The sequence below is a fragment of the Veillonella parvula genome, from assembly GCF_018378075.1.
Taxonomy (GTDB): domain Bacteria; phylum Bacillota; class Negativicutes; order Veillonellales; family Veillonellaceae; genus Veillonella; species Veillonella parvula_K.
In genome coordinates, this window is the sequence record NZ_JAGZYE010000004.1 from 115,343 (window position 1) to 173,013 (window position 57,671).

At 38.5% G+C, this 57,671-nt stretch carries 49 protein-coding genes and 1 pseudogene (2 of these 50 running past the window's edge); 13 read left to right on the forward strand and 37 right to left on the reverse strand.

The features are described 5' to 3' along the window. The 6 genes from metA to KH286_RS05355 all read right to left on the reverse strand — a co-directional run. Positions 1-769, reverse strand: partial view of a homoserine O-acetyltransferase MetA gene (metA, locus tag KH286_RS05330; RefSeq protein ID WP_278466975.1) — the 5' portion only. Its footprint begins 191 nt before the window's first position; only the first 769 of its 960 coding nucleotides appear in the window; its start codon is at positions 767-769; its stop codon lies beyond the left edge, outside the window. 43 nt (positions 770-812) lie between these two features. Then, the gene (locus tag KH286_RS05335) at positions 813-1,997 is read right to left on the reverse strand and encodes a MalY/PatB family protein (RefSeq protein ID WP_077708051.1); all 1,185 of its coding nucleotides are present in this window, start codon (positions 1,995-1,997) and stop codon (positions 813-815) included. A gap of 10 nt (positions 1,998-2,007) precedes the next feature. After that, positions 2,008-3,141 (reverse strand): trans-sulfuration enzyme family protein, encoded by a 1,134-nt coding sequence (locus KH286_RS05340; RefSeq protein ID WP_101928729.1) that lies wholly within the window; start codon positions 3,139-3,141, stop codon positions 2,008-2,010. A gap of 152 nt (positions 3,142-3,293) precedes the next feature. Beyond that, on the reverse strand, positions 3,294-3,797 hold the full coding sequence (locus KH286_RS05345) for an ECF transporter S component (RefSeq protein ID WP_101928728.1): 504 nt from the start codon (positions 3,795-3,797) through the stop codon (positions 3,294-3,296). Positions 3,798-3,855: 58 nt separating this feature from the next. Next, the gene (locus KH286_RS05350; protein ID WP_128114419.1) at positions 3,856-4,260 is read right to left on the reverse strand and encodes a PACE efflux transporter; all 405 of its coding nucleotides are present in this window, start codon (positions 4,258-4,260) and stop codon (positions 3,856-3,858) included. A gap of 259 nt (positions 4,261-4,519) precedes the next feature. Beyond that, positions 4,520-5,986 (reverse strand): DASS family sodium-coupled anion symporter, encoded by a 1,467-nt coding sequence (locus KH286_RS05355; protein WP_105086923.1) that lies wholly within the window; start codon positions 5,984-5,986, stop codon positions 4,520-4,522. Between the two features lie 210 nt (positions 5,987-6,196). Between KH286_RS05355 and KH286_RS05360 the strand changes: the two genes are divergently transcribed. Then, positions 6,197-8,086, forward strand: a complete 1,890-nt coding sequence (locus KH286_RS05360; protein WP_278617725.1) for an ABC transporter ATP-binding protein — start codon at positions 6,197-6,199, stop codon at positions 8,084-8,086. Beyond that, positions 8,083-9,906: an ABC transporter ATP-binding protein gene (locus KH286_RS05365; RefSeq protein WP_278617726.1), complete on the forward strand. Its 1,824-nt coding sequence runs from the start codon at positions 8,083-8,085 to the stop codon at positions 9,904-9,906. Before KH286_RS05360 ends, KH286_RS05365 begins: the two co-directional genes overlap by 4 nt. A 134-nt stretch (positions 9,907-10,040) precedes the next feature. Here the strand turns inward: KH286_RS05365 and KH286_RS05370 are convergent, their stop codons facing one another. The 5 genes from KH286_RS05370 to KH286_RS05390 all read right to left on the reverse strand — a co-directional run bounded on the left by KH286_RS05370 (position 10,041) and on the right by KH286_RS05390 (position 14,925). Further along, on the reverse strand, positions 10,041-10,865 hold the full coding sequence (locus KH286_RS05370; protein WP_008602988.1) for a MetQ/NlpA family ABC transporter substrate-binding protein: 825 nt from the start codon (positions 10,863-10,865) through the stop codon (positions 10,041-10,043). A gap of 54 nt (positions 10,866-10,919) precedes the next feature. Next, positions 10,920-11,519, reverse strand: a complete 600-nt coding sequence (locus KH286_RS05375; RefSeq protein WP_423837869.1) for a methionine ABC transporter permease — start codon at positions 11,517-11,519, stop codon at positions 10,920-10,922. A gap of 71 nt (positions 11,520-11,590) precedes the next feature. Further along, positions 11,591-12,613 carry a methionine ABC transporter ATP-binding protein gene (locus KH286_RS05380; protein ID WP_118091044.1) on the reverse strand — a complete coding sequence of 341 codons (1,023 nt, stop codon included), beginning with the start codon at positions 12,611-12,613 and terminating at the stop codon, positions 11,591-11,593. Positions 12,614-12,866: 253 nt separating this feature from the next. Continuing rightward, the gene (locus tag KH286_RS05385; protein ID WP_039965380.1) at positions 12,867-13,733 is read right to left on the reverse strand and encodes a DMT family transporter; all 867 of its coding nucleotides are present in this window, start codon (positions 13,731-13,733) and stop codon (positions 12,867-12,869) included. Positions 13,734-14,052: 319 nt separating this feature from the next. After that, on the reverse strand, positions 14,053-14,925 hold the full coding sequence (locus tag KH286_RS05390) for a helix-turn-helix domain-containing protein (RefSeq protein ID WP_118091045.1): 873 nt from the start codon (positions 14,923-14,925) through the stop codon (positions 14,053-14,055). Between the two features lie 519 nt (positions 14,926-15,444). Between KH286_RS05390 and pflB the strand changes: the two genes are divergently transcribed. The 3 genes from pflB (at position 15,445) to pflA (ending at position 18,663) form a co-directional block, all read left to right on the forward strand. Further along, positions 15,445-17,562: a formate C-acetyltransferase gene (gene pflB / locus KH286_RS05395; RefSeq protein WP_060919388.1), complete on the forward strand. Its 2,118-nt coding sequence runs from the start codon at positions 15,445-15,447 to the stop codon at positions 17,560-17,562. A 75-nt stretch (positions 17,563-17,637) separates the two neighbouring features. Then, entirely contained in the window at positions 17,638-17,874 is a 237-nt protein-coding gene (gene grcA3, locus KH286_RS05400) for an autonomous glycyl radical cofactor GrcA3 (protein ID WP_004693956.1), read from the forward strand. Positions 17,875-17,886: 12 nt separating this feature from the next. Then, on the forward strand, positions 17,887-18,663 hold the full coding sequence (gene pflA, locus KH286_RS05405; RefSeq protein WP_004693958.1) for a pyruvate formate-lyase-activating protein: 777 nt from the start codon (positions 17,887-17,889) through the stop codon (positions 18,661-18,663). 119 nt (positions 18,664-18,782) lie between these two features. Here the strand turns inward: pflA and KH286_RS05410 are convergent, their stop codons facing one another. Beyond that, positions 18,783-20,678 carry a heavy metal translocating P-type ATPase gene (locus tag KH286_RS05410; RefSeq protein WP_024061717.1) on the reverse strand — a complete coding sequence of 632 codons (1,896 nt, stop codon included), beginning with the start codon at positions 20,676-20,678 and terminating at the stop codon, positions 18,783-18,785. A gap of 200 nt (positions 20,679-20,878) precedes the next feature. On the opposite strand from KH286_RS05410, the gene KH286_RS05415 reads away from it, so the two are divergent. Continuing rightward, entirely contained in the window at positions 20,879-21,442 is a 564-nt protein-coding gene (locus KH286_RS05415) for a TetR/AcrR family transcriptional regulator (RefSeq protein ID WP_004697862.1), read from the forward strand. A 33-nt stretch (positions 21,443-21,475) separates the two neighbouring features. Here KH286_RS05415 and KH286_RS09620 read toward each other — a convergent pair. The 4 genes and pseudogenes from KH286_RS09620 to KH286_RS05445 form a co-directional block, all read right to left on the reverse strand. After that, positions 21,476-22,799 (reverse strand): annotated as a pseudogene (locus KH286_RS09620) (ISL3 family transposase). 159 nt (positions 22,800-22,958) lie between these two features. Continuing rightward, positions 22,959-24,599, reverse strand: coding sequence for a mercury(II) reductase (gene merA, locus KH286_RS05435; RefSeq protein ID WP_001031935.1), 1,641 nt, complete (start codon positions 24,597-24,599; stop codon positions 22,959-22,961). A gap of 28 nt (positions 24,600-24,627) precedes the next feature. Next, entirely contained in the window at positions 24,628-25,020 is a 393-nt protein-coding gene (gene merR / locus KH286_RS05440) for an Hg(II)-responsive transcriptional regulator (protein ID WP_001863748.1), read from the reverse strand. Positions 25,021-25,255: 235 nt separating this feature from the next. Beyond that, positions 25,256-26,206, reverse strand: coding sequence for a 2-hydroxyacid dehydrogenase (locus KH286_RS05445; protein ID WP_215676278.1), 951 nt, complete (start codon positions 26,204-26,206; stop codon positions 25,256-25,258). Positions 26,207-26,505: 299 nt separating this feature from the next. Between KH286_RS05445 and alr the strand changes: the two genes are divergently transcribed. Beyond that, on the forward strand, positions 26,506-27,618 hold the full coding sequence (gene alr, locus KH286_RS05450; protein ID WP_278617727.1) for an alanine racemase: 1,113 nt from the start codon (positions 26,506-26,508) through the stop codon (positions 27,616-27,618). A gap of 531 nt (positions 27,619-28,149) precedes the next feature. Here alr and KH286_RS05455 read toward each other — a convergent pair. The 3 genes from KH286_RS05455 to KH286_RS05465 all read right to left on the reverse strand — a co-directional run bounded on the left by KH286_RS05455 (position 28,150) and on the right by KH286_RS05465 (position 30,286). After that, entirely contained in the window at positions 28,150-28,428 is a 279-nt protein-coding gene (locus KH286_RS05455; protein ID WP_004693966.1) for a PepSY domain-containing protein, read from the reverse strand. 158 nt (positions 28,429-28,586) lie between these two features. Beyond that, complete coding sequence (locus tag KH286_RS05460; RefSeq protein WP_004693968.1) at positions 28,587-29,207, reverse strand: hypothetical protein; 621 nt, start codon at positions 29,205-29,207, stop codon at positions 28,587-28,589. Between the two features lie 515 nt (positions 29,208-29,722). After that, positions 29,723-30,286 carry a PepSY domain-containing protein gene (locus tag KH286_RS05465; protein WP_004693970.1) on the reverse strand — a complete coding sequence of 188 codons (564 nt, stop codon included), beginning with the start codon at positions 30,284-30,286 and terminating at the stop codon, positions 29,723-29,725. 160 nt (positions 30,287-30,446) lie between these two features. Between KH286_RS05465 and fliB the strand changes: the two genes are divergently transcribed. Next, complete coding sequence (fliB, locus tag KH286_RS05470) at positions 30,447-31,352, forward strand: flagellin lysine-N-methylase (RefSeq protein WP_120055664.1); 906 nt, start codon at positions 30,447-30,449, stop codon at positions 31,350-31,352. A gap of 56 nt (positions 31,353-31,408) precedes the next feature. Here fliB and KH286_RS05475 read toward each other — a convergent pair whose 3' ends face one another. From KH286_RS05475 to KH286_RS05490, 4 genes are all read right to left on the reverse strand, one after another. Continuing rightward, positions 31,409-32,038: a hypothetical protein gene (locus KH286_RS05475; RefSeq protein WP_120055666.1), complete on the reverse strand. Its 630-nt coding sequence runs from the start codon at positions 32,036-32,038 to the stop codon at positions 31,409-31,411. Positions 32,039-32,110: 72 nt separating this feature from the next. Then, the gene (locus tag KH286_RS05480; protein ID WP_215676276.1) at positions 32,111-32,794 is read right to left on the reverse strand and encodes a hypothetical protein; all 684 of its coding nucleotides are present in this window, start codon (positions 32,792-32,794) and stop codon (positions 32,111-32,113) included. A 299-nt stretch (positions 32,795-33,093) separates the two neighbouring features. Beyond that, complete coding sequence (locus KH286_RS05485) at positions 33,094-33,765, reverse strand: hypothetical protein (RefSeq protein ID WP_021147682.1); 672 nt, start codon at positions 33,763-33,765, stop codon at positions 33,094-33,096. A 348-nt stretch (positions 33,766-34,113) separates the two neighbouring features. Continuing rightward, complete coding sequence (locus tag KH286_RS05490) at positions 34,114-35,028, reverse strand: metal ABC transporter substrate-binding protein (protein ID WP_012863825.1); 915 nt, start codon at positions 35,026-35,028, stop codon at positions 34,114-34,116. A 147-nt stretch (positions 35,029-35,175) separates the two neighbouring features. Between KH286_RS05490 and KH286_RS05495 the strand changes: the two genes are divergently transcribed. The 3 genes from KH286_RS05495 (at position 35,176) to KH286_RS05505 (ending at position 37,365) form a co-directional block, all read left to right on the forward strand. Beyond that, complete coding sequence (locus tag KH286_RS05495; RefSeq protein WP_105086907.1) at positions 35,176-35,937, forward strand: metal ABC transporter ATP-binding protein; 762 nt, start codon at positions 35,176-35,178, stop codon at positions 35,935-35,937. Continuing rightward, complete coding sequence (locus tag KH286_RS05500; protein ID WP_105086906.1) at positions 35,930-36,748, forward strand: metal ABC transporter permease; 819 nt, start codon at positions 35,930-35,932, stop codon at positions 36,746-36,748. Before KH286_RS05495 ends, KH286_RS05500 begins: the two co-directional genes overlap by 8 nt. A gap of 209 nt (positions 36,749-36,957) precedes the next feature. Continuing rightward, positions 36,958-37,365 carry a Fur family transcriptional regulator gene (locus KH286_RS05505; protein ID WP_227037671.1) on the forward strand — a complete coding sequence of 136 codons (408 nt, stop codon included), beginning with the start codon at positions 36,958-36,960 and terminating at the stop codon, positions 37,363-37,365. A gap of 105 nt (positions 37,366-37,470) precedes the next feature. On the opposite strand, the gene KH286_RS05510 is transcribed toward KH286_RS05505, so the two are convergent. The 4 genes from KH286_RS05510 to KH286_RS05525 all read right to left on the reverse strand — a co-directional run bounded on the left by KH286_RS05510 (position 37,471) and on the right by KH286_RS05525 (position 42,732). Then, positions 37,471-38,811: an anaerobic C4-dicarboxylate transporter gene (locus tag KH286_RS05510; RefSeq protein WP_118091054.1), complete on the reverse strand. Its 1,341-nt coding sequence runs from the start codon at positions 38,809-38,811 to the stop codon at positions 37,471-37,473. A gap of 188 nt (positions 38,812-38,999) precedes the next feature. After that, complete coding sequence (bioA, locus tag KH286_RS05515) at positions 39,000-40,388, reverse strand: adenosylmethionine--8-amino-7-oxononanoate transaminase (RefSeq protein ID WP_227037669.1); 1,389 nt, start codon at positions 40,386-40,388, stop codon at positions 39,000-39,002. Between the two features lie 184 nt (positions 40,389-40,572). Continuing rightward, complete coding sequence (gene bioD, locus KH286_RS05520) at positions 40,573-41,325, reverse strand: dethiobiotin synthase (protein WP_278473151.1); 753 nt, start codon at positions 41,323-41,325, stop codon at positions 40,573-40,575. Positions 41,326-42,186: 861 nt separating this feature from the next. Further along, on the reverse strand, positions 42,187-42,732 hold the full coding sequence (locus tag KH286_RS05525; RefSeq protein ID WP_278617728.1) for a beta-class carbonic anhydrase: 546 nt from the start codon (positions 42,730-42,732) through the stop codon (positions 42,187-42,189). 348 nt (positions 42,733-43,080) lie between these two features. On the opposite strand from KH286_RS05525, the gene KH286_RS05530 reads away from it, so the two are divergent. Both KH286_RS05530 and KH286_RS05535 read left to right on the forward strand, forming a co-directional pair. After that, positions 43,081-44,121, forward strand: coding sequence for a YeiH family protein (locus tag KH286_RS05530; RefSeq protein ID WP_004697738.1), 1,041 nt, complete (start codon positions 43,081-43,083; stop codon positions 44,119-44,121). A gap of 135 nt (positions 44,122-44,256) precedes the next feature. After that, positions 44,257-44,871: a LysE/ArgO family amino acid transporter gene (locus KH286_RS05535; RefSeq protein WP_278617729.1), complete on the forward strand. Its 615-nt coding sequence runs from the start codon at positions 44,257-44,259 to the stop codon at positions 44,869-44,871. Positions 44,872-45,010: 139 nt separating this feature from the next. Here the strand turns inward: KH286_RS05535 and KH286_RS05540 are convergent, their stop codons facing one another. The 10 genes from KH286_RS05540 to KH286_RS05585 form a co-directional block, all read right to left on the reverse strand. Continuing rightward, complete coding sequence (locus KH286_RS05540) at positions 45,011-45,895, reverse strand: LysR family transcriptional regulator (protein WP_101928709.1); 885 nt, start codon at positions 45,893-45,895, stop codon at positions 45,011-45,013. Between the two features lie 174 nt (positions 45,896-46,069). Next, on the reverse strand, positions 46,070-47,275 hold the full coding sequence (locus KH286_RS05545; protein WP_278451947.1) for an MFS transporter: 1,206 nt from the start codon (positions 47,273-47,275) through the stop codon (positions 46,070-46,072). A 291-nt stretch (positions 47,276-47,566) separates the two neighbouring features. Next, positions 47,567-48,172: a hypothetical protein gene (locus tag KH286_RS05550; RefSeq protein WP_060919371.1), complete on the reverse strand. Its 606-nt coding sequence runs from the start codon at positions 48,170-48,172 to the stop codon at positions 47,567-47,569. A 119-nt stretch (positions 48,173-48,291) separates the two neighbouring features. Next, entirely contained in the window at positions 48,292-49,563 is a 1,272-nt protein-coding gene (locus KH286_RS05555) for a putative porin (protein ID WP_278451948.1), read from the reverse strand. 251 nt (positions 49,564-49,814) lie between these two features. After that, positions 49,815-50,417 (reverse strand): hypothetical protein, encoded by a 603-nt coding sequence (locus KH286_RS05560; RefSeq protein WP_278451949.1) that lies wholly within the window; start codon positions 50,415-50,417, stop codon positions 49,815-49,817. 323 nt (positions 50,418-50,740) lie between these two features. Further along, on the reverse strand, positions 50,741-51,412 hold the full coding sequence (gene narI, locus KH286_RS05565) for a respiratory nitrate reductase subunit gamma (protein WP_227037651.1): 672 nt from the start codon (positions 51,410-51,412) through the stop codon (positions 50,741-50,743). Continuing rightward, complete coding sequence (gene narJ, locus KH286_RS05570; RefSeq protein WP_004697895.1) at positions 51,409-51,933, reverse strand: nitrate reductase molybdenum cofactor assembly chaperone; 525 nt, start codon at positions 51,931-51,933, stop codon at positions 51,409-51,411. Before narJ ends, narI begins: the two co-directional genes overlap by 4 nt. Then, positions 51,926-53,359: a nitrate reductase subunit beta gene (narH, locus tag KH286_RS05575; protein WP_012863815.1), complete on the reverse strand. Its 1,434-nt coding sequence runs from the start codon at positions 53,357-53,359 to the stop codon at positions 51,926-51,928. The genes narJ and narH overlap by 8 nt, the downstream gene beginning before the upstream one ends. After that, complete coding sequence (locus KH286_RS05580; protein WP_120055686.1) at positions 53,349-57,026, reverse strand: nitrate reductase subunit alpha; 3,678 nt, start codon at positions 57,024-57,026, stop codon at positions 53,349-53,351. Before KH286_RS05580 ends, narH begins: the two co-directional genes overlap by 11 nt. Before the next feature lie 71 nt (positions 57,027-57,097). After that, positions 57,098-57,671, reverse strand: the 3' portion of a protein-coding gene (locus tag KH286_RS05585) for a Crp/Fnr family transcriptional regulator (RefSeq protein ID WP_012863813.1). The gene runs 113 nt beyond the window's last position; only the last 574 of its 687 coding nucleotides appear in the window; its start codon lies beyond the right edge, outside the window; its stop codon occupies positions 57,098-57,100.

The window sequence follows — 57,671 nt, forward strand, 5'->3', positions numbered from 1 at the left end:
TATCCATACTTTTTTTGATATCCCGCACGTACTCACGGTTAAGTGTGTCCCAATCGTATTCGGCATGACCAAATACAAAGATATGTTTATTATCTAAGCTACGAACGATAGCAGCACCTGTTGGTTCAGACCCAGCCAAAAGTTCCAAGTCACGATTTTCCTTAATTTGTTGCAACGAAACTGTGGTGTGACGAGAATGTGGCATCCAAAACTTTTCATCAAATCCACGCATGAGCACTGGTCGATCATTATAAATATCGTGTTCATAAACACCGAATAATTTCTCATCCATAATAGATTTGTTAATACCAAAGTGATGATATAAACCAGCTTGAGCCCCCCAACAGATATAGAAGGTCGAATATACATGTTCTTCGCCCCAGTTCATGATTTCTACGAGTTCAGACCAATAGTCTACCTCTTCAAAAGGCATTAACTCAACAGGAGCACCGGTAATAATCATACCGTCAAAGAACTGGTCTTTTACCTCATCAAAAGTACGATAGAAAGTTTCTAAATATTGTTCATCTGTATTTTTAGCCTTACGAGATGCGGTATGCAACAATGTTAAATTAACTTGCAATGGGCTATTACTGAGAGCACGCAAAATTTGCGTCTCCGTCACTTCTTTAGTAGGCATCAAATTGACTAGCAAAATTTGCAAAGGTCGGATCTGTTGATTTTCCGCCCGCTCAGTATCCATAACGAAAATATTCTCTTGAGCTAATTTCGTTATGGCCGGTAAATTTTTTATTACTTTAATAGGCATAATGTCACCTCTACATATTCTACAATTTGATAACCTAATCTAATTAAAAGCCCTTAGCCTCATAGGCACGGCGCCAAGATTCGAGCCCTTCTTCTAATATTTTACGAGGACAAGCAACATTAATGCGTTCAAAGTCCTCCCCATCGATGCCAAACATAGAACCCGTATCGAGCCATAACTTGGCATCATTAACGATCCATTCATCTCGCTCTTTAGGGCTCAGCGGCAATTGAGAACAATCTAGCCACATGAGATATGTCCCTTCAGGCCGATACACATGGATTTTTGGCATATATTTTGCTATATAGTCGATGGTAAATTGAATATTGTCTTGAATATATTCTTTCAATTCATCAAGCCAAGGAGCCCCTACTTTGTAGGCCCCTTCACAGCCCACAATCCCCATCGTGTTCAATTGGCTATAACCAGCACGATCGATTTCTTTGATAAAACGGCGGCGTAAGGAATCATTAGGAATGAAAATATTACTTACTTGTAAGCCTGCAATGTTGAAGGTCTTACTAGGTGCTGTACATACAATACAGTGTTCTGCATAGCTTTCACCAAGAGCGGCAAAGACCTTATGCGTATGCCCTTTCCATACAAAATCTGCATGGATTTCATCGCTCACAATGAGCACATTATGTTTAATACAAATATCGCCGAGGCGTTTCAACTCGTCCTCAGTCCACACGCGTCCTACCGGATTATGGGGGTTACACAAGAGGAATAATGTAACATTTTCCTCAACGATAGCTCGCTCAATGCCTTCAAAGTCGATAGTATATCTCTCTTCGCCTTTGATGAGCGGCACATTGATAAGATGCCGATTGTTGTCATCAATAACCATGCTAAATGGGTAGTACACTGGTTGGTTGATGAGCACACCCTCACCTTCCTTGGTGAAAGCTCGCACCGCCATCGCCAAAGCAAATACAATCCCAGGCGTTTTAACAAGCCATTTTTGTTCTGGAATCCAGTTAAAACGAGTGCTAAACCAATTTTGTAACACATCAAAGTATTCGTCGTCGGACTCGGTATATCCGAACACACCATGGTTTACGCGGTCTAATAAAATTTGCTTCAATTCAGGGGGAATTTCAAAATCCATATCCGCTACCCAGAATGGCAACACATCCGCAGGTTTGCCTCGTTTTACAGCAAAATCATATTTTAAAGATTTCGTGTGCGTTCTATCTAAAATTTGATCAAAGTTATATTGTCCCATAGGAACTCCTTTATTTATTAAAAGCTTGTTCCAAGTCTGCAATCAAGTCTTCTGTATCTTCAATCCCTACAGATAAACGCAACAAACGACGTGTAATACCTTTACGTTCTGCATCTTCCGGTTTTAAATCTGGATGTGTTTGCGTTACAGGGTATGTCAACAAGGATTCTGTACCACCAAGACTTTCAGCGAATTGAATAAGCTCAATACCTTCTAATACTTGTTTAGCCGTTTCTTCGCTATCTACTTCGAAGGATAACATGCCGCCAAAGCCTGTTGTTTGAGCTTTATTGATTTCATAGCCCGGATGTTCAGGAAGTCCTGGGAACAATACTTTTGTTACCTTAGGTTGTGTCTTTAGCCATTCCGCAAGAGCAATGGCATTCTTTTGGTGTTGCTCCATACGAAGTGCCAATGTTTTTACGCCGCGAATAACGAGCCAGCTATCCATAGCGGATAGGCATGCACCAACTGTTTTGTATGTTAAACGCAATTTTGCAGCGATTTCTTCATCTTTTACAATAGTAAAGCCAGAAATTACATCATGATGACCACCAATGAATTTGGTACCACTATGAACGACAATATCGGCACCCAAGGTCAATGGCTTTTGGAAATATGGACTTAGAAAAGTATTGTCGATGATTACTAGCGCATTACGTGCATGCGCCATTGCACAGAGTGCACGAATATCGGTAATCTCCATCATAGGATTTGTCGGTGTTTCAATATAAACAGCCTTTGTATTCGGTTTAAAAGCAGCTTTCACCGCATCAAGATCAGAGGTGCCTACATAAGTGAACTCAATGCCGTTCTGTTCATAAATATTTGTGAACATACGGATAGAACCACCATATAAATCATCACCTAAGATGATGTGATCTCCAGGAGAGAATAGGTGGAATACTGCGTCCACAGCTGCCATACCGGAGGAAAATGCCAATGCATCTGTACCTTCTTCAAGGCCAGCTATCAATTGTTCTAAGCGGTCACGTGTTGGATTAGACTCACGTGAATATTGGTAACCTGTTGTATCACCCAACTTTGGATGAGAGAACGTACTAGACATATAGATTGCAGGGGAAATCGCACCGGTATCATCCGGTTTACCACTGCCATGAACGCATTTTGTATTAAACTTCATTCCAATCAACTCCTCATATTTGTATACAATATGTTAATTATAAGAGTAGACAATGATTAAGGTCAACAAAAATGGGCACTCATACATCCTGAGTGCCCCTAAAAAGACATATCTATTTTGAATGGGTTGTCATAACTCTAAGTTAAGTTGACCTAATTTTTAGTGCGTTTAGTAATAAGTAATGCCAAAATAATCCCTAATGACGAAGTTACCAATTGCGGCCAACTAGATACGAAAAGCATGGTATTTACAATCTTTGGTGGAAATTGGAACAAGGAGAAAAACAAGGAATACCCGCCAAAGAGTACGCCGGCTTTTACCAAAGCCGCCACAATAATAAGTAAAAGCTTTGGCTTATGTTGTAACCAATGTGCCACAAATACATACGCTGTCGTGCCAAGAGCCGTAATCAAAATGAACGGCGGTAGCGGTAACATACCTTGTAAATGCGCTACTACCGGAGCGATCCAAGCGATAACGAGACCATTCTTCCAACCATAGCGCCACGTCGCTAAAACAAATGTAGCAGATGTAATGGAACCGATGAGGAACATACTCACTTGGTTTGGAATAAATGGAAACATAAGGCGCAAGCTTTGCGCCAATAAGGCAACGGCCAACAAGAGACCTGTGCCGGTAATAGATTTTGTAGACATAAGAACCTCCTACTATACGATATAGATTTTACAAGAGGTACCTACCTCACATTTAAAATTAAGCCTCTACAAAATATAGACGTGCTCGATCATATACCCAATTATAAATATAAGTATAACCTAATATGACTAATGTCATCGTTATATCTGTAGCAAAGGCCATCCAAAAGCTCATATGCATCATGTACATAATAATAGGCACTGTGGCAAGCATAAACAAACCTTCAAACAACACTGCATGAATTGTGCGGATTACAGGCCCTCGCGCTAATCGGTCACCTGGTACTAGTTTATCAAATATCCAGTTAAACACAAAATTCCAAACCATCGCCAACAAGGAAAAAATAATCATCAAGACCAAAGGCTGCCCCTCATGCGGAACAAACTGCATCACCAAACAGCCAATCAAAACACAGCCTAGCTCATATAAAATCGACTGTACAACACGCTCTGTAGCAGACATAATAATAAACCACCTCCATCAGAAAACCCAAAAAAGATATTTACTATCACATCAATATTATATTTATTATTTTAGATTTGTCGAGTTCTGTCGAGTTTTGCCATTTTCGGATATAAAGGAAGCTACTCGTAGTGTTCTTTAAACTCGACTTGCTTTTCCCAAAGTGAGTATTGCCATTTCAGGATAAAAGAAGCCGCCATATGTCTGTCCAGCGACTTGCAGCGAATGGAGCGCAGAGAGACATATGGCGGCGGAAAGCCTATCCTAAAAGTGGCATTACGAACTGAATCCATGGAATACCCACCACGATAAATATCGCAAGGTAGATAATCCCAAAGATAGCGCCTAATTTCCAGAATTCAGGCCCTTTGTTATAGCCACTAGCAAACCAGATTGGACTGTGACCAGTACCATATGGTGTAAGGATACCCATAATACCCATTGGTACTAAAAGAATTAACATAACTTGAGCTGGATCAACACCAGGAATTTGAAGAATTAGAGTAGCAAACAAGCCTACCATAGCTGTTACATAAGCAGTGCCAGAAGCAAAGAAGTAACGAAGTAAGCAAAATGCTAATAACAAGCCAAGAACTGCCATTGTAGGATCTAAAGAAACCAAAGAATCACCAGCAGATTTAGCAAGCCAGTCTAAGAAACCTACATTTTTAAGGCCAGAAGCCATAGGTACGAGTGTAGCAAACCAAGTCAAAACATTCCATGCTGGTTTGTTAGCAAGGAAGTCTTGCCATGTCATAATCTTAGTGAAAATCATCAAGATAATAACAATCAAAGCTGTTGTTGTAGGGTTTACTTTGAATGTAGAAGCACCAATCCACAACACAAGAGCCAACACGGAAATCAAGGCCATGAAAATTTCACTGCGTGTCATGGAACCTAATTTCTTATATTCATCCCTTGCCCATGCTGCAATTTCAGGGGACCCTTTTACCTCCGGTTTACAGAATACATAGGTCAATAATGGTGTGATGATAAATAGTATAATACCCACTGGCAAGAATGCTAGGAACCATGTGCCCCAGTTGGCAGCTACGATACCCGACTTTGCAGACAATTCAAGAGCCAATGGATTTGGCGCCGCACCAGTCAAGAAAATAGAGCTAGATACACAAGTTGTTGCCAATGCTACCCAGTTCAAATAGGAACCAATTTTACGAGGATTCTTATCGGGGTAAGAATCGAACATCGGACAAATACTAGATACAATTGGATAAATCGTACCACCAGAACGAGCCGCATTACTTGGAATAAATGGAGCCAACACAAGGTCAGTAATAGCAATAGCATACCCAAGGCCTAAAGAGGACTTTCCAAGCTTGGCTACGAGGAACAATGCAATACGTCGACCAAGACCAGAATTTTCATAACCGATACCGATCATAAATGCTGCGAATATCAACCACACGATAGCATTAGAGAAACCGCTAAGTCCCCAGCTGATAGCTTGGGCATCCGTAATAGCCTTTGCTACACCAGTTGCTTTGTCTATAATAGGTGCTGGACCAACCTTAAATAACATAGATACGGTAACAGCAATGATACCGATGAAAGCTGGTGGCATTGGTTCTAAAATCAACCCCACCACAAGGCCTGCAAAAATACTTACATAAATCCAAGAATTTGCGCTAAGACCTTCAGGAGCACCGATGAGCCATACAAGAATAGCTACTACAAGCGGTGCAAATAATTTCCAATTCAACTTCATTAAGAACACTCCTTACTAAAAATAAAACTGCAAAATTGCTAATACAGTATAGCAGAATTTTTTTAGTGAGAATATAATATTCGTCATAATACTTATTGATTAATACTAAACTTTTAGTAATAGTTTTTACTAGATATTTTTGGTTTTATACAATATAATATAAACATCGAAAATCACTAATATATCGAAAGATATGTCGAAAGGATTGAAATGAAGTTAATTTCTAGTTATATAAAACCTTTATGGTTCTCTATTATCATTGTGTCACTTCTTTCGTTACTCAATGTAGCAGGCACTTTATATATACCAACCTTAACAGCTACCATCATCAATAACGGTGTCCTCCATGGTGATTTAGAGATGATTACTAACTCTAGTGCAACGATGCTTATCGTTGCACTATTAACAGTATCGTCTGCTATCCTAGGTGTTGCTATGAGCGCTCATATTTCAGCCTCTATAGGCAAAGTATTGCGCGACAATTTGGTGAAAGCTATACAAGCCTTTTCACTACGCGACTTTACACACTTTGGTACAGGCACCATACTCATGCGAACCAGCCGAGACGTTGAGAAAATTCAATCAGTTCTAGGAGAAGGTTTAAATATGATTCTCCCTATGCCTCTCATGATATGTATTGGTCTAGGACTAACCTTCTATAAGAGCTGGCAACTAGGTCTCGTCATCCTTGCTGTTATGGCATTCATGATACTGACCATAATTTTTATTGAAAGTCGCGCCTTACCTATTATTAAAGCGTTACAACTAAAACTAGATACTATTACCGATATGGTACGTGATCATATTGTGGGCATGCCTGTTATACGAGCTTTCAATAGAAGATATTACGAAAATACTAAAGAAATAGAAATTTTTACAGAAACAGCTCAACTAAATAAAAGATTACGCCAAACCTTTGCTATTGGTTTACCGACTATATTAATTCTCTTTAACATGAGTACCGTTGCTATCCTTTGGCTCGGAGGCTATAACGTAAGCATAGGATCCCTACAAATAGGTGACATTATGGCCGTTATTGAATACGCTAACCTTATCCTCTTAAGTATGCTCATGGCTATTTTCGTCATCATAGATATACCCGAAGCTATCGTATGTTACACCCGCATTCAAGAGTTATTGGAACACGAAAACTCAGATACATTTCCTGAACCATATAATAAAAATACAAATTTAAACACCCATTATATAGTTGGCCAAGAAGATAGCAGAAAATTTGTAGATTTGGCATCGGCATCGGCATCGGCATCGGCATCGGCATCGGCATCGGCATCGGCATCGGCATCGGCATCGGCATCGGCATCGGCATCGGCATCGGCAAACGATGATACTCCACTTCTGGAATTTCGCAATGTTACGTTCCGTTACGATAATGCAGAATCGCCGGCTTTAGAAAATATTTCCTTTACCGTTCATCACGGTGAAACATTGGCTATTATGGGTGATATTGGTTCTGGTAAAAGTACGATTACAAACCTAATCCCTCGCCTATTCTCCATTGAGTCTGGAGACATTCTCTTCAAAGGCAAATCCATCTATGAATGGAATGTAGATGACTTACGCTCACGCATCGGTTATGTCCCACAAAAAGCCTACTTATTTACAGGGACTGTAGAAATGAACATCCGTTACGGTGCTGCACCAAGCCAAGATATTTCAGTTCAAGATATAGAAAATGCATGCCGATTATCTAAGGCGGATGAATTTATTAGTCGCCTTGAAGGTGGTTACCAATATATCGTCTCCCAAGGTGGTACTAATCTATCTGGAGGTCAACGCCAACGTCTTGCCATGGCTAGAGCGCTCGTGCGCAAACCTGATTTATTTATATTCGATGATAGTTTCTCTGCTCTCGACGGCACCACAGAGCGTGCCGTTCGCACCGTATTACATGAGGAATTGCAAAAGGACAATCGCCCCGCTCTCATCTCTGTAGAGCAAAAGGTAAGTGCTGCAAAAAAAGCAGACCACATCTTAATCATCAACAGAGGTCAAGTGGCAGGGTATGGCACTCATGATGAGTTAGCTGAAAACTCTACCGTATATAAACAAATTTTAGCATCTCAGGAGGTGACAGCATGAACCCATTACGTCGTTTCCTGATCGATTCTAAAAGCCAATGGGGTTGGCTAGCACTACTCATCTTAGTCCTTATCACAGCAGCTATGTTTGAGGTATCAGCTCCAGTATTACTTGGCAAGGTCGTAGATGCTATTATTAGCGGATTACAAACAAACCAAAACATTAATACCATATTCGCCTCTATTGATACAATCATCCTCTGGCTTATCGCCATCTATGGAGGTCATGCTTTATTCACATACTTCGGCGAATACATGATGGCCTCCATTGGATCAAAAACAGTACTCGCCTTGCGTACACGCATGAGTACTCACTTATACTCATTGCCTATCGAATACTTTCACGATCACCAACGTGGTGATCTTCTAAGCCGTCTAACCTCTGATTTGGATGCCGTTGCTGAAACGATAGGTGAAGGTGTGCCCGGTCTCGTGTCCGCCATTATCGGAATCATCGGCGCCACTGCAATGATGCTCTGGATCAGTCCGATTTTGGGAACATCCATCATCGTCATCATACTGATTGGTATCGTATGCTTAACGTGGCTATCTAAACGAGCCCGCCGCGTGTATCTTAGAAATCAGAATGCATTAGGCGCTTTCAACAGTGGCATAGAAGAAATCGTTGTAGGCAAGCCAATTATTCAAACCTTTGGTCTAGAAGAGACTACAACTCGCCAAGTAAATATACTGAATGACAATCTATTTAAAAGTATGCGAAGTGCTGCTTTCACCAGTCAGCTTGTAGAGCCTCTCGTAAAATTTTTAAATCAATTTACCTATTGCCTCGTCGCTATTCAAGGCGGTCTTATGGTATTACGTGGGTCCATTTCCATTGGGGATATTCAGGCATTCTTCCTCTATGTAGGTCAGGTATCCGATCCCCTATCTCGTAGTTCCTATATTATGACAAAATTCCAAGAAACCGCTGCGGCCTTAGGCCGTATTTACGAGGTAATTAATGCCCCATCTGAAATTGATGATGGAAAATTGACATTATCCAACAGCTCATCAAAAACTGATAGAGACGCTATTAGTACTAACACATCTATGACGGCCAATCAACCAAGTAATCAAGCTCATATGGGGACAATTGATTTTGAACATGTTGATTTTGGTTATACACCGTCCAATGTGTTTATGAAGAATATTAATATTCACATTCCAGCTGGCTCTATGGTAGCCATCGTAGGTCCTACCGGAGCTGGCAAATCTACATTAGTGAATCTCATCATGCGTTTCTATGACATTAAAAATGGTCGCATCACTATTGACGGTGTAGATATTCGGGATTTGTCTCGTGAAAGCTTACATAATACGGTAGGAATGGTATTGCAAGACGCTTGGATTTTCACGGGTACTATCGCCGATAACATTGGCTACGGCAAGCCAAATGCTACACGTGAAGAAATCGAGTATGTCGCAAGGCTTGCCATGGCAGATCACTTTATCCGTACATTACCCAATGGATATGATACGATGCTTAACCGAGGTGGTGATGATCTCTCCCAAGGTCAACGCCAATTAATTACCATCGCTCGGGCTTTCTTAGCCGATCCTAGCATTCTCATCCTTGACGAAGCAACGGCTAACGTAGATACCCGAACCGAAGTAGAGGTTCAAAAAGCGATGAACACTCTTCTCAAAGGTCGAACTAGTATCGTTATCGCCCATCGCTTGTCTACAATAAAAAATGCGGACTTCCTACTAGTGGTAGAAAACGGCACCATTGTAGAACAAGGGACACATGATGAACTCATGACACTTAACGGATACTATAAGAAACTATATGAAAACTATGCTGTAGGAATGACGGTATAGAATAATAATTTTAACAATCTTACGCATGGAAATCTCCTGAGATCATTCCGTAAACGGCAAAATAACCGCTGATAAGTTACTACTTGTCAGCGGTTATTTTATTTGTGCACATATATAGTACGTTTTTCTATTAATTATTCACCTTTTGGTACAAACCATAAACCGTTATTATTTTTTTCCATGTAATCCTTAAATTCTTGAGAATGATAAGCTGCTACAATGTCTTTTGCCCATTGAGCCTCTTTGTTTTTCTCGTTTACTACAAGTTGTAATAACCATTGTGGCAATACATCTTCATTTGCCAATGCAGATTTAGGATCAATTTTTGCATTATAAATAATAGCTCCTGTAATAACAATATAATCAAAATCAGTACGTACAGAAGGAATTGTAAGGGACTTCATTTCTGTAAATTTAAGATGTTTAGGATTTTCAATAATATCTGCTTGTGTGACTGTCGCTAAGTCTTTATTAGGATCAAGTTTAATCCAACCGATTTTTTGCAACAACGCATAGGCACGAGCCATGTTAGACGCATCATTAGGAACTGCAATAGTATCGCCATCAGCTACTTGATCTAAAGATGTCTTAGAACCACTAAAGATACCAGCTGGCACTGTTGGAATTGGGGTCAATGCTACAAGATGACCATTTTGTTTTTCGTTGAAGTTTTTCATGTATGCTGTATGTTGTTCAACATTAAAATCAACTTCACCATCACTCAATACTTGGTCTGCTTGTACCAAGTCAGACATATCTACACCTTTGAAGGTATAGCCTTGTTTTTCTAAAATTGGTTTTACACCTTTTTCAAACAATTCAGAATAAGGGCCTTGAGATTTACTATAGGTTAATTCTTTTTTAGCACCATTATCGCTATTATTAGAGCCGCAACCTGCGATAAAAGCTACGCTAAATACTAATGCCATACCAAGGGCAAGGAATTTTTTAAATTTCATAGTACATTCTCCTATACTTTCACAATCCATATAACTAAAATCTATTTCATCAAATTAGGAACGACGCGCACGACGTGCAAAGTAGTTACCTATTGTTTGAATAATTTGAACAAAAATAATTAAAATAACAACGGTAAATAGCATCAATGGGAAGTTCAACCGTTCATAACCATAGGTAAGAGCCAAGTCACCTACACCACCTGCACCAATGGCACCAGCCATAGCAGTAGCACCGATAAGACCTATAGTACCTGTTGTAATGGATAAGATAAGCGATCCCTTTGCCTCTGGTAAAAGGAAATGCCAAATCACCTCAAAATGAGAGGCCCCCATAGACTGTGCAGCCTCAATAATGCCTTTATTGACCTCTAAAATAGAGTTTTCAAAGAGTCGAGCAAGATAAGGCGCAATGAATATAACAAGCGGTACAATAGCCGCCGTTGTGCCCACACGAGTACCAACAATCATCTTAGTCAACGGTAAGATAAACACCATCAAGATGATAAATGGTACGGAACGCACGATATTAACAATTGTATTTGTAATGGTATAAACAACACTATTTTTAACAATCCCATTAGGATTTGTTACCACCAGTGTAACTGCAATAATTAACCCTAGTATTGTACCAATGAATAGAGATAGGAACACCATATATAATGTTTGTTCTGCAGCTAGTAATAACTGCGAACCGGGAACGCCAAGTTCTTGCATAAAGAAATCCATTATAGTGCCACCTCCTGCCATTCAATGCCTTGTGTCACAAGATACTCTTTTACCTTGCCCACTTCAAGATCATCACCAATGAACTGAACGATGAAAATTCCAAGTACCGTATGCTCTAACTCTGTTACCGTAGCAAACAACACACTCGTTTCTAAATCAAAAGTTTTATTAATATGATATAGCACATTATCAGTTGTATTATTTCCTAAGAAGTGCATTTTAAGTATTGTGTAAGGCCTTTTATCACAAGCCAAGGTATGTTTAACTGTAGATGGGATTTCATCAGGAATAACAGTCCTAACAAATCGTTTTGTTGTTTCATGCTTAGGTTTACTAAACACCTCAAGTACAGAACCTCTCTCGATAAGCTTCCCATGTTCCATAACTACAACGCGATTACATATCTTTTGGATTACATCTATCTCATGAGTTACGATAACGACTGTTACCCCTAGTTCACGATTAACGCGTTCTAATAATTGAAGAATAGACTCTGTTGTATCTGGATCAAGAGCACTTGTTGCTTCATCGCAAAGCAGAATTGATGGATCTGTAGCCAACGCACGAGCAATACCAACGCGCTGCTTTTGACCACCAGATAATTCTCCTGGATAGGCATTTGCTTTATCACCTAAATCAACAAAGTCTAACAAGGTTTTAACCTTATTATCAATCTCTGATTTAGGAACTTTATTTAGAATTAATGGAATCGCCACATTATCATACACAGATTTAGCATTCAATAAATTGAACTGTTGAAACACCATGCCGATGCGCTTACGAACCTTTCTGAGCTCGTTAAAACTTAAACCATTGATATTCACACCATCTATTTCAACATGACCAGAGGTAGGTACCTCTAAAGCATTAATCATGCGTAACAGTGTAGATTTACCGGCTCCACTAAAGCCAATAATGCCAAATATGTCGCCTTTTTCTATGGTAAAGTTTACATCAGATAATGCAGTAACCTTTTGCTTATTAACATCAAACTCTTTCGTTACATTTCGTATAGCAATCACTGTACCACCTCTTTTCCTACAATTCAGTAGGAATTAATTTTAAATTTAAAACATATCTATAAGGTATGATTTAATTATGTACTTAGATTACTACAATTTATAAGGACTGTCAAACCAAAAAAGAACCTCACCAGTTAAAAGGTTGAGGTTCTTTTATTATATAGCTCTTATCTTATAAGGGTTCACATCCCTATTTATCTAATTTTATTTTTTTACATCAAGCTGAACCAATTCAAACACTAACAAAAATAAATTATCTATATCGATTAAAGAGATATAGGGATCCTAAAATGACAGGCGCCCCTATATAGAGACCCATATTAGGTATTTCCCCCAATAAGAAGGCTGCTACAATAGCTGCCACTATAGGCGAGATATACATAAAATTAGTTACATCAGAAACCTTTTCAGCATGTTCCAAGGCATAGCTCCAGAATACAAAGCCTAACGCACTAGATAGGAATGCTAAATAGGCCATAGCAAATTTTGCACTAATCGGTGCCACCACAATCAATTCAATAGCATGTTCCGCAAAGGGCAATGCCATAATAGCCCCCGTAAACATAGACCACATAGCAATGGTAATAGGCTTATGTCCCTTTAAACTAAGTCCACGATTTAGAATATTATACACTGCAAAGAGTATCATCCCTAACAAAGTCCACAAGGCTCCTACAGGAATAGTAAGGGCGGAATTCCATAGAATAATTATGGCTACACCTATAAATGCAGTTATGGTAAATAGCCATCCTATAGGTCGTATTGTATCCTTATAAATAATCGTGGCCATCAGTGCTGTCGTCATCGGAGTCAAGGCCATAATAATACTGGATGTGGCCGCTGGAATTGTGCGCAAGCCTTCATTAAATACAACTTGGTAAAGAAAATTCCCTGTAGCACCTAACAGAATATATAGTCCCCACTCACGCCATGTTGTCGGTATATGTAGCCCTTTTACAACACCGATTACCAGCATAAGTAAAGCGCCACCCATGACCCTTGCCACAGACAATGTCAATGAATCTACTGACTGTAATGCTATTTTACTGAAAGGAAATGCAGTAGCCCACACCGCAATAGTAGCAGAAGCACCTAAAAGTGCTTTCTTTCGATTTGTCATTAACATCCACCTTTCAATAGCATTCACCTATACAATCTTATAATCCACTTTGATTAACGTATATTCTATCCAAATTATTTCTATCTTGATTCATTCTACCAAGATCATGTTATCTACATGTTTTATAGCTTAATAACACTATCTCAATAGTACCATAATATACCCCTAACACTACAATAAATTAAATCATATTTTTTATTCCTATGAAGGGGATGCTTTGTTCCTTATGGGACCTACAAAATGTGTAACAAAGTCGTTAGAAAAAGTAATAACGCTTTATGAAAACTATGTAGCAGATATGTCTATGTAGTTAATACAACTATTCACTTAACTTGACTATTGTAAGTTCACTATTGATTCCATTAATTTCAATTTGATTTTCTGATTCAGACACAGAAAAATCGTCTACAAAATGTCCACGATCTTCAAAGAGCAATTTAGTACGAATACCTTTTTTCACCGCTTTGAAAGCATACTCGTGAGGGACATGCAGCCGAGATTTCGCCGATATCTGATTCACATCAATTCGCCCCGTATAATCCGCTACATATATCTCCATTGGAGAGTTGTTATCCAGCTCTATATGACTGTTACCGCCGGCAATATAAATTTCTTTAACCGCTCCGTCTAGCTCAAACTTTTCACTAATAATATCAAATAGCTCTAGTTTTTCACAATGGGTCGCTAGCTCCGTATCTCCCATATATTTTTCAGGCAAATTTATAAAAATCCACAAATGTTCTTTTACAAGCTCTTCAGATAAGGATTTGGAACAATTTACATCCACATCGATACGCCTTTTGATATCATCGATTTTTACTTTCACCAGTTCCGTCAAATTTTCAATAGTATCACTGACCAATTGAACCTTTATCTTCTCACCCTCTCCAGCTCTCATTTTTACGCAATTAACAGAACCCAGTTTAATATCGAAATGTTTTATCTCATCGATATCATATTCTACGATGCTTTCATAAGGATATCGAGGTTTAACCGCTTCTTCTGAAAGCAATTCATCCACAGAGACATTGAATACACCTGAAAGGGCCTTTAAATTTGAAATATCCGGCATTCCATTGCCCGATTCCCACTTTGTTATGGCCTGTCTCGACACATTAAGTGTTTCTGCTAATTTCCCCTGAGATAATCCAGATTGTGTTCTATACTCCCGTAATTTTTCATTAAAATCCATAATGTGACCTCCTATTTTAAGCAATATCAGTTACTCTTCAACAAGAGCTGCTCAGAGTATAGTATATAGTGTCAGTGAAGAAAAGAAACGCTTGTTTTCCTGGCTGGCAACGTTCCGTAGCATTACAATATACATGCATTTATAAAGACTTGCAGGCTGATTCTGTACAAGATATAAACGGCCTCCGAACAGTACACAAATATAAACTATCCAATCATACTATTGAATAATCCGCCTTCATCCTCTTTAATAAAATTTTTATTTCCTTTATTAATATTGATATGCAATTTCATATTATTATATATACATTAAATGAAATTGCAAAAAGCAAAATCCCATATAAGCCTATATATACTGGTGTATTTAAACAATTTAGCTTATGGAAATTTATGAGATACTTCACAAAATTGCATAGTATGTATTGAAAATCTATATCATCTATTCATTGTAGAATTGCTACAAACATTGTACACTATAGGCATAGAAATCTATAGTTATATCCTTTTATGGAGGTGCAAAATGCAACATACTGCATGGAAAGATTTTAACACAGGTGTGTGGGATAAAGCCGTTGATGTACGCGACTTTATTCAAAGAAACTATATCCCCTATGAAGGGGACGATTCCTTCCTTGCTGGTCCTACAGAACGAACAACAAAATTGTGGGAACAAGTAATGAAGCTTTATGAAGAAGAACGTGAAAAAGGCGGCATGCTCGATGCTGATACTTCCGTGGCCACACACATTACTGCCCATGCGCCAGGATATATCGACAAAGAACTTGAAACAATCGTTGGTTTGCAAACTGACAAACCTTTAAAACGCGCTATGTTCCCATATGGTGGCTTGCGCACAGCAAAATCCGCTATTGAAGAATACGGCTTCAAAATGGATCCGCAAACAGAGGACTTCTTTAAGAAACATCGCAAAACTCACAATGATGGCGTATTTGATGTATATACTCCAGAAATGCGAGCTGCACGTACAGCTCACATTGTAACTGGTTTACCAGATGCGTATAGCCGTGGTCGTATTATCGGTGACTATCGTCGTATCGCTCTTTACGGTGTTGATTATCTCATTGAAGATAAAAAAGAACAATTTAGCATTACAATGGGTGACATGCTAGAAGATGTTATTCGCGACCGTGAGGAAATACAAGATCAAATCCGCTCTTTGAAAGAATTGAAAGAGATGGCAGCATCCTATGGCTATGATATTTCCAAACCAGCTAAGGATGTTCGTGAAGCTATGCAATGGATTTACTTCGGCTATCTTGGTGCTATTAAAGAGCAAAACGGTGCTGCTATGTCCATTGGTCGTAACTCCACATTCCTCGATATCTATGCGGAACGAGACCTTCGCAACGGCACATACACAGAGGAACAAATCCAAGAATTCGTAGACCATTTCATTATGAAATTGCGCATGGTTCGCTTCGCACGTATCCACGAATACAACAATTTGTTCACAGGTGACCCTGTTTGGACCACTGAATCCATCGGTGGTATGGGTACTGACGGCCGTACATTGGTTTCTAAGATGTCCTTCCGTTACCTACATACATTGACTAACCTTGGCCCTGCTCCAGAGCCAAACCTCACTGTATTATGGTCCCCTCGCATGCCTATCGGTTTCCGCCGTTTCTGTGCGAAATTATCCATTGAAACATCTTCCATTCAATACGAAAATGACGAATTGATGCGTCCTAACTCTGGTGATGACTACGCCATCGCATGTTGCGTATCCCCAATGCGTATCGGTAAAGAAATGCAATTCTTTGGTGCTCGTTCCAACTTGGCGAAATGCTTGCTTTACGCTATCAACGGTGGCGTTGACGAAAAGTTGAAGAAACAAATTGGTCCTAAATACCGCCCTATCACTTCCGAATACTTAGAATTTGACGAAGTATGGGAAAAATTCGACGACATGATGGAATGGTTGGCAGGCGTATATGTAAATGCCTTGAACATCATTCACTACATGCACGATAAATATGCTTATGAAAAACTAGAAATGGCATTGCATGACCGCAAGGTAACTCGTTGGTTTGCAACTGGTATCGCTGGTTTATCCGTAGTAGCAGACTCCTTATCCGCTATTAAATATGCTAAGGTAAAACCTATCCGTGACGAAAATGGCATCGCTGTTGATTTCGAAATCGAAGGTGACTTCCCTAAATATGGTAACGATGATGACCGTGTAGATAGCTTGGCAGCAAAGGTTGTTTCCACATTTATGAACAAGATTCGTAAACATCCTACATATCGTCAATCCGTTCCAACTATGAGCTTGTTAACAATTACTTCCAACGTAGTATATGGTACTGCTACAGGTTCTACTCCAGACGGCCGTAAAGCTGGCGAAGCTTTCGCTCCTGGCGCGAACCCAATGCACGGTCGTGATTCTCACGGTGCTGTATCCTCGTTGGCATCCGTAGCTAAAATGCCATGGCGTGATTGCTCCGATGGTATTTCTAATACCTTCTCTATCATTCCGGACGCATTAGGTAAATCTGGTGAAACATTTGTTTCCGTCAGCGATTTTGATATTGAGTTAGACCCTTCTCAATTGCCTAACAGCAATACAAACTTCGCATGCAGCGAACCAAATGTTACTATAAAGGAAGATAAATAAAATCTTCCACAGTATCGGACTGCTTTCACCGGCACCGATACGAGTGTTAGTCTTGGTTGAAAGGAGGTTATACCCATGAGCAACCAACAAGTTGATAACTTGGTAGAGTTATTGGATGGTTATTCCCAAAAGGGCGGCCATCATTTGAACGTTAACGTGTTTACTCGTGAAACATTGTTAGACGCTCAAAAACATCCTGAGTTGTACCCTCAATTGACGATTCGTGTATCCGGTTATGCGGTGCACTTCAACAAATTGACAAAACAACAACAGGACGAAGTTATTTCCCGTACATTCCATCAACGTATCTAATCGAGGTTTCCTATGACTGGACGTATTCATTCGGTTGAAACGATGGGTACGGTTGATGGTCCAGGCATGCGCATGGTGGTATTTCTTCAAGGATGCCCCATGCGCTGTGCTTATTGCCATAATCCTGATACATGGGATGAAACTAGCGATAATGCTAAATTCATGACCGTAAAGGAATTATGGGACCAGTACGAACGTAACCGCCAATTTTATACTAATGGTGGTATCACCGTCACAGGTGGGGAAGCTCTTATGCAAATCGACTTTGTTATTGAGCTTTTCACATATTTCCGTGAAAGAAACGTCCATACCTGTTTAGATACAAGTGGAATTTGTTTTGACCCCCACCAAGAGGTGGCATACCGTAAATTACTCAGTGTAACTAGTCTCGTCATCCTAGACATTAAGGAAATCGATCCAGCCAAGCATTTATGGTTAACGGGTAAACCGTTAGAGCCCATTCTCGGGTTTGCTCGATTGACGGCAGACGTGGAAGTTCCGATTTGGGTTCGTCACGTAGTAGTCCCTACGATTACAGATAATGCCGATCGTCACTATCGTCTAGGCTTTTTCCTAGGATCTCTGAAAAATTTACAAGCCGTTGATTGCTTACCTTATCACGTTATGGGTATTGCTAAATATAAGGAGTTAGGTATTCCCTATCGCCTAGAGGGCATCCCAGCTGCAACGAAAGATATTGCAGCTAAAGCGACAAGAACCGTGGTGGAAGGCATCAAGGCCTATAGACGCCATTGGTGGAGTCCCATCAAAACACAACATCAATCATAATCAAGTTTGAGGATAACTACCTCCCTTGATATATATAAATATATATACCAAGACTTGATCTATGATAGCCCTAATCAATAGAGCCGCCCCCATACAACCGGGGACGGCTCTTATTGCATTTAAATAAACTTTCTATCATACAAACGGGCAGCGATGAGGACCACTAAACAAGATCCCACATTATGCACTAATGCACCTGTAGTAGGCGTCAAAACCTCAAGCAATGAGAGAATAATAGCGATACAATTAATGACCATTGATAAAGCAATACTAAATTTTATAGTTTTAATCGTAGCATCTGATAATCGTTTAATATAAGGAATTTTACTAAGGTCATCACTCATCAAAGCAATGTCTGCTGTTTCTATGGCAATATCACTACCAATAGTCCCCATTGCAATACTCACATCAGCAGTCTTCATAGCCGGTGCATCGTTAATTCCATCGCCAACCATACAAACCTTATGATGTTTCCCTTGCAATGATTCGATAATACTTACTTTTTCTCCTGGTAAAAGCTCCGCATGTATTTCGGAAACGCCAGATTTCTTTCCAATATATGTAGCTGCTTCTTTACTATCACCAGTAAGTAATACTGTTGTCATATCTAAGCTTGAGATAGCAGATATCATATTTATCGCATCATTTCGCATTGTATCAGATAATGTAATGATACCTATAATATGCTCTTTATCTGCAATAATGACAGATACCTTTCCTTCACTTCGATATACATTAATGGCTTTTTGAATAGAATCACATACAATAATATTATGCTCTTCAAGAAATCGTTCATTTCCACAATATAATTCCCGACCTTTTATTACGGCTATAATCCCTTTACCTACAGACATCGTAAATGAAGTAGTATCAAGTATTTCTAAATCTTGCTCTATGGCATGAGAAACGATAGCCTTGCCAATAGGATGTTCGCTCTTAGCCTCTACAGATGCAGCTAATTGAAGAATATCAATCTCACTATAATCTGTATCAACGGCTAAAATAGATTGAACTGATAACTGACCACGTGTTAATGTGCCGGTTTTATCAAATGCCATGGTATCTACTTTTCCCATAGTTTCAAGAATTTCACCAGATTTAATAATAACGCCATGTTTAGTAGCTTGACCAATAGCGGCCATAACCGCAGTAGGTGTAGCAAGCACCAATGCACAAGGACAAAACACAACCAACACAGTAACACCGACGATGATATTTCCAGTTACTAGATAGCCTATACATGCAATCATCAATGCAATAGGCACCAATCGACTAGCAACAGTATCAGCTATGCGCTGAATCGGAGCCTGTTTCTGTTCTGCATTTCGAATAAGCTGAATCATTTTTTGAATAGAACTATCTTCGCCCACTTTAGTAGCTATAATATCTATGGCACCAAAACAGTTAATAGTTCCACCAAATACATCATCATCAATTGTTTTATCAACAGGTATAGACTCTCCTGTCATAATGGATTGATCTACCGTTGTTTCACCGTTAATGATTCGCCCATCTACAGGTATCGTTTCGCCCGGAAGGATTCGTAAGTAATCACCACGGTGTATAGACTCTACGGAAATCATTATTTCTTTGTTATCTTGTATTTTACGACCCTTAACAGGTGCTAACGAAATTAACTTTTTTAACCCTTTTTTTGCTCGCTCCGTAGTTGATTCTTCAAGGAGAGCGCCTAAAGCCATAATAAACGCTACCTCACCAGCCGCAAATATATCTCCGATGGCAACGGCTGCAAACATAGCCATGGAAATCAATAGAGCTGATGAGATTTTACTAATTCCCTTATTATATACGATCCTTCGAATAGATAAATACACAAGAGGAAAACCACAAATAATAACGGTAACCCAAGAAGGCTCAAAAGGGAATATATTTTGAAACGGACTCTGTCCACCAAACTCCTCTATCAAATGCGGAATCCCATCAAGCAGTAAAAATAGCCCTGCTAAAATCGTCATATATAAACCAGATAATATATCATGTATTCGATGTACCATACAGCAATCCCCTTATCAGACTTTCACTATCAATATGAATTGAATTATAACTATACTTACAGTACAATAATTACGATAGCGAACACTTTGTTCACTTTAATTGTATCAACCTATGGTTTTAATACAATATATAAAACATCATATATGTTCATTACGGAACATATATGATGTTTTGTACTAAAAGTATGACAGGAGTTAATATGGATCGTAGACAGAAAAGGACTCGTAAAGCCATATTTATAGCTTTTAACGACTTATTATCTAATAAGGCATATGACAAAATCACCGTTCAGGAAATCATTAGTGCTGCAGATATTGGACGCACCACATTTTATGCTCATTTCGACACAAAAGAGGCATTACTAGAAGCCCTCTGCGAAGACTTGTTTTTACATATAAAAGATAGTATTAATCATTTACCTCATGCTCATGGTCTTTATCAACAAAGTGTTTACCCCGTCTCAGTATTTGGTCATTTATTACAACATTTACAGCAAAATGAAAATAAAATCCTCGAACTACTAGCTAGTGATAATAACGAAATCTTTTTGCGCTATTTTAGAGATCATCTAAATGAGTTGGTGCAAGGATATTTCATCAATCAAGACCGTAAAGCAAATACAAATCTACCGGATGACTTTATTATCAATCATATTTCAGGTAGTTTTGTCGAAATGGTGTTATGGTGGGTAAAAAACGGCATGAAAGAATCACCTACAAAATTAGACAATTACTTTCATGCCGTTATAGAACCTATTATATAATTAGGGTATTCGGATTTTATGGTGGAAAAGGGCTTATAAATCACCCTTCTCCAAATTCTTAATAAGTGTGGAAAAATCGACACCTAAGTTGTCTGTAATGTCGTGATCATTCACTTCATACCAATTGAAAGTATCGTATAACATAGCTTTATTGAAAGCACTTGAATTAAATCGTGGCTTACGCTTTTTATGGAGCTTCTCATTGAAAAGGATTTTGGCTCGTAAGGCATCAAACGAGTAACCTCTACCCATTCGCTCTACCTGCCTAATAATGCTGTTAATTGACTCCGTATAAGCATTAGTTAGCCTTTTATCAAAGTAGTTGAATATTTCAACATGCCAGTTGTCTACGGCTCTCACGAGGTCTTTATATGCGTCTTTAGAGTTGCTGGACATACAACGGTGTCTCCATTGACTATAACGAAGATGACCTTCATCTGGATCAGGAGTATCCCATATCCAGTAAAACTCTTCTTTGAGTTCATAGGCTTCTTTTAAAGCAGGAAGATTACCTAACCAAGTATCTAAGAGGAATGATTCACGTTCATTTAGATCGTGTTTACGCTTTAGAAGGATAAACCTTTCACGCATAAGGGTACGTCTTTCTTTTTGGCTCATATGGGCTTTCAAAGACTTTCTGACGTTATCTCTAAGGCTTGATTAGCCATTCTAACTACATGAAACTTATCTACGACAACTTTAGCGTGTGGAAGGATAGTGTTCACTGCGTCTTTGTAGGGCTTCCACATATCCATTGTGACGTACTCAATGTAAGTCCTGTCACTGATTTCTGAAAGACGTTGGATGACTGTTTCCTTGTTACGGTTAGGCTTGATGTCATAAATAGTCCTGCGTTCAATATTAGTCAATACAAGCCGAGGTCTACGGATAATATGTATCTCGTCTATCCCAAGCCACTTAGGAGTTTCAAACTGGTATTCACGTTCTTTGAGTGCCACATAGTCCTTAAAAACGTTCCTAATGGTTTTCTCGTCAACACCAACGCTTTCTGCGACTTCTACAAAGGTCTTAGACATGGATTGCTCTTGAATGGACTTTAAAAGCCTTTTGGTCATACTACGCTTTTCATCTACAGATATAGGCGTTCCCAGAAGGTAGATCCGCATTTACGACACTTGTATCGTCTACGGTTCAATTGTAAGCCCACTCGCTTTAAACGAATGGGCAAATCCATAATTAGTTGATTTCTTGAACTGTGTTTGTACAACTTGTCAAAACCACATTCAGGACAACGTTCAGGTGGTCCGACTGCTTCAACTTTAAACGTCATATCGGTTTCATTTTTTTGTGGCGGTTCTATTGTTTTAATGTCTGGTAGGGATAATAAGTCTGACATATTATTCATCCTTTATTACTCAGCGGTGTTAAGGTATCAATTATAGATTTGATGTCGAAATCATCAGTGTTAAATTATTTTTGTGACCACAAATGCACTTAGAAAATCCCTTAAAGCATTAGCTGGTTCACTTGAATAGGGAGTTGTAAAAAAGTTCCCTTAGCCTGCACAACAAGATAATTTCGAAATATCTTTATCGAACGTAAGTGCAACTAATTTTAGCCCTTCAGCCATTGTTAAATATGGTGCTAGGGTTTCTGTTAAATCTTCTATCGTTAAGCCAAATTTAACAGCTAATGATGCTGCATAGATGACATCTCCTGCATTTTCAGATACAATATGAACCCCTAATACTTTTAGTGTTTCTGCATCTGCTACTAGTTTAAATACACCGGTTGTTTCACGGTTTACAATTGCTCTTGGAACAGCATCTAAAGGTAATACAGATGTCTTCACATCATACCCTTTCTCTTTTGCTTGTTCTTCTGTTAAACCAACCGTTGCAACCGTCGGATTCGTAAACGTAACAGCAGGAACTACCGATAAATCTATTTTTTTGTTTAATCCACCAATAGCATTATCAGTAATAATTCCACCTTCATAGGCTGCTACATATACAAATTGTGGTCCTAAAGTCACATCTCCTGCTGCATAAATCTTTTCATTACTTGTTTGACCAAAATCATTGATCAGGATTTCATTATTTTTTCCAGTTTCAACACCTGCTGCACTTAAATTTAAAGAATCCGTATTTGGTTTTCTTCCAGTGGCAACAAGTAACTGATCTGATTCAATGACTTCTCTACTGCCATTTACTGTTACGTAAACCCTTTTTATCTCTCCACTTTGTTCAACACGCTCAAAAGTTGCCCCTTTGACAAGGTTTATACCCTGTTCAATTAACGCTTTTTCAACTGACTCTGAAATCTCAGGATCATACTCCTTTAAAAGTCGCTCACTTCTTTGCATAAGCGTTATTTCTGAACCTAAATGATGAAATAGTTGTCCAAGCTCCATTCCAATGTATCCTGAACCAATTACAGTTAATCGTTTTGGTATTTTCTTTAACTCAAGAAGTGTTGTACTAGTTAAATAGTCCATTTTTTCAAGTCCTGAAATTTGGGGCAACGAAGGCGATGCACCTGTTGCAATTAAAAAGCGTTTTGCAGATAACTTTGCCCCATTGACCTCAACCGTACTAGCATCAACGAATTTTGCTTCACCTTTAATTAAATCAAAATTATATTCATCAATTAAATCCATATATTTTTGATTCCGAAGTTCGCTCACCAATTTATCCTTTTGCGTGATTAAACTAGCTAAATCCACTTCTCCAGCGGATGTTTGTAAACCTATAAACGGATTGTCTTTTGATAAATGATTGATTTCCCCTGCCCTAAGAAGAGTTTTTGACGGAACACAGCCAATATTCACACAGGTTCCCCCAACCGTTCCACGCTCAATCATTCCAACTTTTGCACCGTATTCTATAGCTTTAATTGCCGAAGAAAAGGCAGCAGCACCAGAACCAATAATAAGAAGGTCATAATTGTCTTCATTAATTAACGCCACGTTTTCTAGTGATGATACTTCTTCAATTTCTCCGGCTTGGTAATTTGCTTCATCAATCGCCTTTATTGCACTTTCAACCTCAATATCATCGGGCAGTTCAAATACTGCTTCACCACGACGATAACTAGACTCAATATTTTTAGCACCTATCTTTTCAAGTGCTGATTCTACGTGTTTTTCACAACCCGTACAAGTCATTCCTGAAATGTTTACCTTAAATTTATTCATAAAAAAGCTCCTTTCGTTAATTAATCTCTCATGTTAATGTTTCTATTATTGGACACGAATGTAATTGCTTTTCATCTGGACATCGTTGTTTTAAGTCGTCTAACATAGTTTCAATTCGTTTTAAATCCTCTATTTGTTTTTGCACTTCCTTTTGTTTTTTAGAAACAAATTCGAACATATCTTGACAACGAACTTCATCTTTATCTACAACACCAAGTAATTTATAAATCTCGCTTAAAGAGAAACCAAGTTCCTGTATTCGTTTAATAAACCCAACACGCTTAACGTCATCATATGAATATATCCGATAACCAGCTTCCGTTCGGTGAGGTTCTTGTAATAAATTTTTTCGCTCGTAATATCTGATCGTTTCTTTATTAACTCCACATTTATCTGCAAACTCACTAATGCGATAAATCATCTTATTTCACCCCCTGAATATTATAAACCATGTACCATAGTACACGGTCAAGTAAATTGGACTATTTTATTTTTTCCCCAAAGTATCACTCGTATGTGATTGATACTTTTATATAATACTATTGATTATCCTAACATCCCACCAGAAAATCCGATTTAAACACCAGTTGTTTTTAAACTATTAAGAAAGTAATTCCACTATATATTCCGAAGACCCTATAATTATTAAAATTCTATCAAGATACAACATTGATTGGTTCCCCCTTAAAGAAGGCTTGTACATTATCTCGAATAATGCCTACCAAGCGTTGACGTGTTTCAAGGCCTTTCCAACCCATGTGCGGAGTAATGATGACGTTATCTAGTGTATAGAGAGGACTATCCTCTGCAGGAGGCTCTACCTCCTGTACATCAAGACCGGCTCCAACAATGCGTTTAGCGGCTAATGCTTCACAAAGGTCCCTTTCATTAATAAGAGGTCCACGACCCGTATTCACAATGACCGCATTAGGTTTCATCTTACTGATTGTTTCTTTATTAATAAGATGTTTAGTTTGGTCATTTAGCGGGCAATGTAAGGAAATATAGTCACTATTTTCTAGCAATTCATCAAGGCTCACATAACGAATGCCATCGCCATCAGCCTTTGGTGTACGTGTATGCACTAAGATGTTCATGCCTAGTGCTTTTGCAACTTTGATGACTTCCATACCGATGTGACCAGCTCCGACAACACCTAAGGTTTTACCATTCACTTCTGTATGGCTCACTTGAAGGTATTTCGTGAAATTGCTGCGATTACCTTTAGCCAGCATACCAATTTGTTGCTGCATGGTAGATGCAAAATTGAGGATCATCATGATCACCGTATGTGCTACACGCTCTGTGCTATACGCAGGAATATTGCACACAGTGATGCCCTTTTTCTTTGCTGCGTCAAGGTCAATATTATTATAGCCAGTACCTGCTTCTACGATAAGCTCTACAGTATCAGGAAATTGTGAAAGCAGATCGGCACTTACAGGCAATTCTTTTGTAACCACAACACGAGCACCTTGAATCCGTTCAATAAGCTCAGCATTCGTACTATCTTCGTAGACCTGCACATCATTAGATAATATGGAGAAATCCAATGCATGGTCATAATTCATTTTGCCTGCATTTACCACTACTACACGTTCACTCATGAGAACCTCCTAAATTGAATAGCTTTAAATATATGTAATACTACTTCTATATAGATTATACTATTATTTATATAAATTTATACTAAAATAACTTCTATTATATATCAACTACCTATACCAATTAATATACTTTCACAACTAATTAGTATACTTTCACAATTATTGTATATAATATATGTATAAATCCTATAAAATTCAAAGTAAAACTCATTTTTCTGTATATAACTTTCACAAAAGTATTGTGTAATTCCCCAAAAGTTATAAAATAAGAGTAATGTTATATAGAATTGAGGAATACCATGAGACCCACCTATTTGACCATAAATACAAGTCTCGTTCGCGAGAATTTGCGTAAAATTAAAGATAGTTTGCCTGAGTGGAGCACATCTACAGCTGTTATCAAGGCCAATGGCTACGGCCACGGCAGCGTTATGATGGGCCGTATTGCTGTGGAGGAAGGTTACGAATCCTTAGCCGTTGCTATTCCAGAGGAGTCCGTACCACTTCGCAATGCAGGTATTATGGTACCTATTTATTTATTAGGACTCACAAGGCCACAATCCTTTGAACTTGTGGCAGACACTAATTCGATTCCTGCCGTTTGTGAATCTACCGACTTGGAATCACTCAATAAAGTAGCCGATAATCACGACATGATTATTCGCGTTGCTGTTGCCGTTGATACAGGCATGCATCGCATCGGTATCAAGCCTGAGGATGCCATTGAGTTTATCAAACGCATTGAGTCCTACGAAAATTTGGAAATAGACGGATTCTTCTCCCACATGAGCAATGCTGATGCGGCGGATCAATCACACGCCCATAGCCAAACGCAAAAATTTCATCGCATGGTGGATGAAATACGAGCATTCCGTCCAGAAGCAGATTACCGTTTCTCCCTCGCCAACAGTGCAGGTCTTTTATCTGTCAAAGATAGTCTATTCACAGATGCTCGTCCTGGTATTATTCAATACGGTATCATGCCATCCCTTGATGTACCAAATCGATTGGGCTTAAAGCCAGTTTTATCCTTCCATAGTGAAGTTGTTCATGTGCAACATATCCCTGCTGGCGAAGGTATCGGATATGGGTCTACCTATATCACAACTGAGCCAATGACGATTGCTACTATCCCGGTAGGCTATGCGGATGGTTATCCTCGGAGTTTATCCAATCGAGGTACCGTACTGATTCATGGTACGCGTTGCCCTGTAGTAGGTCGCATTTGTATGGACCAATTCATGGTCGCCGTTCCAGATACAATTACCGTAAAGCCAGGCGATAAGGTGGTTCTTCTAGGTTCCCAAGGTCATGAAAGTATTTCTGCACTAGAAATTGCAGCCCTTGCTTCTACTATTCCATACGAAATATTCTGTGGATTCTCAGAACGAGTACCGCGACAATATATATAAATAAAACAACCATGTTAGATCTCATAAGAGTCTATATTCATAACAAAAGAGCAGATGCTTCCTATAACATCTGCTCTTTTTACCTTTACTAAAAACTTATAATCTTATATCTACCATTTGATATAAAGAAATTTTCTTACAAAAAAAGCCCGTATCACATGCAGCGGTCTACATGTGATACGGGCTTTCTTGCTCTCCTATACCCAGCGTGCTGTAAAGCAGTTACGTTCTTATTGTGAGAGAGAGTATATATACCAAGTATATAATCTTATGATTCGGAGGGAACCACAATTCATAAGGGGCCCTCTGAACGACAGACGGCATAGGAGAGAGTCAATGTTTGTCTATCCAATCCAGAGGGCTGTGTGTAATTGTTTATTGTGTGTGTTGTTTATTGTGTGTGTTTTTGTGTGTTTTATGTGTTGTGTATGTGTGTGTAAGTGTACTTATGTTATGTGTGTATAGTTTTGAGTGCTTAGTGTTCGTTTTTGAAAGGGTTTGCTTTACAGCGCTATAGAATAGGAGATCAACTTATTTTGCTACCGTCCCTGTTTTAGCATCCAATACAACGGATATCGGTTTATTTTGTGCATCATGGAACTCTATGGTATATAGTGATTTTCCATTTTGATTAGCAAGAGACCACGCATTAATACCAGTCGCTACCTTGCCAGACTGTACGAAAGCTGCATTAATTGCCACATGTGGAGGTATTACTGTTCCGGCATCAATAGCACTAGCTTCCATGGATGCATCGTATGCTTTAGGAGTACCATCAGTTACATTACCAGTAGCCACATCTAGAGTCATAGAATGAGCACCACTAGTATTAAAACCAACTACTTCATAGATGGCAGTTTTACCTTGAGTTTTGAAAGATACATTTGTAATTTTGGAGTTTCCAAATTTGCTTTCGAATTGGTCAATTAAATAATTAGCACCAACTACGAAAATACTATTTTGGTCTACTACGCCTTCTTGCTGGTTGGTTGTGCTAGGTTGTGATTTTCTACTTTTAGAGTTTTTTTTTCCTCTTTAGTAGGCTCTTCTTTATCAGCTTTTTTTTCGTCTTTCACAACTTTTACTTTAGGCGCTTTATCTACTGCAGCTTTTTTAGTATTTTTAACTTCTTTACCATGCTTCGCTACAGAATCAGATTTTTTATCACCACTGCGTACTACTCTTGGTTCACTAGGAGCTTTAGCTACAGATGCAGTTTCAATAGAAGGGACCGCTGCTGCAGGATTTTCTGTACTAGGCACTACAGTTTCTTGAGCTACTGGTGTTTTAACATCTTGTGTAGCTGTTGGAACTGGTGTAGTATTACGAACTGCTGTACCTACTTGATTAGCTTCTGCTACAGGAGCTACCGGAGTTTTAGGTGCAACTGCAGTAGTAGCCACATCTGGAGCCACCGCTACAGTAGGAACTACTGGATCAGTAACTGGTTGTGCTGGAGTCGCTGTACTCGCTGTTTCTTGCGTAACAGGCATTGGAGTTACTGGTTCAGCTGCTGTTACAGCTACAGTGGCACCAAATACGCCAGCCACTGCTAAAGCAATACTACTTTTTAAAATAGATTTTTTCATATTGTCCTCCTTATTAATTCATATACATGCAACTTTACGCATGTATATTTCCAGTCAACTCAATGTCATCATGTAAGTTCCAAAACATATATCTAGCATGGACTTGTAGATATATAGCTTGGAAATTTCAGATATACTTGAGTTTGTCTTTCGACTGGTACACATACTATCGACAGTCTATGAAGTCAAAATGTAGAAGCACTGTTAAAAGCTTATTTTATAGTGAGTTTAGAATGAATTTATATATAATTCCTATGAAATCCTATGGGATTTACTTTATACTTAAAAATTCCATGAAAAACATATCAAAAGCCGTTTATCCCATATATAAGGGATAAACGGCTTCAAAATATACGTATCGATATCTAAAATTTCACATTCATGAGCAAACTTTCACAAAAAATGCCTCAATACTAGTTATTTTTTTAAGAAAAATAGTATTAAGGCATTTAATTATTATATTCAGAATAAAATAACTAGGCACTATTAAGATATAATAACTAGTCAATCATATATTAATCGTCAAATTTAACAGATAGCAATTTACCATTCATTGCATCCATACGCACATGTACCTCTTTATTATCTGCTGTACCAAAGCTAACTTTGTAGACAATTTTACCTTTATCATAGCGCACAGCCCATTCATTAAGGCTCACAGCTTTACCTTTTGTTTGGGCGTAAGCAAAGTTCACCACAGCTGCAGGCGGTAAGATTTCCCGAGGATCAAACGATTTTTTCTTTAGTGATTTATGGAAGTCCCCTTCGCGCTTTTCAAAGATTTGATTAGTAGCATAGATATACGTTAACTCATACTTACCAGATTCATCAAAACCTTCAACATCATACTTAATTTGACCTCCATCTGCATCAAAGGCGATTTCCGTAATTCCTGCATTTGGATGATTTTGGATAAAAGCATTTAATAAACCATTAGCACCTACAATCGCCGCATGGTTGCCATCAACAACTGCCACAGTTGGCTCTACAGCTACTAAAGGGGCTGCACTTGCATTTGGCATGCCAAATGCCGCTGCCAAGGCCAATACAAGGCTACCTTTTACAAAAAATGATCTCATTGGTTCCTCCATATCTCAAACAGTTATCATAACAATATATATACAATTATACACTAAATCAACGCGGTTTATAATCTTTATTTATATAATTAGTGCATATACCTACGCCCTATGATACAATGCACATAGATTCATTTTTGTAACTACATGTGAGCTAACTATGATTTCAATTTACCCCACTATATATCACGCATTTCAATGCAAGGCCGATCAATGCGAAAATACATGTTGTCAGCTGTGGACCATCGATATAGATGAGCCTACTGCTGAACGTTATCATTCCATGACAGGTTCTCTTGGTAAAAGCTTACGCCAAGCCATCACTGTTGATGATGAAGGCAGTCATTTTATCTTTTCTAAAGCACAACCTATGTGTCCCTTACTCAATGAAAAAGGTCTATGCAAAGTAGTTCTTGAATTGGGAGAAGAAGGACTTTGTGATACCTGTCATATGCATCCACGCTTTTATAAATACATTGAAGACTTAGAACTATGTGGCGTTGGATTATCTTGTGAAGCTTCGGTTGAACTATTGGCCCGACAAGAACCAATGGACTTACTCCTTTTTACAATTGAAGATGACCATAATGAATTCAATTCTGAGGAGCGATTAACACTCCACAATGTTTTTGAATTATTAGCCTTTGATTTAGATCCTAATCTATTCAAATATACGCCAAAGCCCTCAAAACAGTCTTTCAAAGAACTATTAGACCTATATAAACAAACGGAACCCATCGATGAGAATTGGACAGCACAAGTTAATACATTATCTAGTAAACTAGACCAACTCATCACATCCGTACAGACCTATATACAGCAAGAGGATATGAGCCTATTTAACAAAGTGTACCAATATATATTGTATCGCCAAATCGATATGCTATCAGACTATTCCTTGGAATCTATCTTAGCTTATGCAAAGGATGGTACTGACTATATACTTATAGCCAGCGCATTAGAAGGACAACCCTTAAAGCAAGTTGCAAGATGGTCACAACAAATCGAATACGACGAAAATAATGTAGAACTATTGTTACAACATTACGAAGCTCAACTGGGTTAATGAGCAAAAAACCGCAAGATATTTATCTTGCGGTTTTTAATTCTTATGACAATATATTATTTAAATAATGTATGAACAAAACGAATCCATTGAGGCAATACGGAGACAGATAATAATGCCACAACAAACATAACAATATAAGTTTTAACGATACCTAGTTCAACATAACGTCTCATTAATTGGGCTGCAATGAACACAGCATAATACTGGCTGAACATCGTAATAAGATAGGCCATATCCCCTACATATTTTTGAAGAGACAAAGAGAAAAAAATAATCCCTAGTATATGAATTAATACTAAGACAACCGTGCGAAGTGCATTTGTATAAGCTAATCCATATATATAATTGCGCAATACCCCACCATAAGTACCACGACCACCTAATAAAACAAGTAAGCGCCATATAACAAATGAACCGATGATAATTTGAAAAATTAAAAATACAGAACTTGCTAAAATACTAATTACATCAAAATGAGTTAACCCAGTAATCCGTTTAATTCCGAGCATTGGAGATATAACTTTCACCATAAACGGTAAGCTATAGGTCATTATATATAATACAATAGTAGATACGACTAGATTCAGAATGGCTCTTGTATGAGATCCATAATTGATAATATTCTGAAAAGATTGTTCGCTAAGCCTGGTAAATAAATGCAATATATCCTTATTCCATGTCATAAATGCTCCTTTTAGTTTAAAACTAGTAAAAAAGGACGAGCTATGTCTCGTCCTAGATATATCATATGTATTTTATCGAGTCAACATATAAATCCATTCAAACACGTGTGCTACCAAAAGAGCAATCAACATTAGAATCAAACCTTCATAAGGGGTCCCATTAATACATGCTCCCACAATACGTCCAATAGTTTGTAACAATAATACGGTACTTAAAACACATAGCACAATCATACAGAAGCCAATGATTGCTTGCAGTATTAATGGTACCGAAGTTAAAATCAGCATAATCCCTGCTGTAAAAGTAATCAATGCCACAACAAGTTGAGCAAATGACATGATATGCAAAATACCAGTTGTAACAGTTCGAACATAAAATTTACGCTGTTGAGCAACCGCATAAACTATAATGATACATGCCATGAAAATAACTTTTCCGATTACCCATGCAAAGCGACCCATATTCCAAAATTCTCTAGGACTACCCATCTGTTCCAAAAAAAGTTGTATTTCATGTTGACCTACTGGAAGAGATAGCGATTCCCACCTTACTAATAACGAAGAATTGCGTATAAACGCACGTATAGCATCTAAATATACGCCTTCACCTACAATAGTAAATTGATAACATATGAGTGTTAATAGCAGCATTCCTATGAGTTGCCCATAGGCAATATCAAAGTGATACATACGAGGATTATTCTCTTCAATAGGGTTTAATAAACGATAGATAAACTGCATTAAACCCACCATCATAGGTATCACCACCTTTTACACAATATACATACACAACATTTAAGTTTGAATACTATAACATACAACACACAATAAGGAACTATAAAAAATAGTTCCTTTTCATTTTCCGTTCATCATTATAGCACAAAACACATATCTTTTCATACTTTAATTATCCCAATGTAATGGGTCTTTCAAGCCTTTTTCCTTATAAAATACAGAGAAAAGCTATTAGAAGATTATATATAATCAGCTAATAGCTTTTTAGTAGAAAAGGGCTGTTTTATTACAGCCCCTTTCATATTTTTCATGTTATGTAATTATCTGGAACTAGCAAGTACTACCATACCAATCAAGATACCTAAAATGATTACAGGAATTAAACTCGTAATAATAGAAATGCCAAAAGTTGCTAAATGGGATTTATTAATTTGGCGACTCAATAATGTTAAGCATACCCAGAATGTATAGACTGCAAAAGCTATCGTTGCGAATATAATAATAGTTATCCATACAATACTACCTACTGTAGAATCAGGATGAGAGCCTAGTAGCAGCAAAAATGGCAATGATAGTAATAGGAAGCCAATGAAATATACTAAGCCCATAATCTGATTATAAGCTTGTTCGTACCACATGATTTTTAACACAGACTCATATGTAGTATGGGCATCAAATTTATTGGCGACCCAAGAGAAAATCGCAGAATAAATAGCAATACCAATAAAAGCAAATAGCAAGCCAACCGCTAGGCCTAATATACCGGCCCCAGAAAGAGCCGCCGCACCAGTAAGTGCAACACTAAGTTTATCCACAAATATCATACTCAAAAAAGTAGGTAGAATATTTGAAAATACGAATGCCACCAATGCCAAAGCTACTGTAGCATAGAACCCTTTTCGACAAGATCCATGCTCTACAATCTGTGGAATACCGCGTTTAAAGGGAGCTACCACAAGCTGCCAAATATCTGAATACCATTTTGTTTCCATAAAACCTCCAAAACACCTATATTTCTTTAATTGTAACACAAACTATATTTAAACCGTCATGGACAACATTATACCTCCCACACCAAAGATGAAGGATATTATGTAAAAAGAAATTCCCGTTATCCAAAGATTTAGACCAAATTGCTTATAGGTAACTTGCCCCTTCAAAATAATAACTATGGTCAAGCCCTTTCATCAGCAACCCCTGATTTATTAATGATAACCATATTAGGTTTCCTTTTTATTTCATCTATTAATATATTATACTATATAATTCAAATTTTAAGACATTATTCTAACCTATTATAACGCAAAAAAGCAGCCCTTAGGGCTGCTCTTTCGTTTATCTTATTGCAAAGATGCTGCAATTTTTGTAAGGTTTTCATCCATACGTTCTAAGTATGTTTTATTATCTTCGTTACTTTCGATAGTGTAAATTGTTTCTACCTTAGCTCCTACTTCTTGTGCCAAAGTTTTGGATACTTCTGGACTAGCCATTTCTTCTGCAAAGATAGTAGTAATATGGTTTTCTTTAGCGTATTCGATGAGTTTAGCCAATTGTGCTGCATTAGGTTCACCTTCAGCAAATACATCTTCCACACTATTTTGTTCTAAACCAAAGTCACGGCATAGGTACGCAAACGCTGCATGGCCTGTAACAAAGTTTTTATGAGGAGCTTTAGCGAATTGCTCTTCATATTTTTTAATCATTGCATCTAATTTAGCAATGTATTCAGTATAATTCTTTTCATAATAATCCTTGTTTGCTGGGTCAACTTTTACAAGGGCATCCTTGATATTTTTCACTTCAATTTTAGCATTTTTCAAAGATAACCATGCATGAGGATCTTCTGCACCATGTTCTTTAATTTCTTCTGGATCAGTATTTTTAATAGCTTCAACGCCTTCAGTAGCTACAACAGATACGAGTTTATCATTCTTAGCTGCTTCGATAGCTTGTTTTGCCCAAGGCTCCATACCAAAACCGTTATACACAAACACTTGAGCTGTTGCCAATTGTTTCATATTTTCAGGTTTCAACTCGAAATCATGTGGTTCTACACCATCTGGTATAATAGTAGATACCTCTACCTTGTCACCACCAATAGCCTTTGTAAACTCAGCCATTGCATTAAAACTTGTTACCACTTGGATTTTTTTACCTGCTTGTTCCTTCTGTGCATTCGGTGCATCATTGCCACAACCTGCAAATAAAGCAGCCATCATAATACCTACAACTAACAAAATCAGTTTCTTGATCATCGTAGTCCTCCTTTGTAAAATCCTGATCGCTATGCCTATACAGAATACACTCTATTCTTTAGTTGCAGTTGCGACTCAGTTGCATTTGTAATATAGTTATAGTATAAACTTACTTAGAATTTTGTCAATCAGAAATGTGGTTTTCATATGTTATCAATAGAACATCTTTATTTTTCCTATCAAGGTCAACCTCCTTATGTGCTAAACGACCTTAATTTACATATTCACAGTGGTGATTATATATCCATCGTTGGGGATAATGGGTGTGGTAAAAGTACCTTACTCCGTCTTATTTTAGGTTTTCTTACACCGGTAAAAGGTTCTATCAAGCGAAGCACCAATAATATTCGGTATGTGTCTCAAAAAAATGACTTCTCTCACGCAGGCTTTCCTATTACGGTAAAAGAAATCCTCGATTCCTACCGAAAACTTTTAAAGATTAAGGATAAGCAGGAAGTCAATCGCGTATTAGAGCTTACCCATATGACGGAATTTAAAGACCGTCTCATTAGTAAACTTTCAGGTGGACAAGCTCAGCGTGTATCTATCGCCCGTGCCCTCATCGGTAAGCCAGATCTCATCATTCTCGATGAGCCTTCAACGGGTATCGACAGAAAAAGCCAAGAGGGCATCTATGCTCTACTTCGCAATTTGAACCAAGAGCACCATATTACGATTATCTCTGTTGAGCACAATATCGAAATGGCCTTAGCCAACTCAACTAATATCTACCATATTGCAAATGGTCAAGGTCACCTTTGCTCCCCTGAGCAATATGCTAGTGAAATCATGCACAGTACAGATCGCAATCCAATAGATCACGAAAACTGCTCCTGTTTCACAGATGTAACAACAGAGTCTCAGGCTCAGGCCGATGATACCACAATTGAGGAGGTGCACCATGTTTAATTATGATTTCATGCAAAATGCCTTCTTCGTAGCGATTTGTATTTCTCTTTTATGTCCATGTATTGGTATCTTCATGGTGCTACGCCGTTCCAGTATGATTGGGGACACCATGAGTCATGCATCTCTAGCAGGTATTACGCTAGGTTTATTGACGAATACTAATCCAATTTTAGGGGCTTTTATCTTTACTGCTATCTGTGGTGCACTCATCGAGTTCTTGCGAAAATATTTTTCACACCATCTCGATTTGATTCTTACTATAATCTTATCCCTCAGCATTGGTACAGCTATTACGCTTATTAGCTCAGGCAAACTAAAGGCTAACGCAAATGTATTCTTTTTTGGTAGCATCCTAACGGTAAACGCAACTGATATGATTAGTATTGCTGTGCTTACAATCTTATCTGTACTCACCTTATATTTCCTATACAACTCACTTCTTTACATCGCCTATGACGAAGAGGCCGCTCGTGTAGCAGGTGTTAAGGTAGATTTTATTAACTATATCTTTGCCATCTTAATGGCTGCAGCCGTATCAATTTCTATTAAAATTGTTGGTGTCCTCGTATTGAGTGCCATGATTGCGTTACCTGTAGCATCTGCATTACAATTAGAAAAAGGATTTAAAATAACTTTATTATGCTCCATTGGATTTAGCTTGCTCGCTATGATCATTGGACTCTTTGGATCCTACTTCCTTAACGTAGCTCCTGGTGGCTTCGTATCTCTAACATCGGTAGGTATTTTACTAGTAGTATTAGTCATTAAGAATATTCGAGCTATCATACGACGCATGCAGTTTAGCAAATAAACTAAAACAATCATTAATATGTTTAGATATAAACAACATAGCTAGTTAGAATAATATAGCTAGTTAGAATTGAATAATATAATTAGTTAAATAAAAAAATACAGCTAACTAAATCCGATAGTATATTTGATATATTATTAGCCATATAAATCATCTAACTATACAAGTGTATAACAGTTTTAGTATTAAAACAGAATCGAAAAAGAGTTATGAATACAACAGCTTGGCCGGAAGGCATAAAAAAGACCAAACAGCGCGAAGCCATTTGGTCTGTATTAACAACTACAGATAAACCTATTACAGCCCTTGAAATCGCAGAACGCTTAGGTAATGGTAGCACTACTTGGATGTCTACTATCTACCGTACACTTGAACTATTAGAAACTAAGGGTATCGTTACACGTACCACGCTCATGGGTAGTGAGATGGCATATTATGAAATTACCCCTCATACACATCGACACTATGCTGTATGTACGAGCTGTGGTGCCATGATACCGCTCCATACCTGTCCCGTCGTAGAAATGCCACAAGAACTTAACGATGCAGGATTTACTGTAACGGAACATCACCTTGAGATCGCAGGGATTTGTAAGAAGTGCAAAAACAAGAAGTAGAAAATAGACAACTAATGTTTAAACAACAAAAAGGACGCAACTGATAGTTACGTCCTTTTTAGTTTTAAAATATATTTTGTATTAACCTTATTTAGCTTTCACCAATTACAGCATCAACGGAGCCACTACGAAACCGAGTGCTACAGAAATGGCGATGGCAAGTACGCCTGGAATAAAGAACGGATGGTTAAATACAAGCTTACCGATTCGCGTAGAGCCCGTATCGTCCATTTGTACAGCCCCCAAAAGTGTTGGATATGTAGGCAATACGAAGAGTGCAGATACAGCTGCGAAGGATGCGATAATAATATAAACAGATCCTGTGTTCTCTGGTGTAATACCGAGAGCTAGAATTACAGCTGGTACCAAAGCTTGTGTAGTTGCCGCTTGGCTATACAACAATGTACTTGCAAAGAAGAAGGCTACCGCCAATAGGAACGGATATGCTGTTACCATGCTAGAAGCGAGTGCTTTAATTTCAGGAATATGACCTTTTACAAAGGTATCGCCCAACCATGCTACACCTAGTACGCAAACACAAGCAGATAAGCCAGATTTGAATGTACTTGTATTAACAAGTTCTGCTGTATCAAGCTTACAGAAGAATGTTATAGCAGCCGCAATAATCATCATAAATCCGATGATAGCATCGTTTCGACCAAAAATAACTGGTTTAATAATACCAATATTTTTGGAAATTGCTGTTGCGTAGAATACGATACAAATGATACCAATCAAGAAGATTAATACAGAAGTTTTTGCGCCTGGTTTTAAATGGAAATCAGTGCTTTTTTCACGAGGTGGCGTCACATGACCTGCCGCCAAACGTTCTTGATATACTGGATCAGAAGATAAATCATTATTCGCAAAGGTAGACATGATAAATGCCGTAATCATAACCCCTACGAATGTTGTGGAAATACAGATGGCAAGCAATGTAGGATAGTTAACACCATATGGTTCAAGGAACCCACTCATAGCAACTACTGCTGCCGATACAGGACTCGCTGTAATACCAATTTGGCTTGCTACAACGGCGATGGATAATGGCACAGATGGCTTAATGTTTTCACTTTTCGCCACCTCTACAATTACTGGAATCATAGAGAATGCTGTATGACCAGTACCCGCTAAAATAGTTAAGAAATACGTAACAGTTGGTGCTAAGTAGTTGATATGCTTAGGATTTTTACGCAAAATACTTTCAGCAATGCGCACTAAATAATCAAGACCGCCGGCTAACTGTAAAGCACAGATGGCTGCGATAGCAGACATGATAATCAGAATTACATCCCATGGAATCTGTCCCGGAAACATCCCCATACCAAGGCTTAACAACACAACCCCAAGGCCGCCAGCGTAACCGATGCCCATGCCGCCTAGGCGAACACCGAGGAAGATGGCACCAAATAAAATAATAACTTGCATAATTACATAAATGTCCATACGATGACCTCCTTTATACATATATAGTATCATAGATATGCTAAATAATCATCGAATTTTGGCAATGTATAGTCTATAGTTTAAAATATGACGAAATTTCGATATGCTATACCAAAAAAACTACACCCCATTGCCTTAAACTACTAACAAAAGACAATAGGTGTAGCTTTCCAATAATTAATTTAACATTATAAAATAATTGGGCGCATATCTTCAAGTATCCCCTCTTCCTCAGTTGCACGTTGGATACTTTCACCCACAATATGAACCATATCCTCTAATTGTTCCACAGTGGATGCCAATGGAGGCATGAGAATAACCACGTCACCGATAGGACGACAGATAAGTCCTTGCTCACGGGCGAGGATTGCCACCTTAGCACCGACCGCATCATTCGGGCGATACGCTTCGTGAGTTGCCACATTTTTTTCAAGTTCAATACCTACGATGAGGCCTCGCTGACGAACCTCTTTAACATGCTTCAATGACTTAATAGGTTCTAAAGCCTTTGTGAAAGCTTCTACTTTAACAGGCAATTGTTCAATTACCTTTTCATCACGGAATACTTTCAAAGAAGCCAACGCAACGGCACAGGCCAAGGCATTACCGGTATAAGAGTGACCATGATAGAAGGTTTTCTTTTCTTCAAAAGTGCCGAGGAATGCATCGAATACGCGTTTTGTAGTCAATGTTGCTGCTAATGGAAGGTACCCACCAGTGATGCCTTTGGATAAGGTCATAAAATCTGGAGATACGCCTTCATGCTCGCAGGCAAAGAATTTACCAGTCCGACCAAAGCCTGTAGCCACTTCGTCGACGATGAGGAATACATCGTGTTGTTCTGTTAACTCACGAACACGTTTCAAATAGCCGTGAGGCATTACGAGCATACCCGCTGCTGCTTGCACCAATGGTTCCATAACAAGAGCTGTAATTTCATCGCCTTCTTCGTTAAGGATACGTTCCAATTCAGTCAACGACTCTTCAAAAGCTTTATCTCGATCTGCCAAATCTCTATACACACCAGGGCTTGGCAATGTTAATGGTTTAAATAATAGATTATGGAATACTTGGTGAAATAATTGAATACCACCTACGGATACCGTGCCTAATGTATCCCCATGATAGCCTGCATTGAGGGCGATAAACTTAGTTTTCTTAGTTTGGCCCACTTGCTGACGATATTGATATGCCATCTTAATGGCAACTTCGATAGCCGTACTACCATCATCGGACAAAAATACTTTATCGAGGCCTTCTGGAGCAAGTTCTACCAGTTCTTTACACAATTGTGCCGACGGAGGACTTACGAGGCCTAATAATGTGCTATGTGCAATTTTATCGATTTGATCCTTCAATGCTTGATTCAATACAGGATGGTTGTGACCGTGAATATTAACCCACAAGGAGGATACGCCATCGTAATACTTTTTACCGTTCTCATCGATGAGGTATACCCCCTCACCGCGCTCGATTACTACTGGCTCTTGCGCTAGCCAATCTTGCATTTGTGTAAATGGATGCCACACAAACTCGTGGTCCCATTGTGCTGCTTGTGAAAGCTGTTTTTCTGCCATTTCGTCACCTCATACTTACTAAGTTTTACAAACTATAACTCTCTATGACTATAATTAATGTAAGTTAAATTACTATATATAATGTAAGTTATATAACTATACATATCTAACTACGCTAAATTGATGTATATAATTTATGCTAAGTTTCTACCACTAATAAATAACGAATTATTCAATCTAAGCTTTATAGCCCTAAGACGATGTTCCATAATTCCTTAGAATCAATAAAAGAGCGAGCCCAACCAAGTTGAACCTTGTGAATATCCGGGCCTTGGTATGGCGGTACTACAGCTACTACAGGAACACCTGTGTAACGCTCCATATCTGCCACATTTGTTTTCAACAAGAACAGATCTACAGCTGTCGTATCATTTACGATAATAGCTTTCACCTCGATACCATGCAATTTAGCATATTCGCAAGTCAAAACGGCACGATTAATAGAACCAAGACGACCATCTGCTACGATAATAGCAGGTAATTTGATATCTTTCATAAAATCCGTGAAAGTTTTATCTCCATAAAGAGGGGTCGTAATACCGCCAGCACCTTCTACAAAGGTTATGTCATAGCGACTCACTACTTCTAATGTATGTTCTACAAGACCATCATAGTCAATCTCGATACCAGCCAATTCCGCTGCAAGGCGAGGAGAAAAATCACCGGCAATAGCATAAGGATTCACTTCATGACGACGAGATTCAGGAATACCTGCGGAGCGCATCAAATGTGTCGCATCTTTACTCTCAAGGCCGATATTATAATTATCCTCATCCATCGTCACACATTCAGGGAAAGGCACTGCACTAGAAGACACAGGTTTCACCATTCCAACAGCAAAGCCATCGTCTACAGCCATCGCCCCCAATAACCCGGTCACAAACGTCTTACCTACATCTGTATCTGTACCAATTATAGAAATACCTAACTGCTTCATACAAAGCTCCTCTCAAGCGAATACTTACTGCCGCATAGGTTAACTAATTTATATGATTAAGTTTACAATCTAATTACAATATACAGCGAAAAGGAATATATAGTCAACCTATTATTACGCTTAAGGTTTACCATAATAGGACTATATGGGGCCCGAATACATTAGTGAGACCCTAGTTAAAAATCACAGAACCTAGCTCATCGCTCCAAAGCGAGCTAAGTCGCTCTTTACTAGGTTCTGTGATTTTTATGGCTGTACTTATGTAATAGTCCCATATAGTCCTACCATCAACCTTAAATGCGAAAATAATAGGTTGGCTATATAGAGAGCAAGAAAAGGGAATGGCTAAGCCGTTCCCTTTCTTTGTTCACTCTTGATGCGACGAAATTACGCTAACTCGTTAATAGACATTCAGATTTGATGGGACTACTTCATAGGTACAGTTGGAAAAAGAACGATAACTTTTTCGTCCCTTACTCATTTGATACAGTGAATTTTGTTTTATTGATTTATGAATAGACTCGATGGGACGAGTTCACAAATACAGTTATAAAAAGAGTGATGATTAACCGATTAGCGACTTAGCTCGCTTCGGAGCATAGAGGTTAGTCATCACTCTTTTTTACCTAAATGTAGTTATCTAACGGGGCCCATTAATTTCTCTTCCCCCTCTTGATGCGGCGAAATTACGCTAACTCGTTAATGGACATTCAGATTTGATGGGACTAATTCATAGGTACAGTTAGAAAAAGAACGATAACTAACCGATTAGCGACTTAGCTCGCTTTGGAGCGTAGAGGTTAGTTATCGTTCTTTTTCACCTAAATGTACAAATCAACTTGGGCCCCATCAAATCTTAGCCTAAATTTCAAGGTAGCGGAATTCGCCTGTATCAGGATCCATCATGCCGCCATAGAAGCCCATTCCTTTTGGAAATAGTGGATGGTGGCGTAGGAAGTTAACTGTATAAATTACATTGTCTTCAGAAATATGAAATCTATCCATCCAGTCGATAAGGCCTGGTTCGATCATGCGAATAGCATCTTCACTAATACCTTTCGCTTTCATAGATTCCATAAATGTAGTAGCAGAAAAGTCGATCATACCGCAGTTTTCATGACCGATGATTAGCACATCTTCAATTTCCATACCATAGGTAGCAACGAGCAGACTTTGCACGATGTTATCGATAGGTTGTGTTACACTATTGCCTGCAGTTTTAATGACAATTATCTCTCCTCGATGAAAGCCTAGTGCTTCTTCTAGCATACCTACTAAGCGGGTATCCATACAGGTTACAATACCTAACTTTTTTGTAGGATGACTTGTTAATTCAGCCTTTGGCAGCTCAGGATGATGTTTTACATAGTCTTTATTGATTTCAATTATTTTTGCAATGTCAATCATAAGGGTCCTCACTTTATATACTCTATTTCCACCTGAAATAGATTCTATTCATTATATACACCTTATTCATCATAAAACAAGTTAAATTTATCACTTATAAATAATTATTACAGCCTATCCAAACCACACAAAGTTCATTACTCAAGTAATAATTCTATACTCATAATCAATATTTATCTTCATAGTCCTCAATATTTTTACATTCACAAGAAATGAATATTCTGTATAATTCTTATATATGTGGTAGATTTAAAAACCCTTCCTATGATACTATTAACACTATAGAAAGCAAACGCCACATGATACCGCATATGACGTGAACTGTATGTACAGTAAGGAGGTTTTATAATGGGTATCAATCAAAAAACGTTGCCAGGCATTTTACTCTGTGCCATTCTCGCTATTCCTTGTTGGTTGCTAGGACAGCAATTCCATCTAGTAGGTAGTCCAATCTTTGCCATTATTTTAGGTATAATTATCGGTTCTATCTTCACATCATGGAAACGGGAAAAAACAGGTGCTGGCATTGGGTTTACATCAAAAAAGATTTTACAATGGGCCGTTATTTTGTTGGGCTTTGGTCTTAACATTACACAGATTCTACATGTAGGTTGGATTTCTTTACCTGTCATCATTTCTACCATCGCTACATCGTTAATCGTATCCTATGTTATTTATCGATTAACTCATATTGACTCTAACTCAGCAGTCCTCATCGGTGTTGGTTCATCCATTTGTGGTGGTTCCGCTATTGCTGCGGCGGCTCCAGTTATTAAAGCAGAGGATCATGATATTGCACAAGCAATCTCTGTTGTATTCTTTTTCAATGTAGTAGCCGCCTTTGTATTTCCTCAATTAGGTGACGCCATTGGACTCTCTAACATGGGCTTTGGATTGTTCGCTGGTACTGCAGTTAACGATACGTCTTCTGTAACAGCAACAGCTGCTGTATGGGATAGTATGAAAGGTACTGGCACACAAGTTCTGGAATATGCTACTATCGTAAAGCTAACACGTACCCTAGCTATCATTCCTATATGCTTAGGTCTTGCTAGTTATCAAGTATACAAAGCTAAGAAAAATGCCTCTCAAACAGATGGCGCAAATGTTAGTATTGCTAAAATTTTTCCAAGATTTGTTTTATACTTTGTACTTTGCTCCCTTGTCACAACAGCATTATCCTATGCTAATGTAGATATTCAATTCTTGAGTATCTTCAAAACAATTTCCAAATACTTTATTACAATGGCCATGGTAGCAATTGGCCTTAATACAAATATTGTAAAATTATTAAAATCCGGTGGCTCAGCCCTTGCCTTAGGAGCTTGTTGCTGGATTGCTATCTCCGCTGTAAGCCTTATGGCACAACATATGATAGGTTTATGGTAGAAAATATACAGATATTGTATATTATGTTATAATTATATATGAATAGAATAGTAAGGACCCCTCCAGTAATGGAGGGGTTTCGTGCTACTATTCACCTTATTAGTACTTTATCATACCATAGTCAGGAGGGTTAATATGTACTTCTTACAAGGACTTCTTGTCGGCCTCGCTACGTTTGCCCCTGTTGGCATGCAAAACCTCTTCATTATTAATACGGCCTTGGTGCAACCTGTTCGCCGTATTATATTGACGCTGATCATACTAGCGTTTTTTGACATGAGTTTAAGTGCTGCCGCCTTCTATGGTATTGGTGCCGTTCTTGAAATGTGGCCACTCACAAAACTCATAGTTCTCATCTTTGGGGGACTCCTCATTGTATATATGGGTTTTAATATATTTAAAACTCAACCAGACATGCGCAACGTAGACACGCATATTCCAATTAGGAAAATTATCGTCTCAGCCATCGCTGTATCATGGGGCAATCCACAAGCCATTCTAGATGCGACAATGATGCTCGGTGCTTTTCAGGCTAATATTCCCAAAGAAAGCATCTACCACTTCTTCTCTGGTTTCTTGGTAATGACACCTATTTGGTTTGGATCTCTAGCTACCACAATGCATCTTCTAGCTAAAAAAATTAAGATTACTCATATGGCATGGATTAACCGTTTCTGTGGTTCGGTTCTCGTCATTTACGGTATCAAGCTATGTATTGATGGCCTCATGATGTTAAAAGACTTTTTGTAAGACTATACTCATAGATACAAGAATAATTTAAATTTCTAATACTATCATAACTATATAAGGAAAATACAAATAGACGATGTACAGAAAAAGAAAAAAGTCGTTAGCAAGTTGCTAACGGCTTTTTTCTTTGTAATCTCATTTATAATTCTTTAAGTACCTGCTGGAACATATCTCTGAGTGCTACAATATATGAATTATTTTGATTTCGTTGAGATATAAAGTAGTAGTGGCGTTCCATAGGTTTACCATGATTCATCAATACCTTACGTTCGATACCTGGCATAGGATCTGTTAAATATTTAAAACAATCTAATAGTAATAGCCCTTGCTGCCCTGCAACCAAGTATCGTGCTTCTTCTAACGTACGAGCATAAGCGAAGGCGCCATTATAACCTATGGCTTTGCGATAGTGTTCTTCTTCAGACAAGGTATATTTCCCACGACACAATAAAATAAGTGGTAAATCATCGATATGCTTTAGTTCTACACAGTCTTCATTAGTATATCCTTGTGGTACCTCAATAAATGTAGTGGCTTTATCAATTAAATGACTTTCAAAATCATCAGATAAAATTTGCCATTGATCATTAAATACTACATCTACACGACGATCACTGAGCATGCCATATAGCTCTTCATGACTGCCGCTGTACATACGAATATCTAAATTTTTATAACGCTTTGCCATGTGAATCACCGTTTGCTGCATAGCAATTCCACTGTAACGATTCAAATAACCAATGCGCAAACTCACACGTGCATCTGTACCGATACGCGTCGTTTCTACCTTAATATCATGAAACCGTTCTAATAGTTTTTTCCCAGATCGATATAAATATTGTCCTGCTGGTGTTAGATGAAAGCTTCGTTTTTCTCGAACCATTAGTTCAACACCAAGACTAGTTTCAAGAGCTTTGATTTGCTGAGATATAGCAGATTGAGATACATATTGCTCTGTTGCAGCTTGTGTAAAACTGTTGTTATCTACTACACACACAAAATACTCTAATTGTTTTAATAACATAACGATGCACTCTCATCTCTCTTGCAGATTAGACAGCTCAATATCTTTGAAACATTTCGCAACATACGGCCCCATATTGAAGTTTGCCATACATTTCCTCTACATAGTATTTATAGATTCTATACATACTACTAAATATATTTAACTATGTCTAAAACGGTGAAAGCAAATCAGCTATGCCGATTGACTTTCACTAGGAATAACTAAACTACGATAAATAAACAGCGCCGCTACAAAGAATATAGCTGCTGTAGACCAAAAGACCGCCCCGTACCCAAAGGCACGAGCAATCATGCCACTAAGGACAGGCCCCAATACATTTCCCATCATGGCCACACTAGACACCGCACCAAACACGATACCTCGCCGCTCAATAGGAACCGCCTTGGATATGAGCGTATTGGCAATCGGTGTAATAAAACCCATGAAGAATCCTGCAATGGTACGGAATATTCCAAGGCCCCATATACTAGGCATTATATATTGAAGTATAAACAAAGTCCCTACAGCCCATGTAGCAGTAAAAACAATACGAGGCATGGTTAAACGTTCTGTTATCTTGCCAATGGAGATTGAAGCTAAAGCACTAAACAAACCAGCGCCAAAGATGATTATACCAACAATAGTGGCTACAAACTCATCGTTCATATGCATATAGTGCTTAATGTATAGTGGTAAAATGGGACCAATACCAGTAATACCAAAATTACATAAGAACAATAGCCCTACCAAGAGGCGAACTCGAGGTATGACCAAAAAGGATTTAATTAGAGACAGCTGCGACTCTCTAGCATCTACCTTATGCTCAAACTGTAGATTAGGCATGAATAGATAAATTCCCAACATACAAAGCCCTGTTAAGGCTGAGAACATAACAAATGGTGCACGATAACCTAATAAGTCCGCCACCAAACCACCCATGAGTGGTCCAAAAACGAGGCCCATAACCATGGAGGCTTGATATAAGCCCATTGCCCAAGGTACCTTATTTTCAGGGGTTACGAGAATAATAATAGCCAATCCTATTGGAACATAGCCCCCTACCACACCTTGCAATATACGTAACATTAATAACTGCCATGGTGTTTGTGTAAAAGCACAGGCACCAACAGTCACCATCAGGGTAAACAAGATGAACATCATTACCTTACGCGGACCAAGCTGATTAGCCTTACGCGACCAATAGGGTGCACTCAGTGCCACCATACAAGGCGTTACACCTGATACAAGGCCTGCCCACATGGCGGCTTCTCCTGGATCATGAAGACCTAGCTCAGCTAAAAATAACGGAAGAAAGGATAATACACCAATAATTGTTATACCCCCACCAACCTGTATAGTACAGATTAGGTATATAATTCGTTTCCAAGAAGAATCCATAATATCCTTCTTTCTTATTTGAAATTACCTATAAAGGTAGTAATATACATATCGATATGAGCTAAAGAATACTATAATACAAAAGAAATGTTTATAGAACAGATTTTGATTCTTACCTCAAAAGAATGCAACAGCATATATTTACATAAATCCATAGAATATATACTTATAATTCTATTGTATCGCAAACAACCTAAAAAGACCATCGCTTATACCCATAAGGGTCAGCGATGGTCTTTTTTATCGTGTGATTCTCCTACTTTTACCAAAGAAAGAGATGCCTACGATATATTATTTTTGTTTGAACATCCAATAAATATAGTAAATAACAAGCGCATAAGTCACTACATCAAACACAGGTAAGAATGGCACCATTTTAGATAAACGTCCAAATCCATGAACATGGATATTTGCCGCAATAATAGCAATTAGATTCAAGCGATGAATCCAGATTGCTTTTTTACGAGATACAGATTTTGCCATATTCCCTACCCAAGGTGTTAAGTATAATACCGCAAAGATAAGAGCAATAAACATAGCCACAAGGGAGATATAACCACCCCAGAAGCCTAAGAAGGATTTCAAAGCTTTCAAGAAGTATACATACCAGTGTGCACATACGAGAACCACACTAACAATACCTACGATGCGATGAATTTCAAACATTTCTTTTGGATTGTATCGTTTGATAAACCATTTTGGTTTTGTTGCAATGTATGTTAATACAAGCCATGCCACATAAGGAATAAGGCCTAAATGAACCTTCCAATTGCCGAATGGTCTACCACCTGTTACATAACCATATTCCACCATCCCCATAAATATTAAGGATAAAACTGCAATCCAAATTAAAATATGGTATTTACTCTTAAACTGTTTTTTTACAACTTCTGCCATAATAAACCTCTCTATGTCTTATACAATCTACAAGTATACATCTAGTTTGGCCTAATGTAGCATGCTAATAAAACACTCTCACCCTATAGCATTCTACTTAGAACTAATTACTGATTAAATTAGAATTTAAAGTTAAGATCCGCACGATAGTAATCATTTACGCGATTACCCTCTTGTGTCTTAGCATTGAAACCGTAGTATGCATTAATGCCGATATTTTTCTCTGGTGCGTAGGATGCACCTAATTGCCATGCTTTATAGCCTTCATACCGTGTTTTCTTTAATAAATCATTAGATTCATATTTTTGTGTTTTAAATACAGGTGCATTCTTAGCTTGATCAAAGTAATCTAATCGGATAGTCCAAGAGTTCTTCTTATTAATTTTATAGTCGCCCCATTTAACGCCAACGTTCCAAATATCGGAATCACTCAAGCCAGATGCTTTTACCCACTCGCCATCAATACCGAATTTACCAATATTATACTTAGCATTAAATCCATATATATTATCGAATTCGTTATTTTTCTTTCCATTACCCATACGTACATTCGTTGTACCTACATGAGCAAACATACCACCAAAACCAAAGCGATCATTAACAGCTACATTAGCATTGATAAGACCTACATCACCATTATCAGCTTTACTAGTCTTAGCAAAACGACCTGCTGTCATGTAACCATAAGCGCCATTTAATGTAACTTTATCACCAAGCTTAGCTGTAGCGCCTACCCCATCAAAGTTAGAGCTATAAATCAAGCCACCACCAAATTTTTGAGTATAGCGACCCGCATCGACCACAACATTTTTACCGAATTTGTGTTCTACGTATGCCAAATCCCAATTAGCTTGTGCCTCTTTAGAGCTATCACCTAGCTCAATAGAACCTGATGTAATACGTGCTTTGACAGAGGTATTTTTATTAACCTTTGCGTCGAGACCTAGACGTACACGAGCTGTGATCTTATCTTCGTAATTATAACCATCGCCACCCTCTTTACCGATGTAATTGATACGAGCATCACCAGTAACTTTTACATTGCCTACGCGGTCTTCCAATTTAGCTACACGCACACCAAGTGTATTCAATTCATTGGAAAATTCATCCGCCAAGCGATTTAACATAGCTTGTTGTTCCGCATTTGCCCGATCTTGATTAGCCATACCTTTCGCAATCATTTGAGCCATTTCATAACGCGTAATATTATTTTGCCCTTTGAAAGTACCATCAGGATATCCATTGATAATACCAGCTGTAGCCAATTGATCTACTGCTTGATAAGCCCAACTATCAGAAGGAACATCAGAAAATGGGTTAACAGCAAAAGCTGTAGCCACACCCATCATGGCAGCCACTGCAAAAGCACTGGTCATTTTACGTTTAATCATACTAAACCTCACACAATAAAAATAACAAGAATAAAAATGAATAGATAATGAATCTGTGAACCTAATTATCATTATCATGTTTAACATACAGATAATAACAATTTTCATTATATGAGTAAAGAGAAAATGTATATCAATCTCATAATCATTTATGACTCAAACTGATAATATCCTATGTTAATTTACTAGAAACTATAAATGTAACGAAAAATCCCTTCTGCATGATACAGAAGGGATTCTAGTAATTCATATTATTTCTTTTTAAATATCAAGTAAATGCAGTAAAGAACGAGACCGTATGTAATGATATCAAACACTTGTAAGAATGGTACCATTTTAGAAATACGATTAAAACCATGAATATGGATATCTGCAGCAACAAGTGCTACAAGATTTAATCGATGTAACCAAATACCTACATTACGACCAGATGGTGTAACCTTTCTAAGTTTTGGAGTTAAGAACGCAAGGCCAGAGATTGTAGCAATACCAAAGGAGGTAAGAGCCACATATCCGCCCCACCAACCAAGGATGGATTTAGCCGCTTTACCAAAATAGAGATATAAATGGAATGCAATAACAGCTACAGTGGCAATACCTAATGCACGGTGTACCTTATACATGTCACCTAAATTATAGCGACTTGTAAACCATTTAGGGCGAGTCGCTAAATAGGTCATGATGATCCATACACACCATGGCACAAGACCCGTATACACTTTATAATTACCAAAGGCACGACCACCGGCCATGTAGCCCCACTCTAATAAACCGATCATAACTAAGGAGAAAATAGCAATCCATACAAAGATATGGTAAATACTTTTTTTCTGTTTTGTTTCAACTTGATTCATCATATACCTCTCGAAAATAATACCTAAAAAATTCAATCTATACGATATAGTTTATCATTTAAATCGAATTTTGTAGATTACTTATATTAGATACATAGTATATATTATAAGAATAATTCTAAATTAAAATACCTATTATAGTCATTCTAAGCTTATTACAATGAATAAATTTCTTCTCTACAGAGAATACATTGTAATCTACTAATATAGAATCGGTAAATAAAAGCCCCTCATAGTTGTGAGCATATGCTTTCACCACTACAAGGGGCCATAGATTAATGAATCCTATTATATATAGGCATACAAATTAATCATCATCCTAATTATTTTTGATCCCGTTTACGATATACGATGAACGGACGTGTTAAGTAGTTGAGTGGAACACTCAAGCAGTGTACCAAACGGCTGAATGGGAAAATAATAGCAACCACCATCCATGCCAACATGTGGAATTTAAACATGAATGGTACGCCTTCCATCAAGGATGGATCAGGCATAAAGGATAGTAAGCTACGGAACCATGGACCGATGGATACACGGTAATCAAAGAAGCCAGATGCATTAAGCAATGTACCAGCCATACCACTAAAGATAGCTAATGTTAAGAATAAATATAACCATTTATCAAGGCCAGATGTATTTACTTTCATAGCAGGTACAGTAAAGCGACGTTTCATCAAGAGCAAGAAACCAACGATGAAAATGATACCCGCTACAGCACCCATATATAATGCACCTTCATGGTACATATGGTCATTGATACCCATAGCTGCAGTCCAAGCTTTAGGTACTAATACACCTACTACGTGACCGCCGATAACGCATAGCAAACCAAAGTGAAACAATGGATTGGCAATACGCAATTGTTTTTTCTCTAAAAATTCACTTGATTTTGTAGTCCAGTTTCTTTCAAAGTAGAAGAAACGAACAAGTGTGCCTACGATTAAGAAGGTAAACGCAATATATGGCAAAGCGCCCCATAAAAATAGATTCATCGTGCACCGTCCTCCAATCCATTTGCAACCGACAATATGATATCAAATAAGAATGCATAGGTCAGTTTTGCTTCGATCAATCGATCCCTAATATATTCTAGCTTTGGTTTACAATAATCATATACTTCACGAGCCTTTTCAGGTTCGATAACAGCGCATAACTCTAGAATAGCTGGAATATAGTCAGGCATCTCCTTTGGTAAATCATAGCCATTTTCTAGGAAGAAGGCTTTATATTTAACGAGTTCCTCTGCTTGTTCCCCTGTACCTTGCAATTCATAAGTTGATAAGTACATTGTTGTATTACGACTGAAGTCAAAGATACGTACGTATTGGTCTTCAAAGGCCTTACGATCCGTTTCTTCAATGTAATCAAAGAACTCTAACAATCCTTGGCGAAGTTGAGGATGCTCAACAGAGCGAGTATCCTCTTTCCATTCACCAAGTTCATTGTACCAAGATTCATCTGGATACCGAAGCAAAAAAGAAGCAATGAGAGCTATTTTTTGTGCATCATCCATTATGGCAACCCCCTGTCGGGCATGCAAAACCACGATTGTGTTGCATTTCTAAGCGACCTTCGCGAGATACATTAACATCGGATGGGATAACAAAACGATCATTATATTTAGACAAGGCTAACAATTTGTACATAGCATACATTTGCTCTTCTGTAAGATCTACTTCATGAGCGATTGCTTCATCACCTGTTTCACGGCGACGCATGTATTCACGCATATCGAGAATGCGTTGTAATACACGAGCTAAAATATCTGTATTACCAGCAGTAAACATATTAGCTAAGTATTGTACAGGCACGCGCATTTCATGTGCATCTGGCAAGTATACATCAGATGTAACACGTTGTAAAATTGGGCTGAGCGGTGGCACATACCAAACCATTGGCAATGTGCGATACTCTGGATGCAATGGCAATGCAACGCCCCATTCTTTTACAAGCTTGTAAACAGGAGATTTTTTAGCTGCTTTCAAGAATGCTTCAGAGATACCTGCTTCGCGAGCGGCTTTAATAACCTCTGGATCATTAGGATCCAAGATTAAATCTACTGTATTTTGGTAGATGTCTTGTTCATCCTTCGTAGCTGCCATTTCTTGAACTTTGTCCATATCGTATAAGACTACACCAACATAGCGCATACGACCTACACATGTTTCAGCGCATATTTGAGGCAGACCATTTTCCAAACGAGGGTAACAGAATACACATTTTTCAGCTTTATTTGTTTCCCAGTTATAGAAGATTTTTTTGTATGGGCAAGATGGAACGCAATGTCTCCAACCGCGGCATACATCTTGAGAAACAAGTACAACACCATCTTCATCACGCTTGTAGATAGCACCGGATGGGCATGCTGCTACACATGCAGGATTCAAACAGTGGTTACAAAGACGTGGTAAATAACGCATGAATACTTCTTCGTAGTCAAATACGATATCATCACCCATCTTAGCCAAGTTCACATCTTCCCGTGCATGATGACCACCAGCCAAATCATCATCCCAGTTAGGGCCCCATGTTACTTCCATTTTTTGCTTTGTTAACAAAGAACGAGGACGTGCTACAGGTTGATTATTTTTACGACCGGTATGAATCAATGTTTCATAATCGTATGTCCAAGGTTCAAAGTAATCCGTAATTTCTGGTTGTTCTGGATGATAGAACAACTTCATCAATCGAGAACCTTTAGAACCTGTGGAAAGCGCCAAATTACCGCTTTTATCGAGAGTCCAGCCACCCTTCCATTTTTCTTGGTTTTCCCAATTACGTGGGTAACCTACGCCAGGGCGGGTTTCCACGTTATTAAAGTACATATATTCCGCGCCTTCGCGGTTCGTCCATGTATTTTTACAAGTAATAGAGCATGTATGACAGCCTAAACACTTGTCCAAATTTAGGACCATGGATACTTGAGCTTTAATCTTCAAGCCAATCCACCTCCTTCAATTTACGAGCCACAATTGTCATATCACGTTGGTTACCAGTTGGGCCATAGTAGTTAAAGCCATAGCTCAATTGACCATAACCGCCGATCATGTGTGTCGGCTTCATGTGAATATGTGTTGGCGCATTGTGTGTACCACCACGACGATCTTTCTTAACTTGCGTACCAGGAACGTTGATGTGACGGTCTTGGGAGTGATGCATATAAGAAATGCCACGAGGAATACGTGGAGATACAACTGCACGAGCTGCAACTACACCATTTTTATTGAAAGCTTCTACCCAGTCATTATCTTGAACACCAATTTCTGCTGCATCATCTTCGTTAAGCCAAATTGTTTGGCCTCCGCGGAATAATGTTAACATTTGTTGGCTATCAAAGTACATACTATGTGTAGACCACTTATTATGTGGTGTTAAGTATTTCAACGTAATTTCTGGAATACCTTCTTGTTTATAATCACCTTGTACTGGTTTATATGACAATACAGGTTTGTACAATGCCATAGCTTCGCCATAGTCGCGCATCATTTCATGATCACAATAGAACGATTGACGACCTGTTACAGTACGGAATGGTACCTTATCTTCTGTAGATGTTGTAAATGGGGAATAACGACGGTTTTTATCGTTCTTACCTGTACTTGTTACAGAGCTAATGATAAAGCGTGGTTGACGAACCATGTCATCGAAAGTAATCTTTTCTTGTTCGCGACCTTTTGCATTCTTTTCAAGCCCAGAAAGACCTGTTTTTTCTTCCATCGCTTTCCAAGAACGAACCGCTAATTTACCATTTGTACAAGAAGATAATGTTAATACAACATTACAAGCTTCCTTACATTCGTAAATGCTTGGACGGCCATGAGAAATGAAGTCTGGATTATCAATCGTACCATTTTGACCATACAATGTTTGATATTCGTCAGATACATCCCACGCCAAACCGTGAGCACCCATTTTATTTTCGATATTAGGTCCTAAAGCAATGTATTTTTCAAAGATTTGACTGTAATCGCGTTTTACATGAACGAGGTTCGGCATTGTTTTACCAGGGATTGGTTCACATTCGCCTTTACTCCAATCAAGAACTTTACCTTCTGGTTGCGCTACTTCGCCTGGGCTATCATGGCCAAGTGGAGTAGCTACAATATCTTCATATTCTGTAAAGCCAGATTCTTTTGCTACGCGAGATACTGTTTCTGCAAGAGTGCGGAATGTATCCCAGTCGGATTTAGTTTCCCATGCGCAATCAACAGCTGCTTGGAATACATGTACATATGGATGCATGTCCGTAGAAGACAAGTCTTCTTTTTCATACCATGTAGCTGCGGGGAACACGATATCAGAATATAAACCTGTAGACGCCATACGGAAGTCGATATCAATTAAGAGATCAAGCTTACCCGCACCATCTGCTTCACGCCATTTAATTTCTTCTGGGCGTGTAGGAGCATCATCATCTTCCAATACGGCATTTTTTGTGCCTAATAAATGTTTCAAGAAGTATTCGTGGCCTTTAGAAGAAGAACCGATAAGGTTCGCACGCCATACAAACAAGTTACGTGGATGGTTTTCTTTAGCTGCTGGATCCTCTACACAGAATTGTAAATCTTTATTTTTCAAGGCTTGTGCCACATATTGGTTGATTTCCGCTTCTGTACTAGCACCGGCTGCACGAGCATCATTAATCAATTCTTGGCTACCTTTATTGAAAGTAGGATAGGATGGCAACCAACCTAAACGAGCTGCTAAGACGTTGTAATCCCCAGGATGACGATAGCGAGGTTTAGCCAATTTAGATACGCGGTCTGCCAAGTCGATGCAGTCAGAACGATATTGTTCTGTAGCAAAGTAGAACCAAGATGTACCATTTTGCAAACGAGGAGCCTTACTCCAGTCATTGGCAGTCATGATACCACCCCAACCTTCAACAGGACGAAGCTTTTCTTGACCTACGTAGTGGGCCCAACCACCGCCGTTAACGCCTTCTGTACCACAGAACATGATAAGGTTCAAAATAGTACGGTAAATAACATCGGCATGGTACCAGTGGTTGATACCACCGCCCATGATAATCATGGAACGACCTTTCGTTTTTTCAGCATTATCTGCAAATTCACGTGCTGTAGCAATAGCAATGTCCGCTTTTACGCCAGTGATTTTTTCTTGCCATGTAGGTGTGTATGGAGTGTCATCAGTATAGCTTGTAGCCACTTCACCACCGATACCACGGTCAATACCGTAGTTAGCAAGAATGAGGTCATACACTGTAGTTACTTTCACAGGACCATCTGCAGTTTGTACCGTAATAGTAGGAATAGCACGTTCAATAACACCTTCGTGCTCTTCATCACCAAAGTACGGCAATTTAACAATCGTCACATCTTCCCGTTGATCAAACACGGATAAGCGAGGATCAATTTTAGCTCCTGTGTCGCGATTTTCAAGTCGTAAATTCCATTTTTGTGGGTTCGTGTGACGTTCACCCATTGTACCATTAGGTACAACGATTTCATTTGTTAATTCATCAATCAATACCATTTGGAAGTCAGCGCCTTCCTCTTGGCGACCTAAGTCCTTAGCATTCAAGAAACGGCCTGGTTGAACTGTGCCGTTGATATCTTCAACGCGTACAAGGAATGGCATATCTGTGAACTCTTTTGCATACTCTTTGAAGTATGGAGTTTCTTTGTCGATGTAATATTCTTTTAGGATAACGTGACCCATTGCCATTGCAAGAGCCGCATCGGTACCAGCTTTTACATTGAGCCATGCATCGGAAGAAGTTGTAGATTCCGCATAGTCAGGAGACACGGATACTACTTTAGTACCTTTATAACGAACCTCTGTCAAGAAGTGAGCATCTGGCGTACGGGTCAACGGTACGTTAGAACCCCACGTCATGATGTAACCAGCATTATACCAGTCACCAGATTCAGGTGTATCAGTTTGTTCACCCCAAACTTGAGGGCTGGAAGGTGGCAAATCGGCATACCAGTCATAGAAGGACAATGGTGTGCCACCCATCAAGTTAAGGAAACGAGCCCCTGCTGCATAGGACAACATGGACATCGCAGGAATTACAGAGAAGCCTGCGTTGCGGTCAGGGCCATATGTTTTTGCTGTATATAGTAAGGATGCTGCAGTAATTTCTGTTGCTTCATCCCATGTGGAGCGCACAAAGCCACCCATACCACGGGCTGACTTATATTTTTTCGCTTTTTCAGGATCTTCTACGATAGATTTCCAAGCTTCGATTGGATTCTTAGCATGCTTCTTCGCTTCTCTCCAAAGCTCGACCAATTCGCCACGTACATAAGGATATTTTACGCGCAAAGGGCTATAAAGATACCAAGAGAATGTTGCACCACGAGGGCACCCACGTGGTTCATAATCTGGCATATCATCTGGTGTTTCAGGGTAGTCAATTGCTTGATTTTCCCAGGCTACAACACCGTTTTTGACATAAATATTCCAGCTACAAGAACCAGTACAGTTTACGCCATGCGTTGTGCGGACAACTTTATCGTAAGACCAACGGTCACGATAATAATTTTCCCATTCACGACCTCCATCTTCTGTGATTTGATGGCCGTTTGGAGATACTTCCTTCTTGCGAAGAAACTTAAACTTTTGAGACAACAAGCTCATCTCATGTCCTCCTTCAAAACTACAAAAAAATCCCTTGTGCTAGATGTGCTAACACAAGGGAGAAAATCCTGTTATTCGATATTACTAATATTAGGGTCAATACTATCAACCTCTAAATCAAGTAATCCGATTAAAGCGTCAAAATCACAGATTACTAGATGGTGTTTGTCATAGGCTACATAGCCTAACTTACGTAACTCACTTAACATGCGATTTAAACTTTCTCTTGATGTGGCAGCAAACTCAGCCAATTCTTGATTTGTTAGGGCAATATCAATAAAGATACCATCCTCGCGCTTTACACCATAACTATTGGCTAAGCGCAACAAGGTAGAATAGAATGCTCCCTTCTTGCCGTAAAGTAGCAAGTCCCGGTATTTTGCCTGTTGACGACGCATATGTAAAGTGTAGATTTTCATCATTGCAATAGCCAATGAATGGTCTTTTGCAATAGCCCCTTCCAACACATCATAGCGTATACAATAAACAGAGCAATCCTCCCGAGCAATGGCGTTGAACACATATGTTCTAGTGTTCTCCTCATACAACGGAACCTCACCAATTACATTATTCGGCCCTACTAAACGCAACGCAAAAATGTGCCCGCTAGCTTCGAACTTCTTAATGCTCATTCTACCTTTTACT

Coding starts and splice junctions, on each gene's coding strand:
- KH286_RS05335 (WP_077708051.1), bottom strand. CDS start 1,997: ATGGGACAATATAACTTTGATCAAATTTTAGATAGAACGCACACGAAA.
- KH286_RS05340 (WP_101928729.1), bottom strand. CDS start 3,141: ATGAAGTTTAATACAAAATGCGTTCATGGCAGTGGTAAACCGGATGAT.
- KH286_RS05345 (WP_101928728.1), bottom strand. CDS start 3,797: ATGTCTACAAAATCTATTACCGGCACAGGTCTCTTGTTGGCCGTTGCC.
- KH286_RS05350 (WP_128114419.1), bottom strand. CDS start 4,260: ATGTCTGCTACAGAGCGTGTTGTACAGTCGATTTTATATGAGCTAGGC.
- KH286_RS05355 (WP_105086923.1), bottom strand. CDS start 5,986: ATGAAGTTGAATTGGAAATTATTTGCACCGCTTGTAGTAGCTATTCTT.
- KH286_RS05360 (WP_278617725.1), top strand. CDS start 6,197: ATGAAGTTAATTTCTAGTTATATAAAACCTTTATGGTTCTCTATTATC.
- KH286_RS05365 (WP_278617726.1), top strand. CDS start 8,083: ATGAACCCATTACGTCGTTTCCTGATCGATTCTAAAAGCCAATGGGGT.
- KH286_RS05370 (WP_008602988.1), bottom strand. CDS start 10,865: ATGAAATTTAAAAAATTCCTTGCCCTTGGTATGGCATTAGTATTTAGC.
- KH286_RS05375 (WP_423837869.1), bottom strand. CDS start 11,519: ATGGTGTTCCTATCTCTATTCATTGGTACAATACTAGGGTTAATTATT.
- KH286_RS05385 (WP_039965380.1), bottom strand. CDS start 13,733: ATGACAAATCGAAAGAAAGCACTTTTAGGTGCTTCTGCTACTATTGCG.
- KH286_RS05390 (WP_118091045.1), bottom strand. CDS start 14,925: ATGGATTTTAATGAAAAATTACGGGAGTATAGAACACAATCTGGATTA.
- pflB (WP_060919388.1), top strand. CDS start 15,445: ATGCAACATACTGCATGGAAAGATTTTAACACAGGTGTGTGGGATAAA.
- grcA3 (WP_004693956.1), top strand. CDS start 17,638: ATGAGCAACCAACAAGTTGATAACTTGGTAGAGTTATTGGATGGTTAT.
- pflA (WP_004693958.1), top strand. CDS start 17,887: ATGACTGGACGTATTCATTCGGTTGAAACGATGGGTACGGTTGATGGT.
- KH286_RS05410 (WP_024061717.1), bottom strand. CDS start 20,678: ATGGTACATCGAATACATGATATATTATCTGGTTTATATATGACGATT.
- KH286_RS05415 (WP_004697862.1), top strand. CDS start 20,879: ATGGATCGTAGACAGAAAAGGACTCGTAAAGCCATATTTATAGCTTTT.
- merA (WP_001031935.1), bottom strand. CDS start 24,599: ATGAATAAATTTAAGGTAAACATTTCAGGAATGACTTGTACGGGTTGT.
- merR (WP_001863748.1), bottom strand. CDS start 25,020: ATGATTTATCGCATTAGTGAGTTTGCAGATAAATGTGGAGTTAATAAA.
- KH286_RS05445 (WP_215676278.1), bottom strand. CDS start 26,206: ATGAGTGAACGTGTAGTAGTGGTAAATGCAGGCAAAATGAATTATGAC.
- alr (WP_278617727.1), top strand. CDS start 26,506: ATGAGACCCACCTATTTGACCATAAATACAAGTCTCGTTCGCGAGAAT.
- KH286_RS05455 (WP_004693966.1), bottom strand. CDS start 28,428: ATGACTCTAGATGTGGCTACTGGTAATGTAACTGATGGTACTCCTAAA.
- KH286_RS05460 (WP_004693968.1), bottom strand. CDS start 29,207: ATGAAAAAATCTATTTTAAAAAGTAGTATTGCTTTAGCAGTGGCTGGC.
- KH286_RS05465 (WP_004693970.1), bottom strand. CDS start 30,286: ATGAGATCATTTTTTGTAAAAGGTAGCCTTGTATTGGCCTTGGCAGCG.
- fliB (WP_120055664.1), top strand. CDS start 30,447: ATGATTTCAATTTACCCCACTATATATCACGCATTTCAATGCAAGGCC.
- KH286_RS05475 (WP_120055666.1), bottom strand. CDS start 32,038: ATGACATGGAATAAGGATATATTGCATTTATTTACCAGGCTTAGCGAA.
- KH286_RS05480 (WP_215676276.1), bottom strand. CDS start 32,794: ATGATGGTGGGTTTAATGCAGTTTATCTATCGTTTATTAAACCCTATT.
- KH286_RS05485 (WP_021147682.1), bottom strand. CDS start 33,765: ATGGAAACAAAATGGTATTCAGATATTTGGCAGCTTGTGGTAGCTCCC.
- KH286_RS05490 (WP_012863825.1), bottom strand. CDS start 35,028: ATGATCAAGAAACTGATTTTGTTAGTTGTAGGTATTATGATGGCTGCT.
- KH286_RS05495 (WP_105086907.1), top strand. CDS start 35,176: ATGTTATCAATAGAACATCTTTATTTTTCCTATCAAGGTCAACCTCCT.
- KH286_RS05500 (WP_105086906.1), top strand. CDS start 35,930: ATGTTTAATTATGATTTCATGCAAAATGCCTTCTTCGTAGCGATTTGT.
- KH286_RS05505 (WP_227037671.1), top strand. CDS start 36,958: ATGAATACAACAGCTTGGCCGGAAGGCATAAAAAAGACCAAACAGCGC.
- KH286_RS05510 (WP_118091054.1), bottom strand. CDS start 38,811: ATGGACATTTATGTAATTATGCAAGTTATTATTTTATTTGGTGCCATC.
- bioA (WP_227037669.1), bottom strand. CDS start 40,388: ATGGCAGAAAAACAGCTTTCACAAGCAGCACAATGGGACCACGAGTTT.
- bioD (WP_278473151.1), bottom strand. CDS start 41,325: ATGAAGCAGTTAGGTATTTCTATAATTGGTACAGATACAGATGTAGGT.
- KH286_RS05525 (WP_278617728.1), bottom strand. CDS start 42,732: ATGATTGACATTGCAAAAATAATTGAAATCAATAAAGACTATGTAAAA.
- KH286_RS05530 (WP_004697738.1), top strand. CDS start 43,081: ATGGGTATCAATCAAAAAACGTTGCCAGGCATTTTACTCTGTGCCATT.
- KH286_RS05535 (WP_278617729.1), top strand. CDS start 44,257: ATGTACTTCTTACAAGGACTTCTTGTCGGCCTCGCTACGTTTGCCCCT.
- KH286_RS05540 (WP_101928709.1), bottom strand. CDS start 45,895: ATGTTATTAAAACAATTAGAGTATTTTGTGTGTGTAGTAGATAACAAC.
- KH286_RS05545 (WP_278451947.1), bottom strand. CDS start 47,275: ATGGATTCTTCTTGGAAACGAATTATATACCTAATCTGTACTATACAG.
- KH286_RS05550 (WP_060919371.1), bottom strand. CDS start 48,172: ATGGCAGAAGTTGTAAAAAAACAGTTTAAGAGTAAATACCATATTTTA.
- KH286_RS05555 (WP_278451948.1), bottom strand. CDS start 49,563: ATGATTAAACGTAAAATGACCAGTGCTTTTGCAGTGGCTGCCATGATG.
- KH286_RS05560 (WP_278451949.1), bottom strand. CDS start 50,417: ATGAATCAAGTTGAAACAAAACAGAAAAAAAGTATTTACCATATCTTT.
- narI (WP_227037651.1), bottom strand. CDS start 51,412: ATGAATCTATTTTTATGGGGCGCTTTGCCATATATTGCGTTTACCTTC.
- narJ (WP_004697895.1), bottom strand. CDS start 51,933: ATGGATGATGCACAAAAAATAGCTCTCATTGCTTCTTTTTTGCTTCGG.
- KH286_RS05580 (WP_120055686.1), bottom strand. CDS start 57,026: ATGAGCTTGTTGTCTCAAAAGTTTAAGTTTCTTCGCAAGAAGGAAGTA.